Raw genomic sequence first — 42,436 nt, forward strand, 5'->3', positions numbered from 1 at the left:
CACGGCGGTGAGGCGGGCCTCGCCCTGCGTGCCGGTGACGGCGTGCCCGGCGAGTACCTCGATACCGGCCGCCCTCGCGCACTCGGCCCACTCCCCCGGTTCGGGGCGGGTGTCGACGATCGCCGCAACGGCCAGGCCCGCCGAGGCGAGGTCCAGGGCCGCCGCGTACGCGCTGTCGTTGGTCGTGAAGACCACAGCGTGACGGCCGGGCAGAACGCCGTGGCGGTTGACGTGGGTGCGGGCCGAGGAGGCCAGCATCACGCCGGGGCGGTCGTTGTTCGCGAACGCCAGCGAACGCTCGTGGGCGCCGGTGGCGAGGACGACCCGGCGGGCACGGATGCGCCAGACGCGTTCGCGGGAGACGTCCTCGGGGGCGGCGGCGCCGAGGTGGTTGGTGCGGCGCTCGACGGCGAGGAGGTGGTTGTCGTCGTAGTAGCCGAAGACGGTGGTGCGGCGCAGGACACGGACCTCGGGGGCGGCGTCGAGCTGCTCCGTCACCTCCCTTACCCAGTCGAGGTGTTGGGCCGTGCCGAGGAGGCTCCCGCCGAGTTCCGGCTGGTCGTCGGCGAGGATGACGCGGGCGCCGCTTCCCGCTGCGGCCGCCGCTGCCGCGAGGCCGGCCGGGCCGGCGCCGACGATCAGCAGGTCGCAGTGGGCGTGTACGGCGTCGTAGCGGGCGGGGTCCGGTTCGGTGGCGAGGCGTCCCTGGCCGGGGAGGCTGCTCGCGACCAGGCCGTCGTAGAGCTCGACGGCCGTGGCGGGGAGCATGGGCTCCGGGAAGGGTTCCTCGATCTGGACGACCGCGTTGGGTTCTTCGACGCCGGCGGAGAAGATGCCTCGGGGGCGGCCGAGCTTGATGCTGGTGCCGGCCTGGATGACGCCGTTGGCGAGGAGGGCGGAGGCGAGGGTGTCGCCTCGGTAGCCCTGGTATTCGGTGCCGTCGAAGGTGAAGGTGAGGGGGGTGTCGCGGTCGATGCGGCCGCGGGTGGGGTGGCGGTGGGGATTTTCCTCGCCCCCGCCGCCCCTACCCGTCCCATCCTGAAGGGGCTCCGCCCCTTCGACCCCGCCAGGGGGCTCCGCCCCCTGGACCCCCGTCGGCCCTGAAGGAGCCTCGCCCTCAAACTCCCCCAGAGGGGCAACCCCCGGACGGGCTGCGACAGCCGACCTCGGCTCAACGGGTGCCGGGCGGTCCTCGCCCGACCTGTACACCGTCAGGATCTCGTTCGTCGACGTGTCCCGTACCGCGTTGAACCACCGTCGGCAGCCCGCCGCGTGGCTCCAGCGCTCGGCGAAGGGGCCCTTCGGGTTGTCACGGAAGAAGAGGTAACGGGCCCACTCCTTGTCGGGGAGGGACGCCGGGTTCTCCGGGTACGGCACGTGGGCCTGGCCGCCGTAGTGGAACTCGGCCTCGTCGCGGGGCCCGCACCACGGGCAGGGGATGAGCAGCATGGGTTCGGCTCCCTAGTGGGCCACCGCGGCAGCGCCGTGCTCGTCTACGAGCGCGCCGGTGGTGAAACGGTCGAGCGAGAAGGGGGCGTTGAGGGCGTGCGGGGTGTCGTGGGCGATGGTGTGGGCGTAGACCCAGCCGACGCCCGGGGTGGCCTTGAAACCGCCCGTTCCCCAGCCGCAGTTGAGATAGAGGTTGTCGACGGGGCTGAGCCCGATGATCGGTGAGGCGTCGGGGCTGGTGTCGACGATGCCGCCCCAGGTGCGCAGCACGTGGGCGCGGGCGAAGACCGGGAACAGCTCCAGGGCCGCCGCCATCTGCTCTTCGATGATGTGGAACGCGCCGCGCTGGGTGTACGAGTTGTACGCATCGATGCCCGCGCCCATCACCAGCTCGCCCTTGTGTGCCTGGCTGACGTACACGTGGACGGCGTTGGACATGACGACCGTGGGGTGCACCGGCTCCAGGAGCTCGGAGACCAGGGCCTGCAACGGATGGCTCTGGATGGGCAGTTCGATACCCGCCATGGCGGCGAGGACCGAGGTATGGCCCGCCGAGCAGAGTGCGACCTTGCCGGCCGCGATGGGGCCGAGGTTGGTCTGGACTCCGACTACGCGGTTGCCAACCACGTCGAGGCCGGTGACCTCGCAGTTCTGGATGATGTCGATGCCGGCGGCGTCGGCCGAGCGGGCCAGGCCCCAGGCGACGTAGTCGTGCTTGGCGATCCCCGCGCGCGGCTGGTACGTGGCGCCCAGGACCGGGTAGCGCACGTCCTGCGAGATGTTGACGATCGGGCAGACTTCCTTGACGCCGTCCGCGTCGAGCCACTCCGCGTCCACGCCGTTGAGGCGGTTCGCCTCGACCCGGCGCACGCTGTCGCGGACGTCCTGGAGGCTGTGAGCCAGGTTCAGCACACCGCGCTGGGAGAAGAGGATCGGGTAGTCGAGCTCCTCCGCGAGGCCCTCCCACAGCTTGAGCGCGTGCTCGTAGATGCCGGCGCTCTGGTCCCACAGGTAGTTGGAGCGGATGATCGTGGTGTTGCGGGCCATGTTGCCGCCCGCGAGCCAGCCCTTCTCCAGCACCGCGACATTGGTGATGCCGTGGTTCTTGGCGAGGTAGTGCGCGGTGGCCAGACCGTGTCCGCCGCCGCCGACGATCACCACGTCGTACGACCGCTTGGGCTCGGGATTGCGCCACAGCCAGTCGGGGTGGTCGGGCAGGTCTGCGCCGGGGATGCGGGGGCTCATCGGACGTCTCCGTCTTCTGAAAAATGCGGATTCTGCGGGTGCTCGGGGGCGTGCACGTTCATACGGCGGTGGCGTTCCTCTCGGCGGCCTCGACGACGTTGGCCAGCAACATCGCCCGGGTCATGGGGCCCACACCGCCGGGCATCGGCGCGATCCAGTCGGCGACCTGGGCGGCGTCCGGGTGGATGTCGCCGACCAGGCCCTGGTCGGTGCGGGTGATGCCGACGTCCAGGACCGCGGCGCCGGGGCGCAGCATGTCCTTGGTGACCAGTCCGGGCGAGCCGGCGGCGGCGATGACGATGTCCGCCTCGCGTACGTGCCAGGCGAGACCCTTGGTGCCGGTGTGGCACAGGGTGACGGTGGCGTTCTCGGAGCGGCGGGTGAGGAGGAGGCCGATGGGGCGTCCTACCGTGATGCCCCGGCCGATCACACAGACGCGTGCTCCGGCGAGCGGTACGTCGTGGCGGCGGAGCAGTTCCACGATGCCGCGCGGGGTGCACGGCAGCGGTGCCTCGACGCCCAGGGTGAGCCGGCCGAGGTTGACGGGGTGCAGTCCGTCGGCGTCCTTGGCCGGGTCCATTCGTTCCAGTACGGCGTTTGCGTCCAGGTGGCGCGGAAGCGGGAGCTGGACGATGTAGCCGGTACAGGCAGGGTCGGCGTTGAGCTCGTCGATCGTCTCCTCGACCTGCTCCTGTGAGGCGTCGGCGGGCAGGTCCCGGCGGATCGAGGAGATGCCGACCTGGGCGCAGTCGCGGTGCTTTCCGCCGACGTAGGCCCGGCTGCCCGGGTCGTCGCCGACCAAGACCGTGCCGAGGCCCGGCGGGCGGCCGCCCGTGGCCGTCAACTTGACCATGCGCTCCGCGAGTTCGCGGCGGATGTCGGCGGCGGTCGCCTTGCCGTCGAGCAGCTGTGCGTTCACCGGCGGTGTTCCTTCCCTCGGAGTCGGCGCGGGGTGTCAGCCACGGAGGCGGGACATGGTGGGGTCGAACAGGGGTTCCTCGGCGACGACCGCCTCGACGCGCTGGTCGAAGTAGCCGATCTTTACGGGCGTGCCGGGAGTGGTGAGCTCGGCCGGGAGCCACGCGTAGGCGATGCCCTTGCCGATGGTGTAGCCGTAGGCGGCGCTGGTGACGTAGCCGACCGGGCGGTCACCGTCGTACACCGGCTCCTTGCCCAGGACGACCGACCGCGGGTCGTCGATGGTGAGGCAGGTGAGCTTGCGCCGTACGTCGGCCTTGCGCCGCTCCAGCGCGCCCTTGCCGATGAAGTCCTCCTTGTCGGCCTTGACGGCGAAGCCGACGCCGGCCTCGTAGGGGTCGTGCTCGTAGGTCATGTCGGTGCCGAAGGAGCGGTAGCCCTTCTCCAGGCGGAGGCTGTTGAAGGCGCCGCGGCCGGCGATGACACCGCCGAGCGGCCCCGCCGCCCGCAACAGGGTGTCCCACAGCTTCAGGCCCTGGTCGGCGGTCGTGTAGAGCTCCCAGCCGAGTTCGCCGACGTACGACAGGCGCATCGCGGTGACGGGCACGGAGCCGATATAGGCGCGCTTGGCACGGAAATACTTCAGGCCGTCGTTGGAGAAGTCCTCGTCCGTCAAGGGCTGCAGGACCTTGCGGGCGAGCGGTCCCCACAGGCCGACGCAGCAGGTGCCGGGGGTGATGTCGCGGACCTGGACCGTGCCGTCGGCGGGGAGGTGGCGGCTGAACCAGTCGAGGTCCAGGTTGCCGTTGGCGCCGACCTGGAAGAGGTCGTGGGCGAGGCGGGCGACGGTGACGTCGCTCCGGATGCCGCCGTCGTGGTCGAGCAGCAGGGTGTAAGTGACCGAGCCGACCGACTTGGCGACCTTGCCGGTGCACAGGCGCTCCAGGAACTCGGCGGAGCCGGGCCCGGTCACCTCCAGGCGCTTGAGGGCCGTCATGTCGTACATCGCGACGGTCTCGCGGGTGGCCTGCGCCTCGGCACCGACGATCGGCGACCAGAACTGCGCGGCCCAGTCGTTCGGGGTGGGGATGTTGCGGCCCTCGACCAGCTTCGCGTTGGCCTCGTACCACTGCGGCCGCTCCCAGCCGCTCGCCTCCAGGAAGAAGGCGCCGTGCTCCTGCTGGCGGGTGTGGAAGGGACTGGTGCGGATCGGGCGCGGGGCGCCGGACGGCTGCAGCGGGTGCAGGATGTCGTAGACCTCTACGAAGTTCTGGCAGTCGCGGGCCAGTACGTACTCCGGGGACAGCTGGTGCGGCTCGAAGCGGTTGACGTCGCACTCGTGCAGGTCGAAGGACGAGCAGTGACCGTCGACCAGCCATTCGGCCAGCGCCCGGCCCACGCCCGCAGAGTGGGTGACCCAGACCGCCTCGGCGACCCAGAAGCCCTTGACGTCCGGGGACTCCCCGAGGAGCGGGAAATTGTCGGTGGTGAAGGAGAACAGGCCGTTGATGCCCTCCTCGACCTTCGCCTCGCGCGTCGAGGGGAGCAGGGACTGGGTCTGGCTCCATGCCTCCTCGAAGTCCTCCTCCGTGAACTTCAGGATGGACGGCATCTGGTCGGCCTCGTCGACGGAGAGGATCTCGTCGGCGGTGATCGGCATGGGGCGGTGGCCGTAGTAGCCGATGCCGAGGGTGTCGAAGCGGTCGCGGTAGTAGAGGTCGGCGTCCTGGTGCCGCAGGATCGGGCGGACCGCCTCCTCCGTCTGGCCGACCAGGGCCGGGACGGGGCCGGTCCAGGCGAGCTGGTGGGCCAGGGGGGTGAGCGGAAGGTTCATGCCGACCATGCGGGCGATCTTCGGGCCCCAGATGCCGGCGCAGCACACCACGATGTCGGCTTCCAGGTCGCCGTGGTCGGTACGGACGCCGGTCACCTCGCCGTCGGCCTTCAGGACGTCGAGGACTTCGTGGCGGGCCAGGAAGCGCACACCGCGCTGGGTGGCCCGGCGGATCTGTGCCTCGACGGCGAGGACCGCCTTGGCGAGACCGTCGGTCGGGACGAGGAGGCCGCCGAGGACCTTGTCACGGTCGACAAGCGGGTGCTTCTCGACGCACTCGTCGGCGCTCAGGATCCGCGACTCGATGCCCCAGGCGGTGATCCAGCCGTGCCGGCGGTGCAGTTCCGCGAGGCGCTCCGGCGTGGTCGCCACTTCGAGGCCGCCGACCTGGAGGAAGCAGGGCTTGCCGTCGACGTCGAGGGAACAGAACTTCTCGACGGTGTAGCGGGCCAGCTCCGTCATGGTCTTCGAGGAGTTCGTCTGGAAGACCAGGCCGGGGGCGTGCGAGGTCGAGCCTCCGGTGGCCGGGAGCGGCCCCTGGTCGACCACGGTCACCTCGGTCCAGCCCCGCGCCGAGATCTCGTCCGCGAGAGCCGCGCCGACGACTCCCGCTCCGATGATGACCACACGCGGTCCCGCCATCGCCGCACCTCCGGTTTGTTCACCAGTCGAGCCGATCGAGTTGCTGTGTACGCAACTTGATTCAGGTTGCGCAACTCAATGTGCCTGGCGCGCAGGTGGGTGTCAAGGGTTGCGGGACCTCCGAAAACGGGCCGGAACACAAGCCGGGACACGCGCCGCGACATGGCCCGCGACATGGCCTGAACACGGCGATGCCCGGCGGGCGGTGCGCGTGGTGTGCGCACCGCCCGCCGGGCGTGATCCGACCGGTTTCCTACTCTCTGGCTCCGGCGCTACTTGATCCAGGCGTCCACCTTGTCGCGGTTGGCCTCGACCCACTTCTTCGCCGCCGCCTCGTCGGACAGCTTGTCCTGCGCGATGTACTTGGCGACCTCGTTCTGGTCGTCGTTCGTCCAGTTGAAGTTCTTCACCAGGTTGTAGGCGGGGCTGCCGGACTTGGCGAACTTCGCGCTGACGATCTTGTTGAGGTTGTACACGGGATAGTCGCAGGCGACCTTCGCCGCGTCGGCGTCACAGCCGTCCTTGTACGCGGGCAGGCTGACCTTCTTCAGCGGGACCTCGGACAGGAACCACTGCGGCTCGTAGAAGTAGCCGATCACCCACTTCTTGTTCTTCTCGGCGTCGCGGAAGGCCGTGATGAGGGCGGCCTCACTGCCCGCGTACACCACCTTGAAGTTCAGGTTCAGGTTCTTCACCAGCGCCGCGTCGTTGGTGACGTACGACGGGTCGCCGTCCAGGAGCTGGCCCTTGCCGCCCGACTCCGACGTCTCGAACTTCGACGCGTACTTGTTGAGGTTCTTCCACTGAAGGATGTCAGGGTGCGCCTTGGCCAGCCACGGCGGCACGTACCAGCCGATGACGCCCTTGTTGCCGGTCTGGCCGGCGTCCATGGCGGTCTTCTGCTGGTCGATGTACTTCTTCACCAGGTCGGCGTGGCCCCAGTTCTCCAGGACCGCGTCGACCTCGCCGGAGCCGAAGCCCTGCCAGGCGATCTCTTCCTTGAGGTTCTTCTTGTTGACCGTACAGCCGAGGTCGTGCTGGGCGACGTACGCGACGACCGCCGCGTCCGCCTCGTAGCCCACCCACGGGTTGACGGCCAGATTGAAGGTGCCGCACTTGCCCGAGCTTCCCGAGCCCGCGGAGGAGCTGTCTCCGACCTTCGCCCCGCCGCACGCGGTGAGGGTGAGGCCGAGGACGGCCAGGCCGGCCGCGCCGGCTCGCCAGTGTCTTGCCATGGTGTCGTGCTCCTTTAAGCGCCTGCGCGTCGCGCCGCTGCCTGAGTGATCCGGTCGAACATGACTCCGAGCAGTACGATGGCGAGTCCTGCCGCCAGCCCCTTGCCGTACAACTCTCCCCGCGAGAAACCGGCCACGACGTCGTAGCCGAGGGCGCCCGCGCCTACCAGGCCGCCCACAACAACCATCGACAGCACGTAGATCAGGCCCTGGTTTGTGGCAAGCGTCAGGGCACTGCGTGACATCGGCAGTTGAACCTTGGTGATGATCTGCCAGGTGTTGCACCCGGCGGAGGTGGCCGCTTCCACGGTGGTCTCGGGCACGGCCCGGATCCCGTCGGCGATGATCTTCATGGCGACGGGCGCCCCGTAGACGATCGCGGCGACGATGGCCGTGAAGCGGGTGGGGCCGAACAGCGCGAGGAACGGCACGAGGTAGACGAACGGCGGCATGACCTGGGCCGCGTCCAGGGTGGGCCGGATCATGCGGTCGGCCAGCATGCTGCGGCCCATCCACACCCCGAAGACGATGCCGAGGATCATCACGAGCACCGTCGCGACGAGCGTCGAGGCCATCGTCGTCATGGCGTCCGACCACACGCCGGAGGCGACCAGCAGGCCCACGCACACGGCCGTGGTGATCCCGGCCTTCCAGCCGCCGAGCACCACTGCCAGTGCGACCAGCACCGCGCCGACGAGCCACCACGGGGAGTCGGTGAGCAGTGTCTGGAACGGGTTGAGCAGGCCGTTGGTGATGGCGTCGCGGACGGCGTTGGTCAGGCCCGACAGGTTGTCCTGCACCCAGTTGGCAGCGGTGTCCGTCGCGCTCGCGATGTGGGTGCCGACGGTGCCGTCACCGGGGAAGTCGGCCGCCCACACGTAGGTGTTCGACAGGTAGACCAGGACCACGGTGACCACGGCTCCGGCGCCCAGCAGCGGCCGCCGCCACTTCTCGAAGCGGTTCTTGGAGTTGCGGGCGTGCTCCTCGCGGGCGCTGGCCGCGGTCGTGACCCGGTCCAGCACGATAGCCATGATCACGATGGCGAGGCCCGCGTTGAAGGCCGTGCCGACGTCGAGCGACTGCAGTGCCTGGAGGACGTTCACGCCGAGGCCCGGTGCGTTGATCAGGGCCGCGATGGTCACCATGGCCAGGGCGGCCATGATGGTCTGGTTGACGCCCATGACCACGGTCCGCTTGGACATCGGCAGCAGGACCTTCAGCAGCGACTGGCGGCGCGTGGCGCCCAGTGAGTCGGCCGCCTCGACCGTCGTCTTGGACACGTTGCGGATGGCGTGCGCCGTGATGCGGATCGTCGGCGGGGCCGCGTAGATCACGGTGGCGATCGTGGCGGACGCGCCGCCGATGAGGAAGAACAGGGTCAGCGGCGCCAGGTAGACGAAGGTCGGCATCGTCTGCATCAAGTCCAGGAAGGGCGTCATGAGCCGGTTGAACCCGTCCGAGAGACCGGCCCACACCCCGAGCGGGATCGCGAACAGCAGGGCCACGAACACCGCGCACAGGATGAGCGCCAGGGTGTCCATGCTCTCCTGCCACAGTCCCTGCAGCCCGAAGAAGGTGAAGCCGGCCACGGCCAGCAGCGCGACCTTCCAGTTGCCCACGGCCCAGGAGACGAATCCGGCGAGGCCCACGACGCCGAGCCAGCCAATCTCGGGGACCGGGCGGGCCCCGGACGGCTGGGAGATCAGGTGCTGGACGAAGGTCACCAGGTCGTCGATGACCAGCCGGATCTCGTTGAAGAAGTACAGGAAGAGCGGGTTGGAGTTGCGGTTGGCGCCGATGGAGTCGTAGAAGTCGTTGATCCACCGGTGCAGATCGGTCAGATCGGCCACCGCCAGGGACAGAGTCTGCTTGCCGCGCAGGACGGCGAACAGCACCAGCCAGACGACGAGGACCGCGCCGATCACCACCGGCCGGCTGACCTTGCGCACGCTCCTGGCGGGCGCGGCCGGTTCCGCGGCCTCTGTTTTCTCGGGTTTCTCTATGGCGACGGTCATCACGCGCCGCCTTCCTGCCCGGCGACCACCGCGAGGATCTCCTCGTCGCCGACGATGCCGAGCAGCTTGCCGTTCTCGACGACCTTGACCGGCTTGTCGGCCGCGAGCACCGCCCGGGTGGCCTCCTTCACCACGACGTCCGGGCCGAGCTCGGGGCCGTCCAGGGCGTCCCCGTCCTCCGGCGGGCGCATGATCCAGCGCAGGGTGAGCACGTCACCCCGCGGCACGTCCTTGACGAACTCGCGGACGTAGTCGTCGGCGGGGGCGCCGACGAGCTCGTCGCCGGTGCCGCACTGGACGGTCCTGCCGTCCCGCATGATCAGGATGCGGTCGCCGAGCTTCAGCGCCTCGGAGAGATCGTGGGTGATGAACACCATGGTCTTGCCGACCTCGTGGTGCAGCCGGATGACCTCGCTCTGCATGTCACGGCGGATCAGCGGGTCGAGCGCGGAGAACGGCTCGTCGAAGAGGAGGACGTCCGGGTCGCCCGCCAACGCCCTTGCCAGGCCCACGCGTTGCTGCATACCGCCGGAGAGCTGGTCGGGGTAGGAGTTCTCGTAGCCCGCGAGGCCGACCAGCTCGACGACTTCCTGGGCCCGCTTGGTGCGCTCGGCCCTGCCCATGCCGCGGATCTCCAGACCGAACGCCACGTTGTCCACGACGCGGCGGTGGGGCAGCAGACCGAAGTGCTGGAAGACCATGGAGAACTTGCGACGGCGCAGGTCGCGCAGGCGTTTGTCGTCGGCCTGGCGGATGTCCTCGCCTTCGAAGACGATCTCACCGGCGGTGGGTTCGATCAGCCGGGTCAGACAGCGCACCAGCGTGGACTTGCCGGAGCCGGACAGGCCCATGACGACGAAGACCTCGCCGGGCGAGACGTCGAAGTGAACGTCTCGTACGGCGGCGGTGCATCCGGTGCGGTCCATGAGCTCGCGGCGGGTGAGGCCGCACAGCTCCTCGGAGTCCGGCACCTGGTCGGCCTTCGGCCCGAACACCTTCCACAGCCTGCGCACGGAGATGACCGGGGTGGAGCCCGGGTCCTGGGGCGTGCCGCGCCGCTGCGGCACCTCGGTCTGTGTGGTCACGTTCGACCTTCTTTCGGCGTTCAGCCGCGGAACCAGTGCTGCGGCCGGGGTTGGATGTTCTGCCAGATGTGCTTGGGCTCTCGGTACTCGTTCAGGCCGGTCGGTCCCAGCTCCCGGCCCACGCCCGAGTGCCCGAAGCCACCCCATTCCGCTTGCGGCACGTAGGGGTGGTAGTCGTTGATCCACACCGTGCCGTGCCGCAGCCTGCGGGCGACGCGCTGGGCCTTCCCGGCGTCCTGCGTCCACACGGCCCCGGCGAGCCCGTACTCGGTGTCGTTGGCGATGCGTACGGCGTCGTCCTCGTCGGTGAAACGCTCCACGGTGAGCACGGGCCCGAAGGACTCCTCGTGCACCACCCGCATGTCCTGCCGGCACTCGTCGAGCACGGTGGGCGGGAAGTAGTGGCCGTTCGCGAGGGCGGGGTCGTCAGGCCGTACGCCGCCGCAGCGCAGCACCGCACCCTCGGCCACACCGGCCGCCACATACGCCTCGACCTTCGCCAGGTGCTGCGCGGAGATCAGCGCCCCGGTCTCGGCCTCGGGGTCGAAGGGGCCGCCCAGGCGGATCTGCCGGGCCCGGCGGACCACCTCGTCGACGAAGCGGTCGTGCAGCGAGTCCTCGACGATCAGCCGGGCGCCGGCCGAGCAGACCTGCCCGGAGTGCAGGAAGACGGCCGTGAGCGCGAAGTCCACGGCCGTCTCGAAGTCGGCGTCGGCGAAGACGACGTTGGGGTTCTTGCCGCCGAGCTCCAGCGCGACCTTCTTCACGCTCGCGGCGGCCGTCGCCATGATCCGTTTGCCGGTCTCCAGACCGCCGGTGAAGGAGACCATGTCGACCCGGGGGTCCTCGGAGAGCGGCGCACCGACCTCGGGCCCGGTGCCGAGGACAAGGTTCGCGGCACCGGCCGGCAGCCCGGCCTCCTCCAGGGCTCTCATCAGCAGGATCGAGGTGGAGGGGGTGAGCTCGCTGGGCTTGAGGACGATCGTGTTGCCAGCGAGAAGGGCCGGGGCGACCTTCCAACTCGCTTGCAGAAGTGGGTAGTTCCAGGGTGTGATCAGTCCGCAGACCCCGACCGGCTCATAGACCACGCGGCTCACGCCGTCGTCCCGGCCGGTGTCGATCACCCGGCCGGCGTCGGTGCCGCCGAGCCCGCCGTAGTAACGGAAGCAGGAGACGACGTCGACGATGTCGTACTCGCTCTCCACCAGCCGCTTGCCCGAGTCCAGCGACTCTGCGCGGGCGAACTCCTTGGCGTCGCGCTCGATCAGGTCGGCGGTGCGCAGCAGCAGGGCGCCGCGCTCACGCTCGGGGGTGTGCGGCCAGGGCCCCTCGTCGAAGGCCCGGCGGGCCGCGGCGATCGCGGCCTCGGTGTCGGGGCGGGTTGCCTCCGATACGGTCGCCGCGAGCGTACCGTCGGCGGGACACCGGATGTCCCGGTGTCCACCGGCGACCGGATCCCGCCATTCGCCATCGACATACAGGTCTGCCACGCGCCGAGCCTTTCCATGGAAATTCGTTGCGCATCGTGCATCGTATTGCTTGTGGTGGAACACAGTGGCGAATGGACAGACCGGCGTCAAGAGGTTGGCTGATGACGATTTCACCATGCGCACCTTTACTCGCCCACCCTTGACCACAGGCGACACCGAGCCGACTATGTTGCGTATCGCTCACCTTGTTGTGCAATGCGCACCGACGGAGGCCGCACATGTCCCCTCGCCCGCAACCTGGCCGTGAGTACGTCCTCACCCTCTCCTGTCCTGACAGCGCGGGACTGGTTCACGCCGTGAGCGGCTTTCTCGTCAGGAACTCCGGAAACATCCTGGAAAGCCAGCAGTTCGACGATCGACTTCAAGGCCGCTTCTTCATGCGGGTCCACTTCGACGTCTCCGACCCGAACGTCAAGCTGGAGTATCTGCGCTCCCGGTTCGGCCCGGTCACCCAGGCCTACGGCATCTCCTGGACCCTGAACGAAGCGGCCACGCCGACCCGGACGCTGATCATGGTGTCGAAGTTCGGCCACTGCCTGAACGACCTGCTGTTCCGCCGGCGCACCGGCGCGCTCAACATCGAGATCCCGGCGATCGTCTCCAACCACCGCGACTTCGAGAAGCTCGCGGAGACGTACGGCGTCCCCTTCCACCACATCCCGGTGACCAAGGACAGCAAGGCCGACGCCGAGGCACGGCTGATGGAGCTCGTGCGTGAGCTGGACGTCGACCTGGTGGTGCTGGCCCGCTACATGCAGATCCTCTCCGACGACCTGTGCAAGCAGCTGGAGGGCCGCGCCATCAACATCCACCACTCCTTCCTCCCCAGCTTCAAGGGCGCACGCCCCTACGACCAGGCGTACCAGCGCGGAGTCAAGCTGGTCGGCGCGACAGCGCACTATGTGACGTCGGACCTGGACGAGGGGCAGATCATCGAGCAGGACGTGGTCCGCGTGGACCACTCGCTCGACCCCGGCGACCTGGTCACGGTCGGGCGGGACGTGGAGGCGCAGGTCCTCGCACACGCGGTGAAGTGGCACAGCGAGAGCCGCGTGATGGTGGACGGCAACCGCACGGTGGTCTTCCGCTGAGCCGTATACGACAAGGGCGGGACCGGATTCCGGTCCCGCCCTTGTCGTATACGGCGCCGGGAGCAGCGGACCAGGTCACGGGGGCTGCTGGAGAAACGCGATGAGCTCGGCCGTGAGCTCCGCGGGGGCGTCCTCCTGGACGAGGTGGCCCGCGCCGGAGAGGGGTTCGAAACGCGCGCCGGGGACGAGAGCGGCGAGCTCGCGCCCCTTCGCCACCGGGATCCAGGTGTCGTCCTCGCCCCAGCAGACGAGCACGGGGATGCCGATCTCGCCGTACCGGCCCTGGATCTCGTCGGTGTGGCGCTGGTCGGCCTGGGCGATCTGCCGGTAGAAGGCGGCCTGGCCGGGGTCGTTCAGCCAGGGCTCGACGAGTCGGTCCAGCACAGCCGGATGCAGGCCGGGACTGCTGGCGGAGGCGACGTACTCACGCACCAGGGCTGCGTGCAACGCGGGCGGCAGCCGCTCGAACACGTGGGCGTTCTCGCGGACCAGCCGGAAGAACGGCGAGCCCCACGGCGCCAGCGCGACCGGGTCCACCAGGGCCAGTGCCCGGTACCGGGCGCCGTGCAGCAGGTGCGCCCGCAAGGCGACGGCACCGCCGAAGTCGTGGGCGACCACGAGCGGTTGCTCCAGGCCCCAGTGGCCCACGAGTTCGGCGAAGACGCGGCCCTGGGCGGCCAGGGACACCTCTTGCCCCGCGGCCTTCTCCGAATGTCCATAGCCGGGCATGTCCCAGACGAACACCTGATGGTCACGGGCGAGCGAGCGGGCCACGGCACGCCACTCCTGGTTCAGCCGCCCAACCGGTCCAGCAGCGCGCGGCGCCACCGCTCCGTCTCGGCGATCTGGTTGAACGTGAACAGGTGCAGCCCGACCACCCCCGCCGATGGTGCGGTGAGGGCCTCTTCCGTGCGGGACAGCAGCCGCTCGGGCACATAGCCACCGGGGGCCGCGAAACGCACGAACCACGAGGCGTGCCTGGTCAGGAAGCGCGTCGACTCCCCCACCCCGATCTTCGTGGCCATCGCCAGCAGCTTCGCCCGCTGCACGGGCCCCGCGACGCCCACATGAACCGGAAGGGTGACGTCCCGGCGCCGTATACGAACGAGCCACTCCCCCAGCACCCGCGGGTCGAAGCACAGGTTGCTCACGATGTACGTGGCGTGCTCGCGCTTGTCCCACATCGCCTGGACGGTGATGTCGTCGTGGATGAGCGGATGGCTCTCGGGGTAGCCGGTGACGCCGACGCGGGCGAAGGGTCTGCCCAGCTCGCTCAGCCCGCGCAGCACCGGCAGGGCCCCGTCGTAGACTCCCGCCGGCGGGTCGGAGTCGCCGGCGGGGACGAAGACGTCGTCCACGCCGGACTCGCGGAGCCGGGCCGTGACCTCCTTCAGGTGTACGTCGTCCCGCAGCAGCCGCGCCGGCACGTGCGGGACGACACGGTAGCCGTGCGACGCAAGCCGGCCAGCGAGGTCGAGGGTCGGCTCCAGGCCCTTGACCGGCGACGCCGTCACGGTGACGACGACGTCGCGCGGGACATGGGCGAGGACCTTGTTTTCGGTCGTCTTCGCGGGCAGCACCTCATAGCGGACCCTGTTCAACAGCGCCCGGAGCCCTGTGGCGCCCAACTCCTACTCCGCCTGCTTCTGGACGTGACGGTGGCGGTAGTACGCGGCCTTCGACGGCGCGAGCGACTCCTTGCCGAGGATCAGGTCGGCGGCCTTCTCGGCGACCATCATCACCGGGGCGTAGATGTTGCCGTTGGTGACGTACGGCATCACGGACGCGTCGACGACCCGAAGGCCCTCCACGCCGTGCACCCGCATGCTCGTGGGGTCGACGACGGACATCTCGTCGGTGCCCATCTTGCAGGTGCAGGATGGGTGCAGGGCCGTCTCGCCGTCCTTGGCCACCCACGCGAGGATCTCCTCGTCCGACTCCACGGACGGGCCGGGAGAGACCTCGCCGTCGTTGTAGGGGGCGAGCGCGGGCTGGTTGAGGAGCTTGCGGGCCACCCGGATCGCCTCGACCCACTCGCGGCGGTCCTGCTCGGTGGAGAGGTAGTTGAACCGCAGTGCCGGGTGCTCGCGCGGGTCCCTGCTCTTGATCTTCACCGAGCCGATGGCGTCGGAGTACATGGGCCCGACGTGCACCTGGTAACCGTGGCCGCCGGCGGGCACGGAGCCGTCGTAACGGACCGCGATGGGCAGGAAGTGGAACATCAGGTTGGGGTAGTCCACGTCCTCGTTGCTGCGGGCGAAGCCGCCGGCCTCGAAGTGGTTGGTCGCGGCCGGGCCCTTGCGGAACAGCCACTGCAGGCCGATGAAGGGGGCCCGCCACTTCGCCAGGTACGGTTGCATGGAGACGGGTTGCTTGCAGGCGTACTGGATGTACACCTCCAAGTGGTCCTGCATGTTCTCGCCGACGCCCGGCAGGTCGTGGACGACATCGATGCCGAGCGCGCGCAGTTCCTCGGCGTTGCCGACGCCGGAGAGCTGCAGCAGCTGCGGGGAGTTGATGGCGCCGCCGCACAGGATGACCTCTTTGGCGCGGACCTGCTGGAGCGCGCCGCGGCCGCGCTGGTACTCGACACCCACGGCGCGCTTGCCCTCGAACAGGACGCGGGTGACCAGGGAGCGGGTCCTGACAGTGAGGTTCGGCCGCTTCATCGCGGGCTTGAGATACGCCTTCGACGCCGAGAGCCGGCGTCCGCGATGGACATTCCGGTCAAACTTGGCGAAACCTTCCTGCCGGTAGCCGTTGACGTCGTCCGTGGGCGCGTAACCCGCTTCCCGCGTGGCCTTGAGGAAGGCGGCGAAGAGAGGGTTGGACGCCGGGCCTCGTTCGAGGACGAGGGGGCCGTCGTGGCCGCGGAACTCGTCGTCCGGATCGGCCGCCAGACAGTTCTCCATGCGCCGGAAGTAGGGCAGACAGTGCGCGTAGTCCCAGGTCTCCATGCCGGGATCGGCGGCCCAGCGCTCGTAGTCCATGGGGTTGCCACGCTGGAAGATCATGCCGTTGATGCTGCTGGAGCCACCCAGCACCTTGCCGCGCGCGTGATAGACACGCCGGCCGCCCATGTGGGGCTCGGGCTCGGACTCGTACTTCCAGTCGTAGAACCGGCTGCCGATGGGGTAGGTCAGCGCCGCGGGCATGTGGATGAAAACATCCCACGGATAGTCCGACCGGCCGGCCTCCAGGACCAGCACCCGGTTGGCCGGGTCCGCGGAGAGCCGGTTCGCCAGCGCACTGCCGGCCGAACCGCCACCGACGATGACGAAGTCGTATTGCACAGGAGCCATGGTGCCTCGTCTCGCTCGCGCCGTAGATATGCGAGGCATGCTAAACCCGGTCGCGTCATACGCACCAGGTTGCGAACAGCGCAACTTCAGGATTTTGATTTCGACAACGTTATCTGCAGTGACGTTGTTTACTACGCGTATAGTCTCACTGTGAGCAACTACAGCCCTGACACGGAAACGTCGAATTCACATGCTGGCGGTGTGCAGTCGGTGGACCGCGCCATTAGCGTCCTGGAGATCCTCGCTCAGCGTGGCGAGGCGGGCGTCAGCGAGGTGGCGGGCGAGATCGAGGTGCACAAGTCGACTGCCTTCCGGCTGCTCGGCGCGCTGGAGGCGCGCGGTCTGGTGGAGCAGGCCGGCGAGCGCGGCAAGTACCGGCTCGGCTTCGGCGTCGTCCGCCTGGCCGGCGCCGTCACCAGCCGCATCGACATCACCCAGCAGGGCCGGCCGGTCTGCGAACGTCTCGCCGAGGAGCTCGGTGAGACCGTGAACATCGCCGTCATGCAGGAGCACTACGCGATCAACCTGTACCAGGTGCGCGGTCCAGGAGCCATCACCGCTCACAACTGGGTCGGCCAGCTGACCCCCCTGCACGCCACCTCCAGCGGCAAGATCCTGCTGGCGCATCTGCCCGCCAAGGAGCGCGCCTCGCTGCTGTCCTCCGTGGGCATGCAGAAGGTCACCCCGCGCACCATCACCGCCAAGACGAAGCTCGAGAAGAACCTCGCCGAGGCGCGGGAGCGTGGCTACGCCTTCACGCTGGAGGAACTGGAGGTCGGTCTGCACGCGATGGCCGCACCGGTCCGCAACCGGGACGGCGACGTCATCGCGGCGCTCAGCGCCTCCGGGCCCGGCTACCGGCTCACCGAGGAGCGTCTGCACGAGCTCTCCCCGGTGCTACTCAAGGGCGCCCAGGAGATCAGCCACCGGATGGGCTACCTGGGCTGAGTCAGGCCCGAGGCGCGCCCAGGCGCTCGTTCACCCAGTCGTGGAAGGCGCCGATGTGGTGCTCGCTGGGCACCAGCACGCCACCCTTGGCATACATCCGCGAACTCATTCCGGGCTGGGTGCGCTCGCAGGCGTCGAAGTCCTGCTGGTTGACCCGGTGGAAGAGTTCCACGGACCGACTGACGTCCTTGCCGCTCTCGACGACGTGCGGGAGGTACAGCCAGTCACACTCGACGACCGTGCGGTCCACGGACACCGGGTACATCCGGTGGAAGATCACGTGGTCGGGGACGAGGTTGATGAAGACCTGGGGTTTGACGGTGATCGCGTAGTAGCGGCGGTCCTGGTCGTCGGCGACCCCGGGGATCCGGTCCAGCCCCTGCGAGCCGTCGACCGTGAAGCCCTGGACCTCGTCACCGAACTCCGCGCCGTGGCCGACGTAGTACTGGGCGGCGTAGCCGTCCGCGAACTCCGGGAGCACCTCGGTGAGTTCGGGGTGGATCGTGGCGCAGTGGTAGCACTCCATGAAGTTCTCGATGATGAGCTTCCAGTTCGCCTTCACGTCGTAGACGATCCGCTTGCCGACGGAGAGGTTGTCGATGTCGTAGCGCTCGATCGACTCGACGTCGCCGAGGCGGGCGACGATCTCACCGATGACGTCCTCCTCGAAGGAGGGCGGGTTCTCCGCGAGGCAGACCCACACATAGCCGAGCCACTCGCGCACGGCCATGCTCACCAGTCCATACTCGGTACGGCCCACGTCGGGCATCCTGGTGAGGTTGGGCGCCGCGACGAGCTTGCCGTTCAGGTCGTACGTCCAGGCGTGGTACGGGCACTGGAAGGCCCGCTTGACCTCGCCGGTCTCCTCGGTGCAGAGCTTGGCGCCGCGGTGCCGGCACACGTTGAAGTAGGCGCGGATGGAGTTGTCCCGGGCTCGGGTGACGAGGATGCTCTCGCGGCCCACGTCGACGGTGCGGAAGGCTCCGGGCTTCACCAGCTCGGAGGCGCGCGCGACGCAGAACCACATGGTCTCGAATATGTGCTCCTGTTCCTGGGCGAAGAACTCCGGGTCCGTGTAGGAGGAGCCGGGGAGGGTGGCGATCAGGCTGTCCGGCAGGCTGGTCGAGGTCACGGTGCACTCCTCGGGAGAACGTCGTGGAGGGGTCATTCACGCGCCGGGAAGAGCGACTTCGGACGGCGTTGTGTATAGAGCAACATTGCGTGCTATGTGCAACCGCAGCATGGGATGCCGCTGGGGCGGTGTCAAGATGCGGGCGGCGTCGGAATGCGGGCGGCGTCAGGATGCGGTGGCGAGGAGTTGCTTGCGCCAGCGCGTGAACAGCCGCGGCTGGTTCATCCCGAGCACCGCGACCAGGTTCCCGGCCCGCCGGTAGACGGCCAGGACGTCGCGGTCGTCCGTGGTGCCTGCCTCGACGGTGACGGTGTCCGCGCCGACCGCGTGACCCGCGAACTGGATCTTCACGCCGTACTGGTCGGACCAGAAGTACGGCGGCCGGGGCACACCCGGTTCCACCGCACCGCCCGCCAGCAGGGTGGCGACCGCGGCGTCGGGCCGTTCCCGCGCGCCGGTCCAGTGCTCGACGCGGCGATGGTGACCCACGCGCGGGTCGTACCAGTTGGCGCAGTCGCCGACCGCGACCACGCCGGCCAGGCTGGTGCGGCCGTCCATGCCGCACTTGACGCCGTTGTCGAGGGCGATGCCCGAGCCTTCCAGCCACTCGACGCACGGGCGTGCGCCCACACCAACGACGACGATGTCGGCGGGGATGCTGCGGCCGTCCTCCAGCAGGACGGCGTCGACGCGGGTCTCCCCGCTCAGCCCCTTGACGCCCACACCGCACTCCAGCCGTACGCCGTGGTCGGTGTGGAGGGCGGAGACGATGGCGCCCATGGTCTCGCCGAGCGGTCCGGCGAGCGGTGTCGGGGCGGCCTCGACAACGGTCACGTCGAGGCCGAGGGCGTACGCGGTGGAGGCGACCTCGGCTCCGACGAAGCCTCCGCCGATCACCACCAGCCGTCCCCCGCGGGACAGTTCGTCCCGCAGGGCGCGGGCGTCGTCCAGGGTGCGCAGGGTGTGCACTCCGGCCAGCCCCTCGGAGCCGGGCAGCGTGCGTGCCGCGGCGCCCGTCGCGATGACGATGCCGTCGGCCTGCACCTTCCGTCCGTCGGCGAGCCGCAGGGTGCGCGCCGCGTGGTCGAGTCCGGCGGCACGGACGCCGAGCAGCCACTCCGCCCGGAGGTCCTCGCCATCAGCCTCCAAGGCGAGTTCGGCCTCGCCGAGTGTGCCGGCCAGGAACCCCTTGGACAGCGGGGGCCTGTCGTACGGGCGGTGGAGTTCGTCTCCGATGACGACCAGCCGGCCGTCGTAGCCCTGCTTGCGCAGTGAGCGCGCCGCCGACAGTCCGGCCAGCGAGGCGCCGACCACGGCGACCGTCCTCACGCGGGACCCCCGGCGAGCCGGGCCGAGATGCAGGGCGGCAGGTTGGGCGCGTCGGTGGACAGACGGACGTAGATCATGCCGTCCTCGACGTGGACCTCGTGCGTCCGGACCGGGAGCTTGGCCGGCGGGGCGTCGACCGCACCGGTCCTCAGGTCGAACTTGGAAGCATGCAGCGGGCATTCCACCTCGCAGCCCTCCAGCCAGCCGTCGGCGAGCGACGCGTCCTGGTGGGTGCAGGTGTCGTCGATGGCGAAGAGTTCGCCGTCGTCGGTGTGGAACACCGACACCGGCGGATCGATGTCGAGCCGGTGAGCCTCGCCCTGGGGGAGATCCTCAAGACGGCACGCGGGAATCATCATGACACCTCGGGTGCGTATAGCGAAACGGATTGCGGTAAGCGCAACATCAGTCTGAGGTCGCCCTGAACCCTTGTCAAGGCATCCAGAGGGCACTCTGAGGCCGTTCATTTCGTTGCGCCATAAAAAACTCAACTCATATAGAACAACAGCAGCCCGCCACATCGGCTCGCGGTGGCCGCGAGCCGAGGGCGGGCGCTCAACAGGTCGCCGGGGGCGTCAGAAGCCGCGGTCGATCCACTCCTGGAGGTGCGGGGCCTCGGCGGCGATGCTGGTCGTGTCCCCGTGGCCGGTGTGCACGACGGTGTCTGCGGGCAGCGTCAGCAGCCGGTCCCGGATCGACTCGACGATGGTCGGGAAGTGGCTGTACGACCGCCCTGTCGCCCCTGGCCCGCCGGCGAACAGCGTGTCGCCGCTGAAGAGCGCCGTGAGGGCCGGGGCGTACAGGCAGACCGCCCCGGGGGCGTGGCCCGGCGTATGCAGCACGGTCAGCTCGACGCCGGCCACCGAGAGGCCCTGGCCGTGGGTGAGTTCGGCGTCCGGTGCCCGGTCGGGGTGGGTCTGCTTCCACAGCGGCAGGTCGTCCGGGTGGAGCAGGACCGGGGCGCCCGTGCGCGCCGCGAGTTCGGGTGCGGCGTCGATGTGGTCGTTGTGCGCGTGGGTGCACACGATCGCGATGAGGCGCCGGTCGCCGACGGCCTCGGCGATGGCCTCGGCGTCGTGCGCGGCGTCGATGACGATCGCCTCGCCGTCGTCGCCGACGATCCACACGTTGTTGTCGACGTCCCAGGTGCCGCCGTCCAGCGAGAACGTCCCCGAGGTGACGAGATGTTCGATGCGGGCGGCCATCACAGGACCACCACCGAGCGCAGCACGTCGCCGTGGTGCATCCGCTCGAAGGCCTTCTCGACCTCGTCCAGCGCGATCGTCTCCGTGACGAAGGCATCCAGGTCGAGCCGGCCCTGGAGGTAGAGGTCGATGAGCATCGGGAAGTCACGGGAGGGCAGGCAGTCGCCGTACCAGGAGGACTTCAGGGAGCCGCCGCGGCCGAAGACGTCCAGCAGCGGCAGTTCGAGCTTCATCTCCGGGGTGGGCACACCGACCAGGACCACCGTGCCGGCGAGGTCGCGGGCGTAGAACGCCTGCTTGTACGTCTCCGGCCGGCCGACCGCCTCGATGACGACGTCGGCGCCGTGTCCGCCGGTCAGCTCCCGGATCGCCCCCACCGCGTCGGCGTTCTTTGAGTTGACGGTGTGGGTCGCGCCCAGCTTCGCGGCGGTCTCCAGCTTGCGGTCGTCGATGTCGACCGCGATGACCTTGGCCGCCCCCGCCAGGTTCGCCCCGGCGATCGCCGCGGCCCCGACACCGCCACAGCCGATGACGGCGACCGAGTCACCTCGCCCGACGTTGCCGGTGTTGATGGCCGCGCCGATGCCCGCCATGACGCCGCACCCCAGCAGACCGGCGGCGGCCGCCGACGCGGTCGGGTCGACCTTGGTGCACTGCCCGGAGGCGACCAGCGTCTTCTCCGCGAAGGCGCCGATACCCAGCGCCGGCGACAACTCGGTGCCGTCGAGCAAGGTCATCTTCTGCTTGGCGTTGTGGGTGTTGAAGCAGTACCACGACTCCCCGCGCAGACAGGCCCGGCACTGACCGCACACCGCACGCCAGTTGAGGATCACGAAGTCGCCCGGCGCGACATCGGTGACCCCCTCCCCCACCGACTCCACGACACCCGCGGCCTCATGGCCCAGCAGGAAGGGGAAGTCGTCGTTGATGCCGCCCTCGCGATAGTGCAGATCGGTGTGGCAGACCCCGCAGGCCTCGATCTTCACCAGCGCCTCACCCGGGCCCGGGTCAGGCACGATGATCGTTTCCAGGCTGACGGGGGCGCCCTTGCCCCGCGCGACGACAGCACGGACCTGGTGCGTCATGGCCACTCCTCGGCTGGTCGAGACTTGAAACAGATGTTGCTCATTACGGCACACATCTCACGTGTCGCAACACAGCATCGTTGAGCGCCGACCGGGGGTCAAGCAGCGCGACGAGGTTCCCGCAGCCGGCCGGGATCGCGGCCGGAGCAGCACGAACGCCCGGCGGGGCCGTGACCGACCAAGTCGGTGCCACGACCCCGCCGGGCGCGGGTCCGGCCGCTCTCAGGGAGCGGAGGTGGAAGTGGACTGCGTGGTTTGTGCGGACTGCCGGGAGTGGTCGGCCTCCGTGCCGTCGGAGGGCGCGCAGGGACCGATGCGGAGTTCGAAGTCGCCGTCGTACTTCTCATGGCCGGCGATGACGGCCGATTCGATGGCTTCCTTGCCGATGCGCCCGCGGATGATGAGCGGATCCTGGCGCAGATCTCGGGTGAGCGCGATACACAGGCCGACCATCACCAGGGTGAAGGGGGCCGCCGCAAGAATCGTGAGGTTCTGCAGGCCGGTGAGCGCGTCACCCTTGCCGCCGCCAATGAGCAGCATGATCGCGGCGACCGCTCCGGTCAGCACGCCCCAGAAGACGACGACACCCCGCGTCGGTTCCAGGGATCCGCGCTGCGAGAGCGTGCCCATCACGATCGAGGCGGCGTCTGCGCCGGAGACGAAGAAGATCCCGACGAGGATCATCACCACCACGCTCGTGATCGTGGCGACCGGGTACTGCTGGAGCACGTCGAAGAGCTGGCCCTGGGCGGTCGAGGCGTCACTGAGACGCTTCTCGTCCTGGAGGTGCATCGCCGAGCCGCCGAAGACGGCGAACCACAGCAGGCTGACGCTGCTGGGCACCAGGATGACCCCTCCCACGAACTGCCGGATGGTACGGCCCCGGCTGATGCGCGCGATGAACATGCCGACGAAGGGCGTCCAGGAGATCCACCAGGCCCAGTAGAAGACCGTCCAGCCGGCCAGCCAGTCGGCGACGCCCTCGCCGCTCGACGCCTCGGTACGCCCGGCCATCTGGGCCAGGTCGCCGAGGAACGCGCCGATCGAGGTGGGCAGCAGGTCGAGGATGAAGATGGTCGGTCCGACCAGGAACACGAAGACCGCCAGGGTCACCGCCAGCACCATGTTGATGTTGGACAGCCACTGGATGCCCTTCTCGATCCCGGACACGGCCGAGGCGACGAACGCGACGGTCAGCACCGCGATCACGACGACCAGCAGGCCGGTGCCGACGGATCCCAGCCAGCCCAGCCCGGTGAAGCCGCTGCCGATCTGCAGGGCGCCGAGCCCCAGGGAGGCCGCGGAGCCGAAGAGGGTGGCGAAGATGGCGAGAATGTCGATGATCCGGCCACCCCAGCCGTTCGCCCGCCTCTCCCCGATCAGCGGGGTGAACACGGCGCTGATCAGCTGCCGACGGCCGCGCCTGAAGGTGCTGTAGGCGATGGCCAGCCCCACCACCGCGTACATCGCCCACGGGTGGAGCGTCCAGTGGAAGAGGGTAGTGGCCATGGCGGTCTCCATGGCCTCGTGGGCGTCGGCAGGGTTGGTGCCCGGCGGCGGTGTGACGAAGTGCGACAGCGGTTCGCTCACGCCGTAGAACATCAGGCCGATGCCCATGCCCGCGCTGAACATCATGGCTATCCACGAGACCGTGCGGAACTCGGGCCGCTCCCCCTCCTCGCCGAGGGTGATCCGCCCGTAACGGCTCATGGCGAGCCACAGGGCGAAGACCACGAAGCCCGAGGCGGCGAGGACGAAGGCCCAGCCACCGTTTCGGATGGTCCCGTCGAGGAGCTTGCCGGACAGGCTCTCCAGCGAGTCGGTCGCGGTGGCTCCCCACACGACGAAGGCGAGGGTGAGGGCCGCGGCGACACCGAAGACGACCAGGTCGGTCCCAGGACCGGCGGATACTGCTGGGCTTCCTGGCAGATCCGCGTCGACGGGATGGCTGCGGCTCCCGTCTCTTTCGCGGGCATTGTTCATCAACTCGTCCTTTCCACAGACGGCGGTGGAGTCGTTGTCGCGGACGACGACAGGGGAACTCGTCGGCGATTCCGCCTGACCGACTGACACGCCGGAGCGGATGGGAGGACGACGAGAGAAGCAGTGGCGGAACGGCCGCCCACGTGCGTCGTTGCGGATAACGCATGGGAATTCACTATGGGAAACAACCCTCTGGGCCTGGGGGAAGGCTGTCAAGGGGTCGGACGTGCGGAGTTGTCCTACCGCGACCGACCGGCCACCGGGAACGGCAGCAAGACAAGACCCGTCAGGGAGGACCGTCAGGAGCCTGCGCGCGAGGGCGTTCCGGGGCTGCGCCGATACCCACCCGACGCCACCGTCAGCAACCGCCGGGCTTTCAGCTGCGTCTCGGCCCACTCGCGCTCGGGGTCGGAACCCCAGGTGATCCCCGCCCCGGTGCCGAAGCGCAGTGACGGACCGCCGACAGCAGTGCGGTCGATCCAACGTGCGGATACCGACGGCGAGTTGAGCCGTGGAGCGGTCGGCGTCGACCCAGCCGACCCCACCGCAGTACGGGCCGCGCGGCGCGGTCTCCAGCGCTGCGATGATGCGCAGCGCACTGGACTTGGGGGCGCCCGTGACGGAGCCGGGCGGGAAGGTTCCCGCGAGCAGCTCCGGCCATCCGGCGTGGACACCAGGTGCACCAGGCCGGGGTGCTCCTCGACGGCGCACAGGTCGGGAACGGTCACCGAGCCGCTGGCGCACACACGTCCCAGGTCGTTGCGGACCAGGTCGACGATCATGACGTTCTCGGCGTGGTCCTTCTCCAAGAGGTCCGCGGCGGTCCGGCCGGTGCCCTTGATGGGGCCCGACTCCACCGTACGGCCGTCGCGGCGGAGGAAGAGCTCGGGCGAGGCCGTGGCGATCTCCACACCGTGCGCCGGGAGGCGGACCGTGCCGGTGTAAGGGGTCCTTGCACTATGAGCGCCCGATCAGTCGCGTGGTCTGGTGCCGTGCATCGCAAGGCGTCGGAGCGCCCTCGATGGGGGTCCCCCCGCTCGAGCGAAGCCGAGAGTGGGGGAGGAGTCACGTGGGCGTTTCGGCAACGCGGCGAGGCGCGGTGCCAGGCCGCGCGACCCGGGCGGGCATAGTGCAAGGACCCCTAAGCCGGGGCGCCCCGGGCCAGTAACGCGGTGAGGGCGTCGGCGTCCGCCCGTCCCGGGTCGGGCAGCGGCGCGGACAGGACCCGGCACAGGTTCGCCTGGTACACCTCGCCGGCGGCGATGTCCTCGCGGATGCGCCGGACTCCGGCGATGTAGGCGGCCCGGTCGAGGGAGGACGTCCAGGCGTCCGGGCCCGGGCCGCGCCACGCCCCGAGCTCGGCGGTGGGCACGGGCGCACGGCGTACGTCCCCGAAAAGCGCGCACACCAGGCGCCCCTCGAAGTCGGCGACCACGGCCCACAAACCGGTGGAGTCCAAGGCCGCGGGATCGCTGGTCACGTCCCGGAGATCGGCGGCGAGGAGGTCGCCGAAGCGGGCCAGCGGGACATGGTCGTGCAGGGGGCCGATCATCGGTCACCGCCTCTCCGGCAGGGAACGGTCGGCCGGCGGGCCGTTACACACCCGCCGGGCCAGAAGTGGGCTATGCGTCGGCGGACCGCGGTTCCAGCCGGACGACGACGGACTTCGACGTGGGTGTGTTGCTGATGACCGCCGTGGAGTCCAGCGGTACGAGGACGTTGGTCTCGGGGAAGTAGGCGGCGCAGCACCCTCGGGGCGTCGGGTACGACACGGTCCGGAAGGAGGGCGCCCTGCGCTCCACGCCGTCGCCGAACTCGCTGACGATGTCGACGAGGTCCCCATCGGCGAGGCCGCGCTCGGTGAGGTCGTCGGGGTGCAGGAAGAGGACCCGGCGGCCCTGGTGGACACCGCGGTAGCGGTCGTCCAGGCCGTAGACGGTGGTGTTGTACTGGTCGTGGGACCGGAGCGTCTGCAGCAACAGCCGGCCCGGCGGGACCTTGGGGCTCTCCAGCGGGTTGGCGGTGAAGTTGGCCAGGCCGGTGGCGGTCGTGAACCGGCGCTCGTCGCGGGGCGGGTGCGGCAGGGCGAAGCCGCCCGGCTGCCGTACCCGGGTGTTGAAGTCCTCGAAGCCGGGGATCACGCGTTCGATGCGGTCGCGGATGCGGTCGTAGTCCGACGCGAAGTCGCCCCACGGCACCTGCGGACCTGTTTCCCCGAGGGTGGCCGCTGCCATCCCGCAGATGATCGCGACCTCGCTCAGCAGGTGCTCGGACGCGGGTGCGAGCCGCCCTCGCGAGAGGTGCACCATGCCCATGGAGTCCTCCACCGTGACCAGTTGGGGCCCGCCCGGCCGCAGGTCGGCCTCGGTACGGCCGAGGCACGGAAGGATGAGCGCCTACTCCCCGGCGATGACATGCGAGCGATTGAGCTTGGTCGAGATCTGGACGGTGAGGCGGCAACGGCGCAGCGCCTGCTCGGTCAGGTCGGTGTCGGGGGCCGCGGCGACGAAGTTGCCGCCCAGCGCGATGAAGACCCGTACGTCACCGTCGCGCATGGCGCGGATGCTGTCCACGGCGTCGTGCCCGTGGCGCCGCGGGGGCGTGAACGCGAACTCGGCGCCGAGCGCGTCCAGGAACGCGTCGTCCGGCTTCTCGTAGATGCCCATCGTGCGGTCGCCCTGCACATTGGAGTGGCCGCGCACCGGGCAGAGGCCGGCGCCGGGGCGACCGATGTTGCCGCGCAGCAGAAGGAAGTTGACGACGTCGCGGATGGTGGGCACGGAGTGCTTGTGCTGGGTGAGCCCCATCGCCCAGCAGACGACGATCTTCTCGGCTGCCAGCACCTGGGCGAACGCTTCCCGGATCTCCGCCTCGGGCAACCCGGTGGCCTGAAGGATCTCGTCCCACGACGCCATGCGGGCGTGCTCGGCGAACTCCTCGAAGCCATGCGTGTACCGCTCGATGAAGGAGGCGTCCAGGGTGCCGGGCGTCTCGTCCTCCGCCTCCAGCAGCATGCGGTTGAAAGCCTGGAACAGCGCCTGGTCGCCGCCCAGCCTGATCTGGAGGAATTGGTCCGCCAGCTTGGTGCCGCCGCCGATGACACCGGAAGGCTTCTGTGGGTTCTTGAACCGGATCAGTCCCGCCTCGGGCAACGGGTTGACGGCGATGACGCGGGCACCCTGCTGCTTGGCCCTCTCCAGCGCGGAGAGCATCCGGGGGTGGTTGGTGCCGGGGTTCTGGCCCACCACGAGGATGAGATCGGCCTCGTAGAGATCTTCCAGGCTGACGCTGCCCTTGCCGATGCCGATGGTCTCCACAAGGGCCGAGCCGCTGGACTCGTGGCACATGTTGGAGCAGTCCGGCAGGTTGTTGGTACCGAAGGCACGCACGAAGAGCTGGTAGAGGAACGCGGCCTCGTTGCTCGCCCGTCCAGAGGTGTAGAAGGCGGACTGGTCCGGATTGTCGAGCGCGTCGAGTTCGCGGGCAATCACGGCGAACGCGTCGTCCCAGGAAATCGGCCGGTAGCGGTCGGCGCCGGGCGGGCGGTACATGGGGTGGGTGAGACGTCCCTGCTGCCCGAGCCAGTAGTCGCTGCGCGGAAGCAGATCCTCCAGGGCGTGCTCGGCGAAGAAGTCCGGGGTCACCCGGCGCACGGTGGCCTCCTCGGCCACAGCCTTGGCACCGTTCTCACAGAACTCCGCCTTGTGCCGGTGGTCGGGCTCGGGCCAGGCACAGCCCGGACAGTCGAAGCCCTGCTTCTGATTGACCCGGAGCAGAGTGAGGAGGCTGCGACGGGCCCCCATCTGTTCGCCGGCGTGCCGCAACGAGGAGGTAACCGCGGGGAGGCCGGCGGCGTACTCCTTCGGCGGGCCGACCCGCAGTCGGGCGTCACCGGGGTCCTCAGCAGGTGGCTTGCGCGTCATCTGTAGCGCTACTCCGCGGTAATAGGGGAAACAGAGCCATTCCATCGCCGGGCATCGCGGCCACCGTTCGGGGAGCCGCCCCACCAAAGATAGGTCTGTTGCAAATTACACAACAGTATCTTGATGCGCAACAAACCTAAGGAAGCCCGACCCTCAGCCCCCTTGTCAAGGCCGCCGCTGTGCCGATTCAAGGCGGCACCCGGCTTACACACCGCCCTCGTCGCGGTAGACACCGAATGCGCGATTGACTGCGCGCCCGGTCAGGCGGAACGACCTTCCAGTCCTGGACAACGAGGAGGGCAGCAGCAGAGTCGAAGTGCGACCGGAGATGTCCGCGACCGGCGATCGCCCCACCGCTGCTCATTGAGCAGATGGGGCTGGCTCCGAAAGAGAGTGGGTGGTGGGCGGTCCGCACTCCGCCCCGGCGGGTGCACCTGCCCGCACACCAAAGTGGTGACCGAGCTTCTCTCCGAGGACGCAGTCGCCCAGCTGGCAGCCAGGACGGCTACGGCTACGGCTACGGCTACGGCTACAGCGCGGATCCTTGGAAGATCCGCCGCGACCACGCGGTCAAATGACGACTCACCACTGCACTGACGTGCCGCACGCTCGGACCACTGGTTCGTGACCCCCTTCGATCGGCCGCGCTCCATCAGCGGCGCGGCCCGGCTGCCCAGAGACTGCGACGCCATGATGGATGGAGAGATCCGGGCCATTCCCGGGCCAGGAAACCGATCCTAGCCTCGTTGAGGGAATCTCTGCTGGTCAACGGATTGCCACCCGTGTGCCACCAGCAGACGAAGAACCTGCCGGTGAGCTACTCCCCCAAGAAGCTCGGGTTCTCCTGAACCACCTGAGAAAGGCTCCTGGCACTCGCGTGCCCGGTCGTCGGGGAACCGCCCAGCTACGACCGCGCACGTCCCCGCCGTACGCGAGGTGGCACTGACAGATCGTCATTGGATAGATCGGCCGATCGCATTTGACGTCATCCGCAATTACTCGTCCGCAATCACCGAAAAACCCGCGATCGCCCTGAAGCCCCCTCCACAGCTCACCGAGGGTGAGGGAACGGGGACGTCGAGTTCCTACGCGATACAGGTGATCGCCAAGGGGCCTCATGCTAGCATTCACATGTTCGATCACGACATGCCGATCCGTCAAATCGACGTTCCAGCGGGGGAATGAGCGTGTTCGCAGGTGACGATGTAGTGGGAGTAGTGCCGGCCGCCGCTCGATTGACCACAGCGGGCCGTGGTGGCGCCCACCCTGACAGATCCACTGAAAGTCATCCATCCATGGCCAAGCGCGCCTATGTGCTGAACTCGAATTTGAGCGCCGCCAGTTACTGACGTTCCTACGAATGATGAACGGCCTGGATTACGAGCGGCCGGTGAAGTGTCGAGCGACGCGACTTTCTCATGCGTAGGCGCGGAGTGGACGATGCTCTCTGCTCGACGCGGTCTCCGCACGCTCGAATTCGGCTGGCCCGGAATTCCGTGGACGTAAATCCAGGGATGTGAATCCGGCGGATCCGCGGAAGCCTCGAGCAACGAGCGGAGTGAAGCCATGACCGATCAACACCGACTTGGCCTCCTGGTGGACCAGGCCTTCTACGGTTCCGCATACCAGGGCCGCGACGCATGGCGTGCCGCCGCGGAATCCGGAGCCGAATGGCTGTGCATCGTCGAAGAGGCGATGGACCTCGAACCCGAACGGCTGCTGCAACTCCGCGACGACGCGGACGCGGTGAGCTTGCCCATATCCCTGACGGCCTGCCATGCCTTCGGCCTCGGCGACCACCGTGACGTCGTGCGGGAGTTCAACCTCTCGCGGACCGAGGCCCATATCGACCTCACTCGCGAACTCGGTGGCCATGTCCTGAAGATGCTGCTCGGCGAATGGATCTGGCGCAGCATGTGGCCGGAGGAGGCGCAGTGGCAGATCCTGGTGGATTCACTGCGCCGACTCGCCGACTATGCGCAAGCCCGCGGCGTACAGCTCAGCGTCAAACCCGAACCGCTGGACAGTGCCTTCGTCCCCGACGTGGACGCGCTGGTGCGGCTGCTGGACGACGTGGCGTCACCGGGCCTGCAGGCCAACATCGACGTGTCGCATCTGGTGGTGCGGGGCGTGCCCGCCGCCGAAGTCGGCCGACTGCCCCACCGGGTGAACAGCGTCGACTTCTCCGACTCCAACGGCAAGTACCACGAGCACCTTCCACCGGGAGACGGCGTAGCGGACCTGCCCGCCTTCACCGAGCAGCTCCTCGCTGTCGGCGCCGAATGGATCGGTGTCGAGGTGGGCCCGTTCGCCGACCCGGAGAACGCCTACGGCAAGGTCGCCAGGTCGCTGGCCGACACCAGGCGGCTCTTCGACGCCGCGCGTCAAGCACGGGACGCCGATCGTGGCTGAACGGTCCCGAGCGTCGATCCCGTTCCCTTCCCGGAGGCCCTGATGCCGAACACCGCAGCCGATTCCGACGGCGGAGCCACACCCGAACGGCAGCCCGTCGCCGTACCAGGGGCCTCGCCCGACCCCGTCCAACTCGTACGACAGGCGTGGCAGAGCGTGCTGTGCATCGACACGGCACCCCTGGACACTGGTTTCTTCGACGCCGGCGGCAGTTCCATGCTGCTGGTCATGCTCGCCGATGAACTGGCCGACCTCACCGGCCGGGAACTGGATGTCGCCGAGCTCTTCCGCCATGACACCGTCCTGATGCAGGCCAGGCTGCTCGACCCCGACTACGAAACGGACAACCGCCCGGCCCCGCCCGCGGCCACCGGCCGCGGGCGACTGCTCGGCGCCGGCCGTCGAGGCCGCGGCGACACCGCACCCACGCGCCCCGAGGCACAGCCGGAAGGATACGCCGCCAGATGAACACCGAGACCGCCATCGCGGTGGTGGGCATCGGCTGCCGCTTCCCGGACGCCGTGACCCCGCAGGAGTTATGGGACAACCTGGACAAGGGTCTGGTCTCGATCCGCGACATCCCAGACGCGGAACTGCACCGCGCCGGGGTGGACCCCAAGATGTCGGCCGCCGCCGACTTCGTCGCGCGCGCCGGAACGCTCCCGGACGCCGAGCGGTTCGCCGCCGAGTTCTTCGGCTATCCGCCGGTGGAAGCCGAACTCATCGATCCTCAGCAGCGATTATTTCTGGAAGCGTGCTGGGAGGCCCTGGAGCGGTCCGGCCATCCGCCCCACGACGAAGCCGGCCCGCGGATCGGCGTGTTCGCGGGGTCCAGCCACAGCTCGTACTCCAGCATGCTCCAGTTCGCCCGGGCCCGCGCCCACGGCACCGCTGCGCTGGGCGACCTGACCTTGCAACTCGGTGGCTCCGCCGACTATATGGCCGCACGAGTCGCCTACAAACTGGGACTGCGCGGCCCGTCGGTGGCCGTGCAGACGGCCTGCTCCTCGTCCCTGACCGCGGTGCACTACGCGGTGATCAGCCTGCTCTCCGAGGAGTGCGACATCGCCATGGCCGGTGGCACCGGACTGGCTCACCCGCCCGCCGGCTACCGCTACCAGCCGGGCGGCGTGTTGTCCGAGGACGGTTACTGTCGGGCCTTCGACATCCGCTCCTCCGGCACCGGGGCCGGCTCCGGCATCGGCGTCGTCGTCCTGCGCCGGCTGAACGACGCCCTCGCCGACGGCGACCCCATCCTCGCGGTGATCCGCGGCAGTGCGGTCGGCAACGACGGCGGCGCCCGGCCCGGATTCACCGCGCCGAGTCCCGCGGGCGTGGCCGACGTGGTGGCCGGCGCGCTCGGCGTGGCCGAGGTGACCGCCGACCAGCTGCGCTATGTCGAGGCGCACGGCTCGGGCACCCCGCTCGGCGATCAAGTGGAGCTGCGCGGTCTCATCGACGGACTGCGGGCCACGACCTCGCGCAGCGAATACTGCGCACTCGGGACGGTCAAGGCGAACATCGGGCACGCCGGTTCCGCGGCCGGTATCGCCGGTCTTATCAAGGCCGTCCATGTGGTGCGCACCGGCAATCTGGTTCCCCACCCGATGTTCGAACGCCCCCGCGATCCAGGAGTGCTCGCCGTCAGCCCGTTCCACATCCCCACCGAACTGCGGCGGTGCACCGAACCGGACCGGCAGGTGCTGGTGAACTCGATGGGCCTGGGCGGCACCAACGCGGCGGTCGTGCTGGCCCCGCCGCCGCCCCCGACCCGCCCCTCCGCCGTTGCGCGACCGGTGATCCGGCTGCAGCTGTCGGCCAGGACCCGTACCGAACTGGACGAACTCTCCCGCAGGTTGGCCGACGAACTGGACCAGGACCGCTATGCGCCCGCCGACATCGCCCACACCCTGCGCAGCGGCCGACATGACTTCGCTGAACGGCGGCTGGTGGCCGCCGCCCCCGACCGGCTGGCCGCTGCCCTGCGACTGCCCCGGCCACCCGCGGCCCGCACCGTCCGCGCTCAGCCGCGCAAGGCCGTGGTGGCGGTCACGGCCCCCAAAGAGAGGGCCGGCCGGGTGCTGCCGGCCCTGCTCGCGGGGCTCGGTGGACGGGCGGAGCAGTGCGACACGATCCCCGCGCCACTGCCTTCCGACGTCTACCTTCTGGTGGTCGGTGACGCCGACCCCGGTCCCGACCGGCATGTGCTGCGCGTCGATGCCGACAGCGCGGACGTGTCCACCGACCAGGTGGCGGCCGCCCTCGCCGACGCCTGGCTGCACGGCGTCCCCGTGAACAAGACGCTCTACGACGGCACCGGCCGCCGGGTCGCACTGCCCACCTATCCATTCACCCGCCACCGTTACTCGGCCCTGGACGGCATCACACTGCACACCCCCGCCCCCGCCCCCGCCCCCGTGGCCACGGGCCCCGGACCAGGCGGTCTGGAAGGCGAACTGCTGACTCTGTGGGAAGAACTGTTCGGCGTGACCGGCATTGGCCTGCGCGACGAATTCGGCACGCTCGGCGGCAACTCGCTGCTCGGGCTGCGCATGGTGCTGGAAGTGCAGAGCCGGTACGGAATGCTGCTGAACCTGCACCGGGTCGGCGGCAGTCAGGCCACCGTCACACGAGTCGCCGATGCCATCCGCGGGTGGTCCGCGAAGGACGGCCCCGGGACGGACAACGCGTCCGACAGCGGCCTGATCGACGCCGACCTCGCCAGGGAGCTGCCACCGCTGCGGCCGCGGCAGGGAGATCCGGGCCAGGACGTACTGCTCACCGGCGCGACCGGATTCGTCGGCGCGTTCCTGCTGGACGAGTTGATACGGGGTACCGAGGGCCGGGTCTACTGCCTGGTACGGGCCGGGGACGAGGCTCACGGCCGCAGGCGGCTGCGTGAGGCGGCGCGGCGCTTCCGGCTTCCCGAGCCCGATCCGCGGCGGGTGTACATAGTGCCGGGCGACCTGAGTGAGATCGCCGAGGTTTGCGGGACTTACCGGGACGGCGAGTTGGGCCGTCGGATCGGCCATGTGCTGCACTGCGCGGCGCACGTCGTCTTCACCGAGCCGTACCCCGTGCTGCGGGCGGCCAACACCCTGGCCACCCACGGCCTGCTCAGCTGGATGCGGGCCAACGGGATCGTGGACATCAGCTATGTCTCCACCCTGGCAGCGTGCGGCCGGGCACTGGGCACGGGAGACCGGCTGCTGGAGCGCCGGGAGCAGCCTCTGGACCCCGCGTCCGGCGGCTACGGGATATCCAAGTGGGTCAGCGAGCGGATGCTGGAGAAGGCGGAGCGCGACGGCATGCGAGTGCGGGTGTTCCGCCCCGGGCTCATCGCCGGCGCCACCACCACCGGCGCGTGCAACGATCTGGACATGCTGTGGCGGATGGTCGCCGCCTGCCTGGCCGTCGGCGCACATCCGCTGGACGACAACCGGCTGGCGATCGCCCCCGTCGACCTGGTGGCCCGGGCGATCGTCGAACTCGGCATGCGGCCCGCCTCGGTGGGCCGGGCCTACCACCTGGTGGGCGAGTCCAACGGCATGCTTCCGGACCTCTTCGCGGAACTTGCCGAGTTGGGAATGGCGACCCGCGGCGTATCCGTCGGGGAGTGGGTGCGACTGGTGTCCGAGCGGGCGCTCGCCACGGGCGACCCGGTGCTGTCCAGCATGGCGCTTTACGAGAACAGCGGCGTCGACGCACCCCGCTGGTCGGTCGAGTGCGGCCAATGGCGGGACTGGCTGCGCACAGCCGGTCTCGATCCGCGACTGGACGGCGCACGGGCCCTGCACACCCTGCGGTACCTCTCCGAACGCCCGTCGTTCCAGGGCCTGTTGACCGGACCGGCGCAAGCCCGCCCACCGCAGGACCCGAGGCAAGCAGCACAGGCGGAGGGCGGGAAAACCCAGTGACGACAGACGGGACGACGATGAACGGGGCTTGGACCAGCCGAAGGCTGGCGATCGTGGGTGCGGGTGTCATGGGCGTGGGGATCGCCACGCTTGCCGTCGGCCACGGTGTTCCGGTGCTGCTCCTCGACATCCGCGAGGAGCGGCTGCGCCAGGCACAGGACGCCGTGCGCCAGGAACTGATGCTCGCCCGCCTGATGGGTAAGCTCCCGGCGGGCGCTGCCGGGGAGCTGACCATCAGCACCTCCTACGACGACCTGCGCGACGCCGACGCCGTCATCGAGTCGGTTACCGAGACCACCGACGCCAAAGCGAAGGCACTGGCCGCGATCTGCGCGGCGGTGACACCCGGAACTCTGATCACCTCGAACACCTCGGCCATTCCGGTGGACGAACTGGCCGGCTACACCACACGGCCGCAGGACGTCGTCGGCACCCACTTCATGAACCCGCCTTATCTGATCCGAGCCGTCGAGGTGGTACGCGGCCCGCGCACCGGCGAGGCGGCGATGGCCGCCCTACGCTCGCTCCTCACCGCACTCGACCGGGACGAAGTGCTGGTCGGCGACGGCCCCGGGTTCGTCTCCAACCGGATCCTGATGCGTGTCATCAACGACGCGGCCCGGCTGGTCGAGGAGGGGCGCGCCCCGGCCGAAGCGATCGACCGGGTCTTCACCGGATGCTTCGGGCACCCCACGGGCCCCCTCGCCACCGCCGACCTCATCGGCCTCGACAACGTCGTCGACACCCTGCGGGTCCTGCACGACCGCACCGGGGACGACGGCTATTTCGCCTGCGACCTGCTGCTGGACATGGTGCGGTCGGGCGACCACGGCCGCAAGACCGGCAAGGGCTTTCACATCTACGGAGGAACGAGCGCATGAGCACCCTCGACAACGACCTGGCCCGGCAGCCCGGCGCCGAATCCGCTGCCGACCCGGTGCGGATGAGCCTGCTGGGGTTCCTGCGTGCCCGGACGAAGCAGGAATGGGCGGCCGATCAGGACCTGTTCGCCTCGGGAGTGGTGTCCTCGCTGTTCTCCCTGGAACTGCTGCAGTACATGGAGCGGGAGTTCCAGGTCACCGTCGAGGGGGACGACATCACCTTGGACAACTTCCGTACCGCGCAGGCCATGGCCGCACTGGTCGAGCGGCTGCGCGCGGGCGCGCCCGGCGAGCCAGGACCGGAACTGTGATGGACGACACGGTCGCTGCCGCCTGTGCCGCGCTGACCGAACTCGTCGGCGACCAGGCCGACGAGTGGGACCGGCAGGGCCGGATCCCCGAGTCGGTGGTCCGGGAGGCGTCCCGCCGCGGACTGCTGTGCGCCCAAGTCGGTTCGGAGTACGGCGGCCTGGGCCTGAACAGCCGGGACAACGGCGAACTGACCGCACATATCGGTAGCCTGTGCAGCTCGCTGCGGTCGTTGATGACCTCGCAGGGCATGGCCGCCTGGACCATCCAGCGCTTCGGCAACGCCGAGCAGCGCCGGACGTTCCTGCCCCGGCTGACCGGTGGCGCCGTCATCGGCGTGGCGTTCAGCGAGGCGGAAGCGGGCAGCGATCTGTCCGGCATACGCACGGAAATCCGCCGCGACGGTGATGCGGTACGGGTCCACGGCTCCAAGATCTGGACGACCGGCGGTACGTACGCCGATCTGCTCGCCGTCTTCGGCACCTGCGGCGACGGAGCAGCCGTGATCCTGGTACCCACCGACGCGCCCGGTGTCCGGGTGGAGCGGCTCCCTGACCCGATGGGTTGTCGGGCGGCCGGTCATGCCGATGTGCACCTGGACGACGTCAGGTTGCCGGCCGGCCAACTACTGGGCGGGGCGGGCATGCCGCTGGCCATGCTGGCCACCTCGGCGCTGACCTATGGCAGGCTCTCGGTGGCCTGGGGCTGCGCGGGCATCCTGCGCGCCTGCCTGGATGCCACGACCCGACACGCCAAGCACCGCGTCCAGTTCGGCAAACCCCTCGCCGAGCACCAACTGGTGGCCCGCTACCTGGCCGAGCTGTCCGTCAGTGATCAAGTCGCCAGACTCTGTTGCGCGTCCGCCAGCGCGTGCTGGGACGAGGGCAGTCCGCAGACCGGAACGCAGGCGGTGCTCGCCAAGTACGTGGCGGCCAAGGAAGCCGTCAAGGGCGCGGCCTCCGCCGTCCAGGTGTTGGCCTCCCGCGGAGCGCAGGACGGCCACCCGGTCGCCAGGGCGTACCGCGACGCGAAGCTGATGGAGATCATCGAGGGCAGCACGGAGATCAGCCAGCTGCTCCTCGCGGAACACGCACTCCTGGGGTCGATATGACCACGACTGTGAACGGCGGCAACGCGACGGCGGTGGGCATCGGCGCCATCCACTGCGTACTGCCCGAAGAGCGCTTCCCCGTGGACAAGCTGCCGGAGTTGGACAACCTGCCGCGCGCGGAGGCGGACTTCGCCCGCGGGTGCGGGATCCGCACGGTGAGCCGGTTCACCGACGAGGCCACACCGGCCGGCCTGGCCGCTCAGGCCACACGGGAGTTGCTGGACGGCGCCGACCGGGAACCCGATGTGCTGCTGGCCGTGGGAGCACGCGCTCCGGAGGTCCTGCTCGGCTCGGACTCCGGCCGCATCGCGACGGAGGCCGGGCTGACCTCCGCCTTCTCCTTCGTGCTCGACGGACTCGGATGCACCGGCTCCAGCACGGCCTGGTCCCTGGCCAGGGACCTGCTGGTGGCCGACCCATCCCGGCACAGCGTGCTGATCACCCATGCCAGCCGTCCGGTGTCGCTGGACCGGGTGCGCTACCCGGTGACCGTCATCGGCGACGGCGCCTTCGCGATGACCATGGTCCTCGGCGGCAGGCCGGTGCTGCGCGCCCACCGCCAGGAGACCGACGGCAAGTTCCACGACCTGTTCCGCGTCGACTACAAGAGCGCGCCCTGGTACGAGTGGCGCGAGGAGTGCCAGTCCTCCGACCGGTACCGGTTCGAGCTCGCCCTGCACAGCCAGCAGCGGCTGGCCCGGCTGGTCGACGAGGTGTTGGCCGAAGCCGGAGCCGACCGCGCCCAGATCGCCGCCACGCTGATGCAGAACGTGACCGCACCCGCCTTCCAGTTCTACGAGTCCTTCCTCGGCCTGCCCATCCACCCGGTCTGCGGCCGGCACCTGGCGGAGTACGGGCACCTGGGAGCCATGGACGTGGTGCTCAACCTGGACCGGCTGCTGGCCACCGGCGAACTGGCGCCCGGTGACCTGGTCCTGGTCCTCAACAACAGCCCCGTGGCGGCCTGGGCCGTGACCCTCTGGGAGGTGTGATGGGCACGGTCAAGTGCCTGGTGTGGGACCTGGACAACACCCTGTGGCGAGGAGTGCTGCTGGAGAACGACACGCTCACCCTGCGTCCCGGGGTGTTGGAGGTGCTCAGCCAGCTCGACGAGCGCGGCATCCTGCACTCCGTGGCCAGCCGCAACGACCACGAGGACGCATGGGAGCGCCTCGAAAAACTGGGCGTCGCCGAGTACTTCGTACTGCCGCAGATCGGCTGGGGCCGCAAGTCCGACTCGGTCCGGACCATCGCCGAGCAACTGAACTTCGCGCCGGAGACCATCGCCTTCATCGACGATCAGCACACCGAGCGTGCCGAGGTCACCCACCACCTGCCGGACGTCCGCTGCTACGACGCCCAGCAGGCGGCGGGACTGGCGGCGCTCCCGGAGTTCAGCCCGGTGGTGACCGCCGACGCCCGCCAACGGCGCAGCCTGTACCAGCGGAGGTTCCAACGGGACGCGGCCCGATCCGCGTTCACCGGCCCCGACGAGGACTTCGTACGCTCCCTGAGGATGCGTATGCGCATCAACCGGGCGCGGGCGGAGGATGTGTCCCGGGTCGAGGAACTCACCCTGCGCACCAGCCAGATGAACGCGACCGGCGTGCACTACTCGAGTGCGTCCCTGCGCGCCCTGGTCAACGACCCCACGCACGAGGTGCTGGTGGCCACGGTCGAGGACCGCTTCGGCTCACACGGCGCTGTGGGCGTGGTCCTGCTGCAGCGACGTCCGTACAACTGGCGCCTGAAACTGCTGGCCACCTCCTGCCGGGTGGTCAACTTCGGCATCGGCACGCAGCTGTTGCGCTGGGTGACGGACCAGGCCGCCCGGGCCGGAGTCCATCTGGAGGCCGACTTCCGGCGCACCGCCCGTAACCGGATCATGGAGGTCGCCTACCGGTTCGCCGGCTTCGGCAGCGCACCGTGCGAGTGCCGCGGCGACGACCTGCCGTCCGAGGCCGATGAGGGTGTGCAGCGGCTGCATCTGGTCCCGCAACGGCAGTCCGCCCCCACGACATTGACCACCTTCGGTGCCACCCTGTGGGACGCGGACGGCACCCCGGGCCAGTGGTCATGACCGACGAGACCAGTGGCACCACGCCGGGCGGGCGGGACGTGGCGGGCAGTGTCCCGGGCCGGACCGAGGACGGCGGTGTGCGGTGGAGTGCCTTCGGACGGCTGTGGACGGCCGGCGCCGTCTCGTCACTGGGCGACGGCATCCGGCTGACGGCGCTCCCGCTGGTCGCTCTCTCGCTGACCGACGACCCACTGCTGATCTCCCTGGTGACGGTGGCCAACTGGTCACCCCTGCTGCTGTCGCCGCTGGCCGGAGCCTGGGCCGACATCGTCGATCGGCGGTCGCTGCTCATCGGGTTCGACATCGCACGCGCCGTGGTCGTCCTGCTGCTCGGGCTGAGCGTGGCCACGGGCACGGACAACCTGGCGATCGTCTGCGTCGCGGCGGCGGCGATGGGACTCGGCGAGACCGTGTACGTGGTGGCCGCCCAGTCGTTCCTCCCCGCGGTCGTCGACAACTCCCGGCTGGCCGCGGCCAATGGCAGGCTGCACATCGCTCAGCTGGTCTTCCGTGACTCGGCCGGACAGCCGTTGGGCAGCGTGCTCTTCGCCGCGGTGGCCGCACTGCCTTTCCTGATCGACGGCGTGTCGTTCCTGCTGGGCGCCGCGCTGCTCGCCACGATCGGGCGTGGAGGCACCCCGGCAACCGCCCGGCCAACCGAGCGCGGAACCACTCCGCGTTGGCACATCCTGGTCGCCGACGGCGCTCGCCATGTGCGTTCCGACCGCCTGCTGATGTCCCTTGCGGGCATGCTCGGCGCCCTGAACTTCTTCATGGGCGCCATCGGGGCGCTTGAGGTGCTGTACGTCGTCCAGTGGCTCGGTCTGCCCGAGGGCTCCTTCGGTGTGTTCCTGGCCGTCGGCGCGCTGGGGGGCATCGCCGGTGGACTGCTGACCGCGCGGCTGTCCCGCGCGTTCGGCCTCTTTCCCGCCGCCCTCGCCGCGATGGGCCTGGTGGGCGCGGCCACGCTGGCGATCGGCCTGGTGCGGCAGCCGCTCGTCGCCGCCGCGTGCTTCGCCGCACTCGCCTTGGGCGCGGCGGTCTACCAGTCTCTGACCGTGTCGTTCCGCCAGGCCGCCACCGCACCGGAAAAGCTCGGCCGAGTCAATGGCTTCTACCGCCTGGTGGGAACCGGCACCATCCCCATGGGTGCGGTGGCCGGCGGCGCGGTGGCGAAGCTGATGCAGGTCAACGTCCCCTTCGTGGCGGCCGGCGTCGGCATCCTCCTCCTGACCGCGGTGACCACCTGCCCAGTGCTGCGCATGGCGGCCCGACAGCTGGAGACCGCGCCATGACCCGAGACCCCGGGGACCATGGCCCAGCCGCAGCCCCGACCTCGTCCCGCATGGAGCTCCCCTTGCAAGATCACACCCTGTATCAGTGGTTCGCCGAGTCCGTCCACCGCTGGCCGGACGAGCCCGCGCTGGAACTGCGGGACCGGATCCTCAGCTACCGCGAGCTGCACCGGCGGGTCCTGGCCTTGGCCGCCCGCATCGTCAGCGAGCACGGGCGGGTACCGGACCGGATCGCCCTGGTGGCCTCGCGCACCGCGGCCGCCTACATCGGATACCTGGCCATCCAGCGGCTCGGGGCCTCCGCGGTGCCGCTCAACGACGAATACCCGCGGCAGCGCAATCTCGACATCGCACGGAGGGCCGAAGTCGGCGTGGTGGTGGCGCAGGAGGCTCACCGCACCGCGTTCGCCGACCTGCCCGCAGACTTCCGGCCCACGGTGCTCATCGTCCCCCCGGACGGCGCACCGTCCTCACCGCCGCCCGCGGACCGGCTACCCGACTGCCCCACCGACGCGGCGCGGGAGGCATACCTGCTGTTCACCTCGGGATCGACCGGTCGCCCCAAGGGGGTGCCGATCCGGCACCGCAACGTCTCCCCGTACGTGGCCTACAACATCGCCCGCTACGAGGTGGGGCCCGGCAGCAGGATGTCCCAGGCCTTCGGGCTCACCTTCGACCCCTCGGTCTTCGACATGTTCGTCGCCTGGGGGTCCGGAGCCGTCCTCGTCGTCCCGGACCGCGACGACCTCTACCGCCCGGTGGACTTCGTGGTGAACCGTTGCATCACCCACTGGTTCAGCGTGCCCTCGGTGGTCACCACAGCGCAGCGGCTGGGCAACCTGCCGCTGGGCCGGGTGACGTCGCTGCGGCACAGTTCCTTCAGCGCCGAACCGGTCACCGCGGAGCTGGTCGACCTGTGGCGCCAAGTGGCACCGGGCAGCCGCATCCACAACCTCTACGGGCCGACCGAGCTGACCATCACATGCACCGACCACGAGCTTCCCGCCGACCGCTCGCAGTGGTCGGCCGGCTCCAACGGGACGGTGCCGATCGGCCGGCCGTACCCGCAGATGGAGGCGGTCATCCTGGACGAGCAGGGCCGGCCCTGCGAAGACGGCGAGCTGTGTGTCCGCGGTCCCCAGCGGTTCGACGGCTACCTGGACCCGGCCGACAACGCAGGACGGTTCCTGACGTACGAAGCCGGCGCGCCCGCCATCCCCTACGACGGCACCGGCGAACTCACCGCACGCCACTGGTACCGCACCGGAGACCGGGTGCGGCGCGAGGACGGCCGACTGGTGCACCGCGGCCGACTCGACAACCAGGTGAAGGTCCTTGGACACCGGGTGGAACCCGGCGAGACGGAGGCAGCGATGCGCCGCCACCCCGAGGTCGTCGAGGCTGCCGTGGTCGTGGTCCGTGTACAGGGCGAGGAGCGACTGGTGGCGGCCTATCTGGGCAAGAACATGCGGGCACAGGAATTCACCCGCTGGCTGCGGCAGCAGATCCCCCTGTACATGGTGCCGCGCCGGATACAGCACCTGGAGGAGTTCCCCTACAACGACAACGGCAAGCTGGACCGCAAACGGCTCGCAGAGCTGTTGGCCTGATTTCCATCAGTGATGTCCGACAGCGGTATCTCCACGCCCCCAAGCCTCGGCCGCCCGGCGCTCACCACGGCGTCCCTGAGCTCGTCTCAACGGCAGCCGACGCTCACCGGATCAGCAACTGGGAACTCTGCCACCGGCGCCGCGCAGCGCCTTCCGCCATACGGCCTGCACCTTGAGCTCAATGCCTCCCACGGCACCCACCGTGCCGTCCGCGGCAATGCTGCCGGTGCCGCCGATGGTCTGGCCGCCAGTGAGGTCCCCGCCCCGTGCGTCGCCGTCGATCTTGTCGATGATGCCGAGGGCGCACATCAGCCCGGCGCTCGGTCCGCCCACGTCCGGCAGCGTCAACCGCACACGGGCCTTCTTCGGGGAAAGTCCCTGCTGCTTCAGTGCCGCTGCCACAGCGGCATCCTGGGAGTCGTTCATCTCCTGCGTGTTGTGCCGCGCGGTCTGTTCGGTGGACCGACCCGCGGGGTAGACGGCGTCTCGCGGTACCACTGCCCGGTGTTCGTCGAACCACGCGCCCACTATTTCCGGCGACTTCACCGACCCGTCCGGTGGAGTAACCGAAACGACCGTCACCAACCGCAGTCCACCCGTGGTTCTGCGGGTCGGGGTGCCGTCTATGGCGATGACCGGTGTGCCGTGCTGGGTGCCGGTCGACCACTCTTCAGCTCGCCCTTTACATGTTCCCGATGGCCTGTCGCGGCCCTCGGTCTATGAGTCGGAGGAATACGTGAGCGACATGACTCAGACGCCACCGCAGGCCATTCTGTCGCACCTGTTCGAGGCTCAGGTGGTGCGGTGTGCAGAGGCTGTGGCGTTGGTCTGCGGGGATGTGGAGGTGTCGTATGGGGAGTTGAATGCGCGGGCTAATCGGTTGGCGCGGTTGTTGGTGGCGCGGGGTGTG

The 42,436-nt window shown here is 69.5% G+C and carries 31 protein-coding genes and 4 pseudogenes (1 of these 35 cut by a window edge); 14 read left to right on the top strand and 21 right to left on the bottom strand.

Going from position 1 to position 42,436, the window contains the following annotated elements:
- The 8 genes from PV419_RS26475 to PV419_RS26510 form a co-directional block, all read right to left on the bottom strand.
- On the bottom strand, window positions 1-1,449 hold the 5' end (the start) of the coding sequence (locus PV419_RS26475; protein WP_319693055.1) for a sarcosine oxidase subunit alpha family protein. Its footprint begins 1,812 nt before the window's first position; only the first 1,449 of its 3,261 coding nucleotides appear in the window; its start codon is at window positions 1,447-1,449; its stop codon lies beyond the left edge, outside the window.
- 12 nt (window positions 1,450-1,461) lie between these two features.
- On the bottom strand, window positions 1,462-2,694 hold the full coding sequence (locus PV419_RS26480) for a sarcosine oxidase subunit beta family protein (protein WP_319693059.1): 1,233 nt from the start codon (window positions 2,692-2,694) through the stop codon (window positions 1,462-1,464).
- A 58-nt stretch (window positions 2,695-2,752) separates the two neighbouring features.
- Entirely contained in the window at window positions 2,753-3,613 is an 861-nt protein-coding gene (locus tag PV419_RS26485) for a bifunctional methylenetetrahydrofolate dehydrogenase/methenyltetrahydrofolate cyclohydrolase (protein WP_319693064.1), read from the bottom strand.
- A 36-nt stretch (window positions 3,614-3,649) separates the two neighbouring features.
- Window positions 3,650-6,088 (bottom strand): FAD-dependent oxidoreductase, encoded by a 2,439-nt coding sequence (locus tag PV419_RS26490; protein ID WP_319693070.1) that lies wholly within the window; start codon window positions 6,086-6,088, stop codon window positions 3,650-3,652.
- A 272-nt stretch (window positions 6,089-6,360) separates the two neighbouring features.
- On the bottom strand, window positions 6,361-7,323 hold the full coding sequence (locus tag PV419_RS26495) for an ABC transporter substrate-binding protein (protein ID WP_319693077.1): 963 nt from the start codon (window positions 7,321-7,323) through the stop codon (window positions 6,361-6,363).
- 14 nt (window positions 7,324-7,337) lie between these two features.
- On the bottom strand, window positions 7,338-9,338 hold the full coding sequence (locus tag PV419_RS26500) for an ABC transporter permease (protein ID WP_319693082.1): 2,001 nt from the start codon (window positions 9,336-9,338) through the stop codon (window positions 7,338-7,340).
- Window positions 9,338-10,423 carry a glycine betaine/L-proline ABC transporter ATP-binding protein gene (locus tag PV419_RS26505; protein WP_319693094.1) on the bottom strand — a complete coding sequence of 362 codons (1,086 nt, stop codon included), beginning with the start codon at window positions 10,421-10,423 and terminating at the stop codon, window positions 9,338-9,340. Before PV419_RS26505 ends, PV419_RS26500 begins: the two co-directional genes overlap by 1 nt.
- Window positions 10,424-10,443: 20 nt before the next feature.
- Complete coding sequence (locus PV419_RS26510; RefSeq protein ID WP_319693098.1) at window positions 10,444-11,913, bottom strand: aldehyde dehydrogenase family protein; 1,470 nt, start codon at window positions 11,911-11,913, stop codon at window positions 10,444-10,446.
- Window positions 11,914-12,131: 218 nt separating this feature from the next.
- Here PV419_RS26510 and purU point away from each other — a divergent pair, with 218 nt between their 5' ends.
- Window positions 12,132-13,004 (top strand): formyltetrahydrofolate deformylase, encoded by an 873-nt coding sequence (gene purU / locus PV419_RS26515; protein ID WP_319693111.1) that lies wholly within the window; start codon window positions 12,132-12,134, stop codon window positions 13,002-13,004.
- 75 nt (window positions 13,005-13,079) lie between these two features.
- Here purU and PV419_RS26520 read toward each other — a convergent pair.
- The 3 genes and pseudogenes from PV419_RS26520 to betA form a co-directional block, all read right to left on the bottom strand.
- Window positions 13,080-13,787, bottom strand: a pseudogene (locus PV419_RS26520) (alpha/beta fold hydrolase); the annotation flags it as partial.
- 8 nt (window positions 13,788-13,795) lie between these two features.
- Window positions 13,796-14,632 carry a 5,10-methylenetetrahydrofolate reductase gene (locus PV419_RS26525; protein ID WP_319693116.1) on the bottom strand — a complete coding sequence of 279 codons (837 nt, stop codon included), beginning with the start codon at window positions 14,630-14,632 and terminating at the stop codon, window positions 13,796-13,798.
- A 3-nt stretch (window positions 14,633-14,635) separates the two neighbouring features.
- Window positions 14,636-16,306, bottom strand: a complete 1,671-nt coding sequence (gene betA, locus PV419_RS26530; RefSeq protein WP_319693126.1) for a choline dehydrogenase — start codon at window positions 16,304-16,306, stop codon at window positions 14,636-14,638.
- A gap of 201 nt (window positions 16,307-16,507) precedes the next feature.
- On the opposite strand from betA, the gene PV419_RS26535 reads away from it, so the two are divergent.
- A complete protein-coding gene (locus PV419_RS26535; protein ID WP_319693131.1) occupies window positions 16,508-17,254 on the top strand; it encodes an IclR family transcriptional regulator in 747 nt (248 codons plus the stop codon).
- Between the two features lies 1 nt (window position 17,255).
- Here PV419_RS26535 and PV419_RS26540 read toward each other — a convergent pair whose 3' ends face one another.
- From PV419_RS26540 to PV419_RS26580, 9 genes and pseudogenes are all read right to left on the bottom strand, one after another.
- Complete coding sequence (locus tag PV419_RS26540; protein WP_319693136.1) at window positions 17,256-18,386, bottom strand: aromatic ring-hydroxylating dioxygenase subunit alpha; 1,131 nt, start codon at window positions 18,384-18,386, stop codon at window positions 17,256-17,258.
- Window positions 18,387-18,551: 165 nt separating this feature from the next.
- Window positions 18,552-19,715, bottom strand: a complete 1,164-nt coding sequence (locus tag PV419_RS26545; protein ID WP_319693139.1) for an NAD(P)/FAD-dependent oxidoreductase — start codon at window positions 19,713-19,715, stop codon at window positions 18,552-18,554.
- Entirely contained in the window at window positions 19,712-20,074 is a 363-nt protein-coding gene (locus tag PV419_RS26550; RefSeq protein WP_319693143.1) for a bifunctional 3-phenylpropionate/cinnamic acid dioxygenase ferredoxin subunit, read from the bottom strand. The genes PV419_RS26545 and PV419_RS26550 overlap by 4 nt, the downstream gene beginning before the upstream one ends.
- A gap of 216 nt (window positions 20,075-20,290) precedes the next feature.
- Complete coding sequence (locus tag PV419_RS26555) at window positions 20,291-20,920, bottom strand: MBL fold metallo-hydrolase (RefSeq protein WP_319693147.1); 630 nt, start codon at window positions 20,918-20,920, stop codon at window positions 20,291-20,293.
- Window positions 20,920-22,005, bottom strand: a complete 1,086-nt coding sequence (locus PV419_RS26560) for an S-(hydroxymethyl)mycothiol dehydrogenase (RefSeq protein ID WP_319693151.1) — start codon at window positions 22,003-22,005, stop codon at window positions 20,920-20,922. Before PV419_RS26560 ends, PV419_RS26555 begins: the two co-directional genes overlap by 1 nt.
- A 222-nt stretch (window positions 22,006-22,227) precedes the next feature.
- Window positions 22,228-23,988 (bottom strand): BCCT family transporter, encoded by a 1,761-nt coding sequence (locus tag PV419_RS26565; RefSeq protein WP_319693155.1) that lies wholly within the window; start codon window positions 23,986-23,988, stop codon window positions 22,228-22,230.
- A 299-nt stretch (window positions 23,989-24,287) separates the two neighbouring features.
- Window positions 24,288-24,935, bottom strand: a pseudogene (locus tag PV419_RS26570) (chorismate-binding protein); the annotation flags it as partial.
- 197 nt (window positions 24,936-25,132) lie between these two features.
- Window positions 25,133-25,528, bottom strand: a pseudogene (locus PV419_RS26575) (anthranilate synthase component I family protein); the annotation flags it as partial.
- An 82-nt stretch (window positions 25,529-25,610) separates the two neighbouring features.
- A pseudogene (locus tag PV419_RS26580) lies at window positions 25,611-27,911 on the bottom strand (FdhF/YdeP family oxidoreductase).
- A 936-nt stretch (window positions 27,912-28,847) separates the two neighbouring features.
- Between PV419_RS26580 and PV419_RS26585 the strand changes: the two are divergent.
- The 11 genes from PV419_RS26585 (at window position 28,848) to PV419_RS26635 (ending at window position 41,526) form a co-directional block, all read left to right on the top strand.
- Window positions 28,848-29,096, top strand: coding sequence for a hypothetical protein (locus PV419_RS26585; RefSeq protein ID WP_319693160.1), 249 nt, complete (start codon window positions 28,848-28,850; stop codon window positions 29,094-29,096).
- 381 nt (window positions 29,097-29,477) lie between these two features.
- Window positions 29,478-30,323, top strand: coding sequence for a sugar phosphate isomerase/epimerase family protein (locus PV419_RS26590; RefSeq protein WP_319693165.1), 846 nt, complete (start codon window positions 29,478-29,480; stop codon window positions 30,321-30,323).
- Between the two features lie 42 nt (window positions 30,324-30,365).
- Window positions 30,366-30,791 (top strand): acyl carrier protein, encoded by a 426-nt coding sequence (locus PV419_RS26595; protein WP_319693170.1) that lies wholly within the window; start codon window positions 30,366-30,368, stop codon window positions 30,789-30,791.
- On the top strand, window positions 30,788-34,240 hold the full coding sequence (locus tag PV419_RS26600; RefSeq protein WP_319693176.1) for a thioester reductase domain-containing protein: 3,453 nt from the start codon (window positions 30,788-30,790) through the stop codon (window positions 34,238-34,240). The genes PV419_RS26595 and PV419_RS26600 overlap by 4 nt, the downstream gene beginning before the upstream one ends.
- A gap of 53 nt (window positions 34,241-34,293) precedes the next feature.
- The gene (locus PV419_RS26605; protein ID WP_319693183.1) at window positions 34,294-35,121 is read left to right on the top strand and encodes a 3-hydroxyacyl-CoA dehydrogenase family protein; all 828 of its coding nucleotides are present in this window, start codon (window positions 34,294-34,296) and stop codon (window positions 35,119-35,121) included.
- The gene (locus tag PV419_RS26610; protein WP_319693189.1) at window positions 35,118-35,432 is read left to right on the top strand and encodes a phosphopantetheine-binding protein; all 315 of its coding nucleotides are present in this window, start codon (window positions 35,118-35,120) and stop codon (window positions 35,430-35,432) included. The genes PV419_RS26605 and PV419_RS26610 overlap by 4 nt, the downstream gene beginning before the upstream one ends.
- Window positions 35,432-36,541, top strand: coding sequence for an acyl-CoA dehydrogenase family protein (locus PV419_RS26615; protein WP_319693194.1), 1,110 nt, complete (start codon window positions 35,432-35,434; stop codon window positions 36,539-36,541). The genes PV419_RS26610 and PV419_RS26615 overlap by 1 nt, the downstream gene beginning before the upstream one ends.
- Window positions 36,538-37,533: a 3-oxoacyl-[acyl-carrier-protein] synthase III C-terminal domain-containing protein gene (locus PV419_RS26620; protein ID WP_319693202.1), complete on the top strand. Its 996-nt coding sequence runs from the start codon at window positions 36,538-36,540 to the stop codon at window positions 37,531-37,533. The genes PV419_RS26615 and PV419_RS26620 overlap by 4 nt, the downstream gene beginning before the upstream one ends.
- On the top strand, window positions 37,533-38,621 hold the full coding sequence (locus PV419_RS26625) for an HAD-IIIC family phosphatase (RefSeq protein ID WP_319693207.1): 1,089 nt from the start codon (window positions 37,533-37,535) through the stop codon (window positions 38,619-38,621). Before PV419_RS26620 ends, PV419_RS26625 begins: the two co-directional genes overlap by 1 nt.
- Complete coding sequence (locus tag PV419_RS26630; RefSeq protein ID WP_319693219.1) at window positions 38,618-39,916, top strand: MFS transporter; 1,299 nt, start codon at window positions 38,618-38,620, stop codon at window positions 39,914-39,916. The genes PV419_RS26625 and PV419_RS26630 overlap by 4 nt, the downstream gene beginning before the upstream one ends.
- 62 nt (window positions 39,917-39,978) lie before the next feature.
- Complete coding sequence (locus tag PV419_RS26635) at window positions 39,979-41,526, top strand: amino acid adenylation domain-containing protein (protein WP_319693224.1); 1,548 nt, start codon at window positions 39,979-39,981, stop codon at window positions 41,524-41,526.
- Window positions 41,527-41,637: 111 nt separating this feature from the next.
- Here the strand turns inward: PV419_RS26635 and PV419_RS26640 are convergent, their stop codons facing one another.
- A complete protein-coding gene (locus PV419_RS26640) occupies window positions 41,638-42,111 on the bottom strand; it encodes a hypothetical protein (RefSeq protein ID WP_319693231.1) in 474 nt (157 codons plus the stop codon).
- 40 nt (window positions 42,112-42,151) lie between these two features.
- On the opposite strand from PV419_RS26640, the gene PV419_RS26645 reads away from it, so the two are divergent.
- The coding region (locus PV419_RS26645) for a hypothetical protein (protein WP_319693237.1) at window positions 42,152-42,436 on the top strand (285 nt) is incomplete at its 3' end.

The sequence above is a fragment of the Streptomyces sp. ME19-01-6 genome (assembly GCF_033793745.1).
In the GTDB taxonomy this organism is placed as follows: domain Bacteria; phylum Actinomycetota; class Actinomycetes; order Streptomycetales; family Streptomycetaceae; genus Streptomyces.

Bases quoted from the DNA above. Each gene is read 5' to 3' on its own strand.
- PV419_RS26480 (WP_319693059.1), bottom strand. From the start codon at position 2,694: ATGAGCCCCCGCATCCCCGGCGCAGACCTGCCCGACCACCCCGACTGG.
- PV419_RS26490 (WP_319693070.1), bottom strand. From the start codon at position 6,088: ATGGCGGGACCGCGTGTGGTCATCATCGGAGCGGGAGTCGTCGGCGCG.
- PV419_RS26495 (WP_319693077.1), bottom strand. From the start codon at position 7,323: ATGGCAAGACACTGGCGAGCCGGCGCGGCCGGCCTGGCCGTCCTCGGC.
- PV419_RS26500 (WP_319693082.1), bottom strand. From the start codon at position 9,338: ATGACCGTCGCCATAGAGAAACCCGAGAAAACAGAGGCCGCGGAACCG.
- purU (WP_319693111.1), top strand. From the start codon at position 12,132: ATGTCCCCTCGCCCGCAACCTGGCCGTGAGTACGTCCTCACCCTCTCC.
- betA (WP_319693126.1), bottom strand. From the start codon at position 16,306: ATGGCTCCTGTGCAATACGACTTCGTCATCGTCGGTGGCGGTTCGGCC.
- PV419_RS26550 (WP_319693143.1), bottom strand. From the start codon at position 20,074: ATGATGATTCCCGCGTGCCGTCTTGAGGATCTCCCCCAGGGCGAGGCT.
- PV419_RS26555 (WP_319693147.1), bottom strand. From the start codon at position 20,920: ATGGCCGCCCGCATCGAACATCTCGTCACCTCGGGGACGTTCTCGCTG.
- PV419_RS26560 (WP_319693151.1), bottom strand. From the start codon at position 22,005: ATGACGCACCAGGTCCGTGCTGTCGTCGCGCGGGGCAAGGGCGCCCCC.
- PV419_RS26565 (WP_319693155.1), bottom strand. From the start codon at position 23,988: ATGAACAATGCCCGCGAAAGAGACGGGAGCCGCAGCCATCCCGTCGAC.
- PV419_RS26590 (WP_319693165.1), top strand. From the start codon at position 29,478: ATGACCGATCAACACCGACTTGGCCTCCTGGTGGACCAGGCCTTCTAC.
- PV419_RS26595 (WP_319693170.1), top strand. From the start codon at position 30,366: ATGCCGAACACCGCAGCCGATTCCGACGGCGGAGCCACACCCGAACGG.
- PV419_RS26600 (WP_319693176.1), top strand. From the start codon at position 30,788: ATGAACACCGAGACCGCCATCGCGGTGGTGGGCATCGGCTGCCGCTTC.
- PV419_RS26610 (WP_319693189.1), top strand. From the start codon at position 35,118: ATGAGCACCCTCGACAACGACCTGGCCCGGCAGCCCGGCGCCGAATCC.
- PV419_RS26615 (WP_319693194.1), top strand. From the start codon at position 35,432: ATGGACGACACGGTCGCTGCCGCCTGTGCCGCGCTGACCGAACTCGTC.
- PV419_RS26620 (WP_319693202.1), top strand. From the start codon at position 36,538: ATGACCACGACTGTGAACGGCGGCAACGCGACGGCGGTGGGCATCGGC.
- PV419_RS26625 (WP_319693207.1), top strand. From the start codon at position 37,533: ATGGGCACGGTCAAGTGCCTGGTGTGGGACCTGGACAACACCCTGTGG.
- PV419_RS26630 (WP_319693219.1), top strand. From the start codon at position 38,618: ATGACCGACGAGACCAGTGGCACCACGCCGGGCGGGCGGGACGTGGCG.